The organism is Vibrio tapetis subsp. tapetis (assembly GCF_900233005.1).
GTDB classification, from domain to species: Bacteria; Pseudomonadota; Gammaproteobacteria; order Enterobacterales; family Vibrionaceae; genus Vibrio; species Vibrio tapetis.
Genome location: NZ_LT960611.1, coordinates 1729907 through 1787577 on the forward strand (window position 1 = coordinate 1729907; position 57671 = coordinate 1787577).

Annotated in this window: 50 protein-coding genes and 2 pseudogenes (2 of these 52 running past the window's edge); 22 read left to right on the forward strand and 30 right to left on the reverse strand. The window is 43.8% G+C overall.

Translation table 11 applies throughout. From position 1 onward, the window contains the following. Together VTAP4600_RS07675 and topA are read right to left on the reverse strand one after the other, a co-directional pair. Positions 1-1633, reverse strand: a pseudogene (locus VTAP4600_RS07675) (bifunctional diguanylate cyclase/phosphodiesterase) (it extends 766 nt beyond the left edge of the window). Between the two features lie 551 nt (positions 1634-2184). Beyond that, positions 2185-4827 carry a type I DNA topoisomerase gene (gene topA / locus VTAP4600_RS07680; RefSeq protein ID WP_102522258.1) on the reverse strand — a complete coding sequence of 881 codons (2643 nt, stop codon included), beginning with the start codon at positions 4825-4827 and terminating at the stop codon, positions 2185-2187. Positions 4828-5142: 315 nt separating this feature from the next. Between topA and VTAP4600_RS07685 the strand changes: the two genes are divergently transcribed. Beyond that, a complete protein-coding gene (locus tag VTAP4600_RS07685; RefSeq protein ID WP_102522259.1) occupies positions 5143-5388 on the forward strand; it encodes a YciN family protein in 246 nt (81 codons plus the stop codon). Between the two features lie 51 nt (positions 5389-5439). Here the strand turns inward: VTAP4600_RS07685 and aroA are convergent, their stop codons facing one another. Both aroA and VTAP4600_RS07695 read right to left on the reverse strand, forming a co-directional pair. Further along, positions 5440-6720, reverse strand: coding sequence for a 3-phosphoshikimate 1-carboxyvinyltransferase (gene aroA, locus VTAP4600_RS07690; protein ID WP_102522260.1), 1281 nt, complete (start codon positions 6718-6720; stop codon positions 5440-5442). A gap of 154 nt (positions 6721-6874) precedes the next feature. Continuing rightward, positions 6875-7330 (reverse strand): outer membrane lipoprotein, encoded by a 456-nt coding sequence (locus VTAP4600_RS07695; RefSeq protein WP_102522261.1) that lies wholly within the window; start codon positions 7328-7330, stop codon positions 6875-6877. 34 nt (positions 7331-7364) lie between these two features. On the opposite strand from VTAP4600_RS07695, the gene aat reads away from it, so the two are divergent. The 3 genes from aat (at position 7365) to infA (ending at position 9091) form a co-directional block, all read left to right on the forward strand. Beyond that, on the forward strand, positions 7365-8090 hold the full coding sequence (gene aat, locus VTAP4600_RS07700; protein ID WP_102522262.1) for a leucyl/phenylalanyl-tRNA--protein transferase: 726 nt from the start codon (positions 7365-7367) through the stop codon (positions 8088-8090). Beyond that, positions 8087-8788 (forward strand): arginyltransferase, encoded by a 702-nt coding sequence (locus VTAP4600_RS07705; protein ID WP_102522263.1) that lies wholly within the window; start codon positions 8087-8089, stop codon positions 8786-8788. Before aat ends, VTAP4600_RS07705 begins: the two co-directional genes overlap by 4 nt. Positions 8789-8872: 84 nt before the next feature. Further along, positions 8873-9091, forward strand: a complete 219-nt coding sequence (gene infA, locus VTAP4600_RS07710; RefSeq protein ID WP_001040192.1) for a translation initiation factor IF-1 — start codon at positions 8873-8875, stop codon at positions 9089-9091. Between the two features lie 149 nt (positions 9092-9240). Here the strand turns inward: infA and clpA are convergent, their stop codons facing one another. Beyond that, positions 9241-11514: an ATP-dependent Clp protease ATP-binding subunit ClpA gene (clpA, locus tag VTAP4600_RS07715; RefSeq protein WP_102522264.1), complete on the reverse strand. Its 2274-nt coding sequence runs from the start codon at positions 11512-11514 to the stop codon at positions 9241-9243. Positions 11515-11556: 42 nt separating this feature from the next. Then, complete coding sequence (clpS, locus tag VTAP4600_RS07720) at positions 11557-11877, reverse strand: ATP-dependent Clp protease adapter ClpS (RefSeq protein ID WP_102522265.1); 321 nt, start codon at positions 11875-11877, stop codon at positions 11557-11559. A gap of 427 nt (positions 11878-12304) precedes the next feature. Here clpS and cspD point away from each other — a divergent pair, with 427 nt between their 5' ends. Beyond that, positions 12305-12526 (forward strand): cold shock domain-containing protein CspD, encoded by a 222-nt coding sequence (gene cspD / locus VTAP4600_RS07730; protein ID WP_102522267.1) that lies wholly within the window; start codon positions 12305-12307, stop codon positions 12524-12526. Positions 12527-12712: 186 nt separating this feature from the next. Here cspD and VTAP4600_RS07735 read toward each other — a convergent pair whose 3' ends face one another. Beyond that, complete coding sequence (locus VTAP4600_RS07735) at positions 12713-14941, reverse strand: NADP-dependent isocitrate dehydrogenase (RefSeq protein WP_102522268.1); 2229 nt, start codon at positions 14939-14941, stop codon at positions 12713-12715. Positions 14942-15275: 334 nt separating this feature from the next. Between VTAP4600_RS07735 and VTAP4600_RS07740 the strand changes: the two genes are divergently transcribed. From VTAP4600_RS07740 to VTAP4600_RS07760, 5 genes are all read left to right on the forward strand, one after another. Next, entirely contained in the window at positions 15276-15959 is a 684-nt protein-coding gene (locus VTAP4600_RS07740) for a pseudouridine synthase (protein WP_102522269.1), read from the forward strand. Positions 15960-16107: 148 nt separating this feature from the next. Next, positions 16108-17220 (forward strand): tRNA 2-thiouridine(34) synthase MnmA, encoded by a 1113-nt coding sequence (gene mnmA, locus VTAP4600_RS07745; protein ID WP_102522270.1) that lies wholly within the window; start codon positions 16108-16110, stop codon positions 17218-17220. A gap of 72 nt (positions 17221-17292) precedes the next feature. Further along, positions 17293-17910, forward strand: a complete 618-nt coding sequence (hflD, locus tag VTAP4600_RS07750; protein WP_102522271.1) for a high frequency lysogenization protein HflD — start codon at positions 17293-17295, stop codon at positions 17908-17910. Between the two features lie 29 nt (positions 17911-17939). After that, positions 17940-19310, forward strand: a complete 1371-nt coding sequence (gene purB, locus VTAP4600_RS07755; RefSeq protein WP_102522272.1) for an adenylosuccinate lyase — start codon at positions 17940-17942, stop codon at positions 19308-19310. 134 nt (positions 19311-19444) lie between these two features. After that, complete coding sequence (locus tag VTAP4600_RS07760) at positions 19445-20587, forward strand: ribosomal protein uL16 3-hydroxylase (protein WP_102522273.1); 1143 nt, start codon at positions 19445-19447, stop codon at positions 20585-20587. A gap of 98 nt (positions 20588-20685) precedes the next feature. Here the strand turns inward: VTAP4600_RS07760 and VTAP4600_RS07765 are convergent, their stop codons facing one another. The 6 genes from VTAP4600_RS07765 to VTAP4600_RS07790 all read right to left on the reverse strand — a co-directional run bounded on the left by VTAP4600_RS07765 (position 20686) and on the right by VTAP4600_RS07790 (position 25949). Next, the gene (locus VTAP4600_RS07765; RefSeq protein ID WP_102522274.1) at positions 20686-21423 is read right to left on the reverse strand and encodes an amino acid ABC transporter ATP-binding protein; all 738 of its coding nucleotides are present in this window, start codon (positions 21421-21423) and stop codon (positions 20686-20688) included. Then, positions 21420-22094 carry an amino acid ABC transporter permease gene (locus VTAP4600_RS07770; protein ID WP_102522275.1) on the reverse strand — a complete coding sequence of 225 codons (675 nt, stop codon included), beginning with the start codon at positions 22092-22094 and terminating at the stop codon, positions 21420-21422. Before VTAP4600_RS07770 ends, VTAP4600_RS07765 begins: the two co-directional genes overlap by 4 nt. Then, positions 22094-22852, reverse strand: a complete 759-nt coding sequence (locus tag VTAP4600_RS07775) for an amino acid ABC transporter substrate-binding protein (RefSeq protein ID WP_102522276.1) — start codon at positions 22850-22852, stop codon at positions 22094-22096. The genes VTAP4600_RS07770 and VTAP4600_RS07775 overlap by 1 nt, the downstream gene beginning before the upstream one ends. Before the next feature lie 212 nt (positions 22853-23064). Beyond that, complete coding sequence (locus tag VTAP4600_RS07780; protein ID WP_197708662.1) at positions 23065-23223, reverse strand: FeoB-associated Cys-rich membrane protein; 159 nt, start codon at positions 23221-23223, stop codon at positions 23065-23067. Between the two features lie 15 nt (positions 23224-23238). After that, complete coding sequence (gene feoB / locus VTAP4600_RS07785) at positions 23239-25713, reverse strand: ferrous iron transport protein B (RefSeq protein ID WP_102522277.1); 2475 nt, start codon at positions 25711-25713, stop codon at positions 23239-23241. A gap of 2 nt (positions 25714-25715) precedes the next feature. Beyond that, complete coding sequence (locus tag VTAP4600_RS07790; RefSeq protein WP_102522278.1) at positions 25716-25949, reverse strand: FeoA family protein; 234 nt, start codon at positions 25947-25949, stop codon at positions 25716-25718. Positions 25950-26160: 211 nt separating this feature from the next. Between VTAP4600_RS07790 and VTAP4600_RS07795 the strand changes: the two genes are divergently transcribed. Beyond that, the gene (locus tag VTAP4600_RS07795; protein WP_102522279.1) at positions 26161-26472 is read left to right on the forward strand and encodes a hypothetical protein; all 312 of its coding nucleotides are present in this window, start codon (positions 26161-26163) and stop codon (positions 26470-26472) included. Between the two features lie 55 nt (positions 26473-26527). Beyond that, positions 26528-27313 (forward strand): DUF4198 domain-containing protein, encoded by a 786-nt coding sequence (locus tag VTAP4600_RS07800; protein ID WP_102522280.1) that lies wholly within the window; start codon positions 26528-26530, stop codon positions 27311-27313. Between the two features lie 117 nt (positions 27314-27430). Here VTAP4600_RS07800 and VTAP4600_RS07805 read toward each other — a convergent pair. Together VTAP4600_RS07805 and VTAP4600_RS07810 are read right to left on the reverse strand one after the other, a co-directional pair. Next, positions 27431-28045, reverse strand: a pseudogene (locus VTAP4600_RS07805) (methyl-accepting chemotaxis protein); the annotation flags it as partial. A 32-nt stretch (positions 28046-28077) separates the two neighbouring features. After that, positions 28078-29469, reverse strand: a complete 1392-nt coding sequence (locus VTAP4600_RS07810; protein ID WP_102522282.1) for an RNA-guided endonuclease InsQ/TnpB family protein — start codon at positions 29467-29469, stop codon at positions 28078-28080. A 68-nt stretch (positions 29470-29537) separates the two neighbouring features. On the opposite strand from VTAP4600_RS07810, the gene tnpA (VTAP4600_RS07815) reads away from it, so the two are divergent. Next, on the forward strand, positions 29538-30002 hold the full coding sequence (gene tnpA / locus VTAP4600_RS07815) for an IS200/IS605 family transposase (protein ID WP_102522283.1): 465 nt from the start codon (positions 29538-29540) through the stop codon (positions 30000-30002). A 22-nt stretch (positions 30003-30024) separates the two neighbouring features. On the opposite strand, the gene VTAP4600_RS07820 is transcribed toward tnpA (VTAP4600_RS07815), so the two are convergent. From VTAP4600_RS07820 to VTAP4600_RS07860, 9 genes are all read right to left on the reverse strand, one after another. Next, entirely contained in the window at positions 30025-31572 is a 1548-nt protein-coding gene (locus VTAP4600_RS07820) for a methyl-accepting chemotaxis protein (RefSeq protein ID WP_102522284.1), read from the reverse strand. Positions 31573-31797: 225 nt separating this feature from the next. Further along, a complete protein-coding gene (locus VTAP4600_RS07825; protein ID WP_102522285.1) occupies positions 31798-32925 on the reverse strand; it encodes an ABC transporter ATP-binding protein in 1128 nt (375 codons plus the stop codon). Positions 32926-32929: 4 nt separating this feature from the next. Then, entirely contained in the window at positions 32930-33655 is a 726-nt protein-coding gene (locus VTAP4600_RS07830) for an HAD family hydrolase (protein ID WP_102522286.1), read from the reverse strand. A 4-nt stretch (positions 33656-33659) separates the two neighbouring features. Continuing rightward, entirely contained in the window at positions 33660-35114 is a 1455-nt protein-coding gene (locus tag VTAP4600_RS07835) for a CehA/McbA family metallohydrolase (RefSeq protein ID WP_102522287.1), read from the reverse strand. Positions 35115-35188: 74 nt separating this feature from the next. Continuing rightward, complete coding sequence (locus VTAP4600_RS07840) at positions 35189-36469, reverse strand: extracellular solute-binding protein (RefSeq protein WP_102523934.1); 1281 nt, start codon at positions 36467-36469, stop codon at positions 35189-35191. Between the two features lie 5 nt (positions 36470-36474). After that, a complete protein-coding gene (locus VTAP4600_RS07845) occupies positions 36475-37383 on the reverse strand; it encodes a carbohydrate ABC transporter permease (protein WP_102522288.1) in 909 nt (302 codons plus the stop codon). 9 nt (positions 37384-37392) lie between these two features. Continuing rightward, positions 37393-38277 (reverse strand): carbohydrate ABC transporter permease, encoded by an 885-nt coding sequence (locus VTAP4600_RS07850; RefSeq protein ID WP_102522289.1) that lies wholly within the window; start codon positions 38275-38277, stop codon positions 37393-37395. Positions 38278-38378: 101 nt separating this feature from the next. Further along, a complete protein-coding gene (locus tag VTAP4600_RS07855) occupies positions 38379-39296 on the reverse strand; it encodes a LysR substrate-binding domain-containing protein (RefSeq protein WP_102522290.1) in 918 nt (305 codons plus the stop codon). An 82-nt stretch (positions 39297-39378) separates the two neighbouring features. After that, positions 39379-39711: a DMT family transporter gene (locus tag VTAP4600_RS07860; RefSeq protein WP_415239686.1), complete on the reverse strand. Its 333-nt coding sequence runs from the start codon at positions 39709-39711 to the stop codon at positions 39379-39381. A 235-nt stretch (positions 39712-39946) separates the two neighbouring features. Here VTAP4600_RS07860 and xthA point away from each other — a divergent pair, with 235 nt between their 5' ends. Next, positions 39947-40753 carry an exodeoxyribonuclease III gene (xthA, locus tag VTAP4600_RS07865; RefSeq protein ID WP_102522291.1) on the forward strand — a complete coding sequence of 269 codons (807 nt, stop codon included), beginning with the start codon at positions 39947-39949 and terminating at the stop codon, positions 40751-40753. Between the two features lie 112 nt (positions 40754-40865). On the opposite strand, the gene VTAP4600_RS07870 is transcribed toward xthA, so the two are convergent. The 5 genes from VTAP4600_RS07870 to VTAP4600_RS07890 form a co-directional block, all read right to left on the reverse strand. Further along, positions 40866-41543, reverse strand: coding sequence for an ABC transporter permease (locus tag VTAP4600_RS07870; protein WP_102522292.1), 678 nt, complete (start codon positions 41541-41543; stop codon positions 40866-40868). A gap of 2 nt (positions 41544-41545) precedes the next feature. Further along, entirely contained in the window at positions 41546-42286 is a 741-nt protein-coding gene (locus VTAP4600_RS07875; RefSeq protein WP_102522293.1) for an ABC transporter permease, read from the reverse strand. A gap of 98 nt (positions 42287-42384) precedes the next feature. Then, the gene (locus tag VTAP4600_RS07880; protein WP_102522294.1) at positions 42385-43152 is read right to left on the reverse strand and encodes an ABC transporter substrate-binding protein; all 768 of its coding nucleotides are present in this window, start codon (positions 43150-43152) and stop codon (positions 42385-42387) included. Positions 43153-43374: 222 nt separating this feature from the next. Further along, a complete protein-coding gene (locus tag VTAP4600_RS07885) occupies positions 43375-44145 on the reverse strand; it encodes an ABC transporter ATP-binding protein (RefSeq protein WP_102522295.1) in 771 nt (256 codons plus the stop codon). 286 nt (positions 44146-44431) lie between these two features. Continuing rightward, positions 44432-45760 (reverse strand): hypothetical protein, encoded by a 1329-nt coding sequence (locus tag VTAP4600_RS07890; protein ID WP_145958560.1) that lies wholly within the window; start codon positions 45758-45760, stop codon positions 44432-44434. A gap of 566 nt (positions 45761-46326) precedes the next feature. Here VTAP4600_RS07890 and tnpA (VTAP4600_RS07895) point away from each other — a divergent pair. The 5 genes from tnpA (VTAP4600_RS07895) (at position 46327) to pflB (ending at position 53098) form a co-directional block, all read left to right on the forward strand. Continuing rightward, a complete protein-coding gene (tnpA, locus tag VTAP4600_RS07895; protein WP_102522297.1) occupies positions 46327-46644 on the forward strand; it encodes an IS66 family insertion sequence element accessory protein TnpA in 318 nt (105 codons plus the stop codon). Next, positions 46641-46994: an IS66 family insertion sequence element accessory protein TnpB gene (tnpB, locus tag VTAP4600_RS07900; RefSeq protein ID WP_102522298.1), complete on the forward strand. Its 354-nt coding sequence runs from the start codon at positions 46641-46643 to the stop codon at positions 46992-46994. Before tnpA (VTAP4600_RS07895) ends, tnpB begins: the two co-directional genes overlap by 4 nt. A gap of 59 nt (positions 46995-47053) precedes the next feature. Then, on the forward strand, positions 47054-48583 hold the full coding sequence (gene tnpC / locus VTAP4600_RS07905) for an IS66 family transposase (RefSeq protein ID WP_102522299.1): 1530 nt from the start codon (positions 47054-47056) through the stop codon (positions 48581-48583). A 403-nt stretch (positions 48584-48986) separates the two neighbouring features. Next, positions 48987-50528 (forward strand): DUF3360 family protein, encoded by a 1542-nt coding sequence (locus VTAP4600_RS07910; protein ID WP_102522300.1) that lies wholly within the window; start codon positions 48987-48989, stop codon positions 50526-50528. Between the two features lie 293 nt (positions 50529-50821). Beyond that, positions 50822-53098 (forward strand): formate C-acetyltransferase, encoded by a 2277-nt coding sequence (gene pflB / locus VTAP4600_RS07915; protein ID WP_102522301.1) that lies wholly within the window; start codon positions 50822-50824, stop codon positions 53096-53098. 129 nt (positions 53099-53227) lie between these two features. On the opposite strand, the gene VTAP4600_RS07920 is transcribed toward pflB, so the two are convergent. Next, a complete protein-coding gene (locus tag VTAP4600_RS07920; RefSeq protein ID WP_102522302.1) occupies positions 53228-55108 on the reverse strand; it encodes a methyl-accepting chemotaxis protein in 1881 nt (626 codons plus the stop codon). A gap of 221 nt (positions 55109-55329) precedes the next feature. Here VTAP4600_RS07920 and VTAP4600_RS07925 point away from each other — a divergent pair, with 221 nt between their 5' ends. From VTAP4600_RS07925 to VTAP4600_RS07935, 3 genes are all read left to right on the forward strand, one after another. After that, positions 55330-56289 carry a lipid A deacylase LpxR family protein gene (locus tag VTAP4600_RS07925; RefSeq protein ID WP_172443094.1) on the forward strand — a complete coding sequence of 320 codons (960 nt, stop codon included), beginning with the start codon at positions 55330-55332 and terminating at the stop codon, positions 56287-56289. A gap of 143 nt (positions 56290-56432) precedes the next feature. After that, a complete protein-coding gene (gene pflA, locus VTAP4600_RS07930) occupies positions 56433-57173 on the forward strand; it encodes a pyruvate formate lyase 1-activating protein (protein WP_102522304.1) in 741 nt (246 codons plus the stop codon). Positions 57174-57387: 214 nt separating this feature from the next. After that, on the forward strand, positions 57388-57671 hold the 5' portion of the coding sequence (locus tag VTAP4600_RS07935; RefSeq protein ID WP_102522305.1) for a YfbU family protein. 217 nt of this gene lie beyond the right edge of the window; 284 of the gene's 501 nt are visible here — the first part of the coding sequence; it begins with the start codon at positions 57388-57390; its stop codon lies beyond the right edge, outside the window.

A 57671-nucleotide genomic window follows, 5' to 3' on the forward strand; every position in this document is an offset into this window, starting at 1 on the left:
GGGCACTGCCTATTTCGGACATGGTTGGGTTATAGATATTGACCGGACCACCGGCTTTCTTTTTAGCAAAATAGATCGCGAGGTCAGCACAGCGTATTAGATCCCCAGCGGTCTCGTAGCTATCTTCCGTTGAACTGATCCCACAATGAAGCTGTGTAGAATAAGAACCTGTTCCCAATGTCAGCGGCAGTGCCAGCTTGGAACGAAGCTCTTCCACTCTTCTCAGAACGTCTACTTTAGCGGTGTAGGGAATCACGTATATGAACTCATTGCCTCCCCAACGAGACAACAGCTCACCCCGTTGAAGCGGCAGGTTCATTCGCTCGGCTAACTCGACGAGCAACATATCTCCGTACTCATGACCATAATGATCATTCACCATCTTAAAGTTCTTAATGTCGAGTAACACAATAGAAAAATGGTAGTTTTGGATAATTCGTTCGGAAATATACTGAAGAATTGAATACCGGTTAGGTAGGCCCGTTAAACTGTCGTACTTAGCATAGTATTCAAGTTCTCTTTGATACTCTACCTGCTGTGTTACATTCTCGAACATCCCTAAAATGGCAATAAGGTTTTCGGAATCATCATAGATTGCAGAAAAACGCCATCGCAGTACTTTTTCTGCATTGACACCATCCTTAAAACTTACCTCTGAGGTTTTCATACTTGATTTGCCATTTCGGTATAACTTCAAGAATGATTCAATTGCCCAGAAGTGATGCTTAATATCGGCCTCTAGTTGGTCTATTTTTCTATTTTTGACCCGATCAAACTCTACGCCGAATACACGGATACACTCCGCCGACCAACGCTGAATTCTTAGGTCTGGATCCCATTCAACGACACCGAAAGGAGAATTATCTAATAAGTTGTTAAGCCTTTGATATGCAGTACTCAGTTGGAGTTCATTTTCAATAATCGTGTTTGTTAGCCGTTCTTGCTCGCGGATGACTTGGGTAAACTGCCTGTAGAACCCAGACAATTCATCTAGACTTGGGCTTTTTTTGTTATCGCAGCGTTCGATGTAACGTTTTGATGCCGTCAACAAGGCGTAAACCGGTTTAAGTACATTTGATGCAAAACCCCACCACAAAAGGGTGATAAATACGCCATAACCCGCCACTAAACTCACCATTGCCCTTAATGCGGATCGTCGAGCCATCTTGTATGACTCTTCCGTCGACAATGAAACAACAAAACGAGCGTTAGTATCGCGATTATTAATAAGCAACGGCATACTGACAGCCAGCCGATTCATACCTGCTGAATCGACAAAGCCTTTGACCAGCTCAGCCTCTTCTTCCACCGTATCACCAGAAAACAAGCCTGGTAAATCTGCGTTGTAATTTTCACCGTCAGATGCAATGACCTTTTTGTTAGCGTCGACTATTAACGCAATCGCATCTTTTGGCAGTTCTAATGTGGTCAGCCTATGATTCCACCACTCAAGTGACAGTACAGCAACTGCGGCTGCGATCACCTCTTCGTTTTCATTTAACACTGGATAGGCAAAATTGATCGATGCAATACCGGTTGCTCGATCTTGTTGAAACTGCCCAGCAGAGAAAATACGATCTTGTATCGCTTGCTGGAAATATAGTCGGTCTGAAACGTTTACCGCTTGAGACATGTTTGTTGCGTTACAAAACAGGTTCCCATCGGCAAGGGGAATACCAATATTTACGATGTAAGGGCTCAACCGCTGCCATTCCTTTACCGCTTTTTGACACTCTTTTGAACGTGGATTCTGTACTTGTGGCCGAATACTGATGGCTTTGAGAAGATATTCCGTCGAAGAAATGAGTTCAATTTGATCTGCAAGTAATATTTTAGTGAAGGCGTATGCCTGACGTGCGACCCTCTCCTTCTCTTGAGAAAACTGATACCAAATATTAGTAGTGATGATCAAAACGGCTGGAAGCAATGCCACTAAGGTGATCACGACTAACCGTGTTTTCAGCGAACCTTTTAGCCTCACCGTTTCCTCCTAACCAAATAGACCTCTCCAAGCTCCTCTACCGCGGAGCTAGATTACAAGATGACGTTGTTAGTATTATTATTTTATAACTTTAAGATTAGGAGATATTGACTAGCGGTCAAATTTAAAACAAAAAAAAGCAGCCAATCGGCTGCTTCATTATTATCTATTTCAGTTATTTAGCTTTAAACGAAAGGTTTCGCTTACTTTTCATCCGCTTTTGCTTTTGGCTTTTTACGCTTGTCGGTAATTTCCCACTTACCGTCAATGTAAAGGCCAGTCCAGCCTGATGGCTTACCATCAATCTCCGAACGAACGTAATTCTCTTTCGATTTACGACTAAAACGAACCACCGTAGGACGGCCATCTGGATCGGCAACCGGTGCGGTCGTTAGGTATTTAAATTTATCGGTAATACGTTCTTTGTATTCCACCAATTCTTTAACCAACGGCGCACGCGTTTCACGAGACTTAGGAAAGTTACTTGCGGCCATGAACAAGCCAGAAGCACCATCACGTAAAACAAAATAAGCATCTGAGTTTTCACACGGCAATTCTGGGAAATGCACTGGGTCTTCTTTTGGTGGCGCGACATCGCCATTTCTTAGAATCTTACGTGTGTTTTTACAGTCTTCGCTGGTGCAATCCATGTACTTACCGAAACGGCCGTTTTTCAGCACCATGTCGCTACCACATTTATCACATTCAACTAAAGGACCGTCATAGCCTTTGACTTTAAACTCGCCAAATTCAACCACGTAACCTTCACAGTTCGGGTTATTACCACAAACGTGCATTTTACGCGTTTCGTCGATTAGGTATGCGTCCATTGCCGTTTCGCATATAGGGCAACGTTTCTTAGCACGAAGTGCGGCGGTTTCAACGTCTTCTTCAAGTACGTTGATGATGCCTTCTTCGTCGCCTAAGTTAATCGTCGTCTTACAACGCTCTTTTGGTGGTAAAGCGTACCCTGAACAACCCAGGAAAACACCGGTTGAAGCAGTACGAATCCCCATAGGTCGAGAACAGGTAGGACATGCGATATCAGTCTCGACGATGTTATTAGGCTTCATTCCGCCCACATCTTCGTCAAGTTCCGCTTTTTCCAAATCACCCGTAAAGTCAACAAAGAACTGATCTAATACGCCAGTCCAGCTTGTTTCGCCTTCGGCTATCTGATCAAGTTTTGCTTCCATACGAGCGGTAAAATCGTAGTTCATCAGGTCATTGAAGCTATCGTCTAATCGATCGCTTACAATTTCGCCCATTTTCTCAGCATAGAATCGACGCTGCTCTACCTTCACATAACCACGATCTTGGATCGTAGAAATGATTGAAGCGTAAGTTGAAGGGCGACCAATACCACGCTTCTCTAATTCTTTAACCAATGCGGCTTCTGTAAAGCGCGCTGGTGGCTTAGTAAAGTGTTGTTTAGGGTCGAGTGCCACTAAATCTAATTTATCGCCAATTTGGACTGCAGGAAGGATTTGATCTTCATTTTTGCCCATAGGACGTTGAACACGAGTCCAACCATCAAATTTAAGAATACGGCCTTTCGCTTTCAGTGTGAATTCCGCAGCACGAACACTCAATGTTGTTGAGTCGTATTTTGCTGGCGTCATCTGACACGCGACAAACTGGTTCCAGATTAACTGATACAGTTTATGTGCATCGGCTTCCATACCTTTCAAATCTTCAGTTTTTACATCAACACTTGAAGGACGAATCGCTTCGTGCGCCTCTTGAGCACCTTCTTTGCTGCCGTAAACTTTTGCTTTTTCAGGCAGGTATTGATTGCCATACTCGCTCGCAATGTATTCACGCAGTGTTTCTACTGCTTCAGAGCTCAAGTTGGTTGAATCTGTACGCATGTAAGTGATGTAACCACCTTCATACAAACGCTGCGCAAGCATCATTGTTTTCTTTACGCCGTAACCAAGACGCGTACTCGCCGCCTGTTGCAACGTTGAAGTGATGTAAGGCGCTGATGGCTTGCTGCTCGTTGGGCGATCTTCTCGTTTGCAAACTTCGTAGCTTGCTTTTTCTAACGTAGTCACCGCTGAGCTTGCTTGTGCTTCATTGACTGGCTTAAATGCGACGCCGTCTTTTTGAGCCACTTGCAAACGGAAATCGGTTTGATCGGCCGTTTTTGTGTCAGCGTGAACATCCCAGAACTCTTCTGGAATGAACGCATTGATTTCACGCTCACGCTCAACCAACAGCTTAACAGCAACCGATTGAACACGACCGGCAGATAAACCACGCGCCACTTTTTTCCAAAGCAGTGGGGAGACCATAAAGCCAACAACACGGTCCATAAAGCGACGTGCTTGCTGGGCGTTTACGCCATCAATGTTTAACTCACCCGGAGTTTCAAACGCTTGTTGAATTGCGTTTTTAGTGATCTCATTAAAAACCACACGCTTGTAACGTTGTTCATCGCCACCGATGATCTCACGAAGGTGCCACGCAATAGCTTCTCCTTCGCGGTCCAAATCGGTTGCGAGATATACATGGTCAGCGTCTTTTGCTAATTTCTGTAATTCCGCGACAACTTTTTCTTTGCCCGGTAAAATCTGATAATTCGCTTCCCAATCATTGTATGGATTGATACCCATTTTCTTAATCAGCGATTTACGATCTTTTTCTTTCTTGATACGAGCTTTCTCTTCAGGGCTCATACCTTTGGTAGAGATAGCCGCAGCTTTCGCGCCACTGCTCTGTCCGGCGGTTGGTAAATCACGTACGTGACCTACACTCGACTTAACAATGTAATCTTTACCAAGATACTTGTTAATCGTTTTTGCCTTGGCTGGTGACTCCACTATTACGAGAGATTTACCCATACTGACTCAAACGTCCTCAATTCGGTTGCACTAAACGCATACTATTCTGGTTCATTGCTTCTTTTTTTACTATTGTGCGAGTTTATAAGAAGGTCAACCTGTTTTTTTTAATTCAACGCCAAATGGTCGACATATCGTCAATTATCAACCAATGTCTGTCCTATAATTGGCCGACATACTAATCATGAGCTCACAGTTACACTAACTTTGTTTAATATTTTTCTGCAATGGCTCACAAAATACCGATTACGACTTCACTTGAATTTATTATCATAAGCCCTACACTAGCCGCAAAATAATGTGAGGTATTTATCAATGAGCAAGAAAAAAATTAGTGAATTCGATTTACTTTTAATCGCCAATCAAATGATTCAAGAACATGCTGATTACCTCGAAGGCATGCGCGCAACGTCAGTAGAAGAAAAAGAAGACGTTTTGGTCTTTAAGGGTGAGTACTTTTTAACCGAGCAAGGCCTGCCAACAGAAAAAACCACCTCTGTATTCAACATGTTTAAATATCTAGCGCATCAATTATCTAAAGAGTTCAGCGTTGACAAATAGTCAACAAAAAAGCCTTAGCATTAAACTAAGGCTTTCTGTTTAACCCGATCGTTATTTGCTCAATCCGGCCAATTTTTCGAAGTAGTCTGGGAACGTTTTCGACGTACATTTCGGGTCGTTAATGGTTACTGGTGTATCGCTTAAGGCCACTAACGAGAAACACATAGCAATTCGATGATCATCATAAGTGTCAATCGCTGCATGTGTTAACGATTGAGGTGGCGTAATCGTGATGTAGTCTTCACCTTCCTCAACCTCAGCGCCCACCTTACGAAGCTCTGTAGCCATAGCAAATAAACGATCTGTTTCTTTGACTCGCCAATTGTAAACGTTTCGAATTGCCGTTGTACCTTCAGCAAATAGTGCCGCCGTAGCAATCGTCATCGCGGCATCTGGAATGTGGTTAAAGTCCAAATCAACCGCTTTTAAGTCGCCTTTTCTGGCGGTAACGTAATCGTCGCCCCACTCAATTTCTGCACCCATTTTTTCCAGGGCGTAAGCAAACTGAATATCACCTTGAATGCTGTTTTTACCAATGCCAGTGACTTTAATTTCTCCGCCTTTAATCGCAGCAGCAGCCAAGAAATAAGAGGCAGAAGACGCATCACCTTCGACTAAAAAATCACCTGGGGCTATATAACTTTGCCCTGTCGGAATAACGAACGACTGGTAATTGTTATTGATCACCTCGACACCAAATTGCTTCATGATGTGTAAAGTAATATCAATATATGGTTTGGATACTAAATCGCCTTCGATGTTGATCGTTACTTCGCCATCGGCAAGTGGCGCTGACATTAAAAATGCCGTTAAGAACTGGCTAGAAATCGAACCATCAATTGACACTGTGCCAGCCTTTAAGCCAGTAGACTTAATTTTTAGTGGCGGGTAATTTTCAGTTTCAAGATATTCCACATCGGCGCCGGCCGTTTTCAGGGCATCAACGAGGTGGCCGATCGGGCGCTCCTTCATTCTAGGCTCACCAGTAAGAACGTATTCACCCTCTCCAAGGCACAATGCCGCCGCTAAAGGCCTCATCGCGGTACCCGCATTACCTAAAAACAACTCCGTCGCTTCTGCGGTGTTGAAAGCACGCCCTAACCCTTCAACTTCACAGACGGTTTTGTCTTCAGAGAGTTGATAAGTAACACCAAGTTTGGTGAGAGCATTGAGCATATGACGAATATCATCACTGTCTAGTAAGTTAGTAAGGCGAGTTTTACCCTTAGCCAGAGCCGCCAACAAAAGGGCTCTATTCGATACGCTTTTTGAACCGGGTAGATTGACTTCACCCGATACAACTTCAATAGGTTGTAAAGTAAAGCTTTCCATTTAGTGTATGTTCTTCCTGTGCTTGCACGCGTTAACCGCACGTGTGCATTTAAAATTCTTCGTACTTGCAGACTAGCGAAAAAGAATTGCCTTGGCTAGAGGCTGTCTTGCTTTGCTAGTACATTTTTTACTAAAGCCTATCTAGGGAGCGTAATCAGTAAGCGATATCGACTCTCACCCCATCGGCAAAGTATAAAATCCGTACCGAATCCCCTTTCACGAATAACATGTTGCTATCAACATCTTGAATAACGTCGACCAAATCTCCCTTATTCGTTTTAATCAGCACTTCGACCAATTTGTATTCAATACTATACTGTTGTTCGGCTCGATTGTGAGCGATACCCGCTCCGGCTACCGCGCCAACAACCGTTGCAACTTCCTTTCCTCGCCCGTCACCAAATTGATTCCCTACTAAGCCGCCAATCGTTGCGCCCAATAACGTGTCCCAACCAGAGGATTTTGATTCGATAATTTCAGTTTTAGAAATATACCTTACGGATTCTACTTTACCGTACACAACCTCGTTGACCTGTCTCGCCTGATTCCTGCTATATGTCGCTTGTGCAAAAAAAGGCACGAGTAACATCAATAAAACCCAATTTCTCATTATACTTACCTCTAAAAAGTGTCAAAATATAATCATGACTATATATCTACCAGAACTCAGCGTGAACACTGAGGACTTCCCTCCTTGCCACGAAGCATTAAACGAGCCAGATGGTTTACTGGCTATGGGTGGAGATCTTCATCCTAATCGAATACTGGCGGCCTATAATCAAGGTATATTTCCATGGTTTAGCGAAGGCGATCCTATTTTATGGTGGAGCCCACAGATACGCGCACTATTTGATCCTAAGACATTCAAACCGTCTAAAAGTCTCAAAAAGTTTTTCCGTAAATCCAATTATCGGGTCAGCATTAATCTTGTTACACACCAAATAATCGGTTTATGCGCCAGTACGAGACCAGCAGAAGAGACGTGGATCCTTCCGGAAATGCAGCAAGCTTACCAAGCACTTGCCGATTTGGGTCACTGCCATTCCATCGAGGTATGGCAAGACGATGAGATCATTGGCGGGCTATATGGCCTTCAAATTGGTCAAGTTTTCTGTGGCGAGTCAATGTTTAGCCTAAAGTCCAATGCCTCCAAAATTGCGCTTTGGCACCTATGTGAGCATTTGAATCGCAACGCCGGAATGTTGATCGACTGCCAAATGATGAACGAACACCTAGAATCGCTTGGCGCAATAGAGTCTATGAGAAGCGATTTCTTACAAGAACTTAGTGTCCTTCGCAGTAAAAATGTATTTGAGGAATGTTATCAGCCTCAATGGCTACCTAGCCCACTGTCAGAGGAGTTGACGTGAACGAGAAAGACAAAACGCTAATTCGAATAGGGTTAACTGAAAATCATCCGTGCAGCTACTTAAAGGATCAACAAGAGCGCGTGGCTGTCATTATGGATGAAAAGCTGCATACTAACGCAGGCTATGAACTGTTAATGGCGAATGGGTTTCGCCGCAGTGGTGCCACGATCTACAAACCGCAATGCGATGAATGCCAAGCCTGCCAATCTCTCCGTGTCAATATTGCTGGCTATAGTCCCTCTAAAAGTCACAAACGCTTGATCTCCAAAGCAGGAGATATTGAGTGGGAAATGAAAGATGAGATGGATGAAAATTGGTTTGAGCTGTATGAACGTTATATCAACCAGCGTCATAGTTCGGGATCTATGTTCCCTGCAAAACGAAAAGAGTTCTCTGAGTTTTCAAAAAACCAGTGGCTAAACACAAAATATCTACACGTTTACCAAGACCAAAAGTTGCTCGCTATTGCCGTCACAGACGTCATGTCAGACTGTTCCTCCGCTTTTTACACCTTTTTTGACCCTGATAGCGAGATTTCTTTAGGCACGCTATGTGTACTGCTGCAAATCGCACATTGTAAGCAGAGCGGGAAGCAATGGCTGTATTTAGGCTATCAAATCGACGATTGCGCGGCTATGAATTACAAAGTCCGCTTCCAACCTCATCAAAAGCTAGTAAATAAGCAGTGGCGGGGGTAGAATACGCCGCAACTTTACTTTTTATATTTTTAAGGGCACTATTCGTCCGTTAAAAAATAATGCCTAATTTCTAAAGAGGATTAAATGGCTAAAGAAGACGTAATCGAGATGCAAGGCACTGTCCTTGACACTCTACCGAACACTATGTTCCGTGTTGAGCTTGAAAATGGTCACGTAGTGACAGCTCACATTTCTGGAAAAATGCGTAAGAACTACATCCGAATTCTTACTGGTGACAAAGTTACTGTAGAGATGACTCCCTACGACCTGTCGAAAGGCCGTATCGTCTTCCGTGCTCGTTAATCTTTAATAGAGCACTTCGCTTTATATTGATATGAATTCCAAACGGAGCCTAGTGCTCCGTTTTTTATTATCTGCAGGTTTGTTGATGGATAAAAAAAACGCACTGTTTCCAGTACGTTTTTTGAGTCAGTCTATTCTAAATGACCCGACTAATGGATGGCTTCTTCTTCGTTTTCGTAATGAAAAACAAGCTCATTGTCTTTCAACGACACTCGAACCGAGCCACCTTTTACTAACGAACCAAATAAAAGTTCATTTGCTAGCGGTTTCTTCAAGCTCTCTTGGATAGCACGAGACATTGGACGTGCTCCCATGGCCTTGTCATAGCCTCTGTCTGCCAACCAATGGCGAGCATCTTGAGATACTTCCATCGACACACCACGAGCATCCAGCTGCGCTTGTAGCTCAACAATGAATTTATCAACAACTTGATGAATGACTGTTTCATCTAGGCTATTAAACCAAATCACGTTATCTAAGCGATTACGGAACTCTGGAGTGAATACTTTTTTAATTTCACCCATCGCATCGAAGCTGTGATCCTGCTGGATAAGACCAATGGATTTTTTCTCTGTTTCAGCAACACCAGCATTGGTCGTCATGACCAAGATAACATTGCGGAAATCCGCTTTACGCCCATTGTTATCCGTTAGCGTTCCGTTATCCATAACCTGAAGAAGCAGGTTAAAGATGTCTGGGTGTGCTTTTTCAATTTCATCAAGCAACACCACCGCGTGAGGATGTTTGATTACGGCATCTGTCAGCAAACCACCTTGGTCGTATCCCACATAACCAGGGGGAGCACCAATCAAACGGCTCACTGAATGTCTTTCACCATATTCAGACATATCAAAACGTAGCAGTTCAACCCCTAACAACTTAGAAAGCTGGACAGTCACTTCCGTTTTACCTACCCCTGTTGGGCCTGCAAACAAAAACGAACCAACCGGTTTATTGTCAGCGCCTAGTCCTGCTCGGCTCAGTTTGATCGCTTCAGATAGCACTTCAATGGCTGGATCTTGTCCGAATACTAGCATTTTCATTTTGCCTTCTAGTTTCTGCAAAATGTCTTTGTCGGTAGAAGAAACTGATTTCTCAGGAATACGCGCCATTTTCGCAACCATGTTTTCGATGTCTGAAACACCCACGGTTTTCTTTCGACGACTGGCTGGTGTTAACCGGCTACGAGCACCCGCTTCATCAATAACATCGATCGCCTTATCAGGAAGGTGACGCTCGTTAATATACTTAGCAGAAAGCTCAACAGCAGCACGTACTGCTTGCTTGGTATAACGAACATCGTGATGCTCTTCATACTTAGGCTTCAGCCCCATCAGGATCTTAGTTGTGTCGTCTAACGATGGCTCTACCACATCGATTTTTTGGAATCGACGAGACAGGGCGCGCTCTTTATCAAAAATGTTGCTGTATTCTTGATACGGCGTTGAACCGATACAACGTAATTTACCACTGCTGAGTAGCGGCTTGATCAGGTTTGCGGCATCGACTTGCCCACCAGAAGCTGCACCTGCACCGATGATGGTGTGGATTTCGTCAATAAACAGAATCGCATCATCTTCTTTTTCTAGTTGCTTCAAAATCGCTTTAAAACGTTTTTCAAAGTCACCACGGTACTTAGTACCGGCAAGCAACGAACCGATATCCAATGAATAGATAACGCTGTCTTTGATGACGTCCGGTACTAACCCTTCAACAATGCGCCACGCCAGACCTTCCGCAATGGCTGTTTTACCTACGCCAGCCTCACCGACTAACAATGGGTTGTTTTTTCGACGACGACATAAGACTTGAACAGTACGTTCTAATTCTTTATCGCGGCCGATCAGAGGATCAATGTTACCTTGACGCGCTAGGTTATTGAGGTTCACTGCAAAATTTTCTAAGCGATCTTCTGAGTTTGCCTCTTCTGCCGGGCTTTCTTCACCAAACATATTCGATGAAGAAGAAGCGTCTTCCCCACCTTGTGGTGATTTAGTAATACCGTGAGAAATAAAATTCACAATATCTAAACGACTGATATCGTTCTTTTTCAAAAGGTATGCAGCGTGAGATTCTTGTTCACTGAAAATTGCGACAAGGACATTGGCTCCGGTAACTTCACTGCGCCCTGAAGACTGGACATGAAAAACTGCGCGTTGAAGTACTCGTTGAAAGCTCAATGTGGGTTGAGTTTCTCGGGTCTCATCATTTTCGGGAATGAGAGGCGTGGTTTGATCGATGAACGCGTCGAGCTCTTGACGTAATACATCAAGGTCGGCCTGACAGGCTTTTAGTGCTTCCTGGGCTGCTTCGTTATCGAGTAAGGCGAGAAGAAGATGTTCAACCGTCATGAATTCGTGACGTTTGTCTCTCGCACGAGCAAAAGCACTGTTTAGGCTCGATTCTAGTTCTTTATTTAGCATAAGTACCTCCCAAAAGAACAACTTTCGTTGCTCACGCAGGCTCTATGCCTGCTCCATTGTACATAACAGCGGATGTTCGTTTTCATTAGAATACATAGTGACTTGCGCCACTTTGGTCTCAGCAACTTCGGCGGTAAATGTGCCGCATATTGCTTTCCCATCGTAATGTACTTTGAGCATCACTTGTGTTGCTTTTTCCAAATCCATAGAAAAGAAACGTTCAAGTATTTCGATTACAAAATCCATCGGTGTGTAGTCATCGTTATTCAAAATTACGTTATACATTGCCGGCGGACGGATTTCGGTTTTTTCTTTCTCCAATAAATCTGAGTCTGGAGTGACCCATTCATAATGTTTGCTCATGGTATCGTCGGTTGTTACGAAGATGCGAAAGTAAAATGCACTTCCAAAAAACACCTTCTATTTAAGACTAATGCAGCAATTGTATCCCTGCAAATAAAACATTGCTATTGGGTTAGCACAAAGAATTGCAAACCCATTGTAATGATAGAATTATCACTCCTTAGATTATGTGAACTCCTACAAGTCAACTATGCCGCTAGTTACAAAATTGTTAATCTCAAAAATGAAATCTTTGTCAAATTGTTAGATTTTATTCACAAAAACTATTGACTAGTGAAACTCATTGACTAAATTGTGTGCTGGTACGTTAAAAATTAGATCGTCTCAAATAGACGTTCATCACAATTATTGAGCGTACTATCAGTACAAATAGTAAGCGTCGACATAACAACATCAGTTAGTAACGAATGCATGAAGGATGTAAAGCATGGCTACAGGTACAGTAAAATGGTTCAATAATGCCAAAGGATTTGGGTTTATTTGTCCAGAAGGAGAAGACGGCGACATTTTTGCTCACTACTCCACAATCAAGATGGATGGGTATCGCACGCTAAAAGCAGGCCAACCCGTCGCCTATGAAGTAGAAAAGGGGCCAAAAGGTTCTCATGCAAGTTCCGTCGTCCCAATCGAAGGCGAACCTGCAAAATAATAGGCTTTGTTAAGTCCAAAATTTGTATGAGCACTTGAAACCCGCATTTAGCGGGTTTCGTCGTTTTAGTCTTGATGAAAACCATTCACGACCTCTTTGACCTTACGTGCTCTCAACCATTGGCAACTTACATAAAAAAACCGCCTAACAAAGTAGGCGGTTTCGAGTATTGGTATTTTTAAGCAATTACGCTTGGTCAATCACATCGTTCAGCAAAGAGCTAGGACGCATCAACGCTGCGACTTTCGCATCATCTAGTGCGTAGTAACCGCCTAAGTCTCCAACAACGCCTTGTGCATCGTTAAGCTCGGCGACGATAGCTTGCTCATTGTCAGCCATTTGTTTCGCAATTGGCGCAAACTGTGCTGATAGTTCACCATCTTGTGCTTGATCGGCTAACGCTTGAGCCCAGTAAGTCGCCAAGTAGAAATGGCTACCACGGTTATCAAGTTCATTAACACGGCGTGATGGCGATTTATTCAAATCTAGGAACTGGCCAGTGGCTTTATCTAATGCATCAGCAAGAATTTGAGCGCGCTTATTACCAGATACCTGGCTCAGGTGCTCTAGGGAAGCCGCTAAGGCCAAGAACTCACCTAATGAATCCCAACGTAGGTGATTTTCTTTTTCAACCTGCTGAACGTGCTTAGGAGCTGAACCACCCGCTCCCGTTTCAAATAATCCACCACCATTCATCAGCGGGACAACTGAAAGCATTTTTGCAGACGTGCCGAGCTCTAGGATTGGGAATAAATCGGTTAGGTAGTCACGCAGAACGTTACCGGTTACTGAGATGGTGTCTAGACCGTCTTTGATACGGACAAGTGAGAACTCAGTCGCGGCTAGCGGTGCCAAGATTTGTATATCTAGGCCATCAGTATCATGGTTTGGCAAGTAAGCATTTACTTTCTTAATAAGCTCTGCATCGTGTGCGCGATTTGCGTCTAGCCAGAAAATAGCAGGAACGCCTGTCGCACGTGCACGTGTTACCGCTAGCTTAACCCAATCTTGAATTGGCGCGTCTTTTACCTGACACATACGGAAGATGTCGCCTTCTTCAACATCTTGCGTGAGCAATACGTTTTCAGAAGCATCGACTACTCGAATCACACCCGCCTCTTCCAAAATGAAAGTCTTATCGTGTGAACCATACTCTTCTGCTTTTTGAGCCATCAGGCCAACATTTGGCACGCTGCCCATTGTTGTTGGATCAAATGCACCATTCTTTTTACAGAAGTCGATAACGGCTTGATACACACTTGCGTAGCAACGATCTGGGATCAGAGCTTTAGTATCTTTCAGCTTGCCATCTGGCCCCCACATCTGACCAGACGAGCGCAGCATTGCAGGCATTGATGCATCAACAATAACGTCACTTGGTACGTGTAAGTTCGTAATACCGCGATCAGAGTCGACCATCGCCAACGGTGGCTGAGTTTGGTAAACCGCTTCAAGTGCTGCCTTAATTTCATCTTGTTGTGCTTCAGGTAGTGTGGTGATTTTTGCGTACACATCACCAATACCGTTATTAACATCAACACCGATCTTATCAAAAACATCACCGTATTTTGCGAATACGTCTTTGTAGTACACCTTAACCGCATGACCAAAGATCACAGGATCAGAGACTTTCATCATGGTGGCTTTTAAGTGTAGCGACAGCAATACATCTTGTTGTTTTGCTTCTTCGATTTGTGCTTCAAAGAAAGAAACCAATGCCGATTTGTTAAGAACCGAAGCATCGATGATTTCTTTATCTTGTAGTGCCAGATCCGCTTTTAGTACACTCACGTCACCGTTGCTAGCGACGAACTCAATACGAGCGTTCGTTGCGCCATCAATCGTGACAGACTTTTCGCTACCAAAGAAGTCTTTGTCGTCCATGCTTGCTACATGAGACAGAGACTCTGAACGCCATGCACCCATTGAATGTGGGTTTTTCTTCGCATAGTTTTTAACAGAAGGTGGCGCTCGGCGATCTGAGTTACCTTCTCGTAACACCGGGTTTACTGCACTGCCTTTGATTTTATCGTACGTTGACTTAACAGAGCGTTCTTCGTCTGTCGTTGCTTCTTCTGGGTAATTAGGAAGTGCGTAGCCTTTTGCTTGAAGCTCTTTAATTGCTGCTTGCAACTGTGGAATAGAAGCTGAGATATTTGGTAACTTAATGATGTTGGCTTCTGGGGTTTTCGCAAGTTCACCCAATTCAGCCAAAGCATCATTAATACGCTGCTCGGCCGTTAAATAATCAGGGAAGTTCGCAATAATACGCCCTGCTAATGAAATGTCGCGAGTTTCTACATTGATTTCTGAAGAAGCAGTGAAAGCACGAATAATAGGAAGCAACGAATACGTTGCGAGTGCTGGAGCTTCATCAGTAATGGTGTAGATAATTGTCGGCTTGTTTGTTGACATGAAATTTCCCTATAAATTCTAACAGCAGCTACTGGATGAGGAATAGACTGCATAATTATATCGCTAGCCAGTACGAAACCGCTCTAACAAAAGAGTGATCGTGGTTTACCCATCCTCTATTACTGACTACGATTTTTGCAAACACCTAACTGTTTATCATACTATTTAAAAGGTGTCGCGCTTTTGTAACTCACTTATAATTAAACAATTGCGTCTAATTCGCTTATTTACAGTGATCAAGATTCCATATTTTCGGCGGCCAAATGATAGCGTAGCCTGAAAGGAAATTAAACTTTGACGCACAGATTATTTACATTTTTGCAAGGTAGTTAACATGTCATTCCGTTCTCGCGGCGCAAACCCGAAATCTGCACACCGCTCTGGCAAGCCAGGTTTTAAACAAGGTCCTGGTCATTCATCGACCCACAGAAAGAAACCAAGAACAGAGTCAAAACCCAGAATCAACGCAGCGGATCGAAAAGTGCTCATCTTTAACAAACCTTATGATACCTTGAGCCAGTTCACCGACGGTGACGGTCGCAAAACGTTAGCAGATTATATTGATGTCAAAGATGTGTACGCCGCAGGTCGCCTTGATCGTGACAGCGAAGGTCTGTTGATATTAACAAATGACGGGATATTACAAGCCAAGCTCACCCAACCTAGCTCAAAATCCCCCAAAACTTATTGGGTACAAGTTGAAGGCGCACCTACCGACGAAGATCTAGAAAAACTGCGTAAAGGTGTTGAACTAAAAGATGGCATGACACTGCCAGCAAAAGTGGAAGTATTAGATGAACCGACACTTTGGGACCGCTCCCCTCCTGTTCGCTTTCGCGCCGCAATCCCCACTACCTGGCTTGCAATTACCATCATTGAAGGTCGCAATCGTCAAGTAAGGCGAATGACCGCTAATATCGGCTTCCCTACTCTGAGATTAATTAGGCATTCAATGGGCCAATGGCAATTAGACGATTTACAACCAGGTGAATACAAGGAAGTAGACGTTAAACTCTAACCAGACACTAAGCCCAGAAAAATGGTTAGACTTTGTTCAAATGAGAGCTAAAACCCAGAGAATAAACTGTGATTTAGCTCTCGGAACTGTCACCAACAAAATCTTTCTGATAGAATCTGCAGCCAAGTAATTTTTGTGGTAGAGAACCATGTCAGATAACAGCCAAAAGAAAGTAATTGTCGGAATGTCCGGCGGTGTTGACTCCTCTGTTTCCGCTTACCTGCTTTTGCAACAAGGCTATCAAGTTGAAGGCCTGTTCATGAAGAACTGGGAAGAAGATGATAACGAAGAGTACTGCACAGCAGCAGAAGATTTAGCTGATGCTCAGGCTGTTTGTGACAAGCTCGGTATTCATCTCCACACGATCAACTTTGCCTCTGAATACTGGGACAACGTGTTCGAGTACTTTTTAGCGGAATACAAAGCCGGGCGTACACCTAACCCCGACATTCTTTGTAACAAAGAAATTAAGTTCAAGGCGTTCTTAGAGTTCGCTGACGAAGTGCTTGATGCTGACTACATCGCAATGGGTCACTACGTCCGTCGTACGTTCCCAACCGTTGAAGGCGAAAAGCCTCAAATGTTGCGTGGATTAGACAACAATAAAGACCAAAGCTACTTCTTATACACCCTAAGTTCAGACCAGGTCGCACGTAGCTTATTCCCTGTGGGCGACCTAGAAAAACCAGAAGTTCGTCGTATCGCTGAAGAACAAGACTTAATCACGGCGAAGAAAAAGGACTCAACCGGTATTTGCTTTATTGGTGAGCGTAAATTCACCGACTTCCTTTCTCGTTACTTGCCTGCTCAACCGGGCAAAATTGAAACTCCCGAAGGTAAAGTTATCGGCGAACACCAAGGTTTGATGTACCATACGCTCGGTCAACGCAAAGGTTTGCACATTGGCGGCCAAAAAGGCGGCGGTGGCAACGAAGACCCATGGTACGTTGCTGAAAAAGATCTTAAGCGTAACGTATTAATTGCTGTTCAGGGTGGCGAACACCCATTGCTTAAATCTCAAGGGCTTTTTGCATCTCAACTGCATTGGGTCGACCGCACGGCAATAAAAGCACCACTTAGCTGCACGGTAAAAACCAGATATCGCCAAGATGACATTCCTTGCACCATCATTCCTGTAGATGATGAGAACATCAAAGTCATCTTTGATGAACCGCAAGTTGCTGTTACTCCAGGGCAATCTGCTGTATTTTATAGCGGCGAAGTTTGCCTTGGTGGCGGGATCATCGAAGCACGCATTTAACGTTTGAACATCAGTATCAATGCACTGCAAACGCAGTGCATTGAATAAAAAGTAAATTTAAGGAGTAGTTACGTGGCTAATACACTTTATGACCGCACCATCGCATTTGCCGGTATGTGCCAAGCTGTTGCACTTGTACAAGAAGTTGCAAAGAACGGTCATTGTGATTCAGACGCGTTTAAAGCCTCTGTTAACGCTATTCTAAGTACCAATCCTTCTAACACTCTTGATGTATTTGGCACTGAAGCTGACCTAAAAATAGGGCTAGAATGCCTTATTGAAGGCATCGACAGTACCCCTGCAGGAAGTGAAGTCACACGTTACCTTATTAGCCTAATGGCACTCGAGCGCAAGCTTGATACGCGCCGTGACGCTATGTCTCAATTGGGTGACCGCATTCAAATGGCACAACGCCAAACTGAACATTTTGATTTGTTCGACGAAAACATGATCAGTAATCTTGCGAGCATCTACCTTGATGTTATCAGCCCTGTTGGCCCACGAATCCAAGTTACTGGCACCCCTACCGTATTACAGCAAACCTCCAATCAACACAAAGTTCGTGCTCTGCTGCTTTCTGGCATTCGTAGCGCAGTACTTTGGCGCCAAACTGGTGGTAAGCGACGTCACTTAATATTTGGCCGCAAGAAAATGATCGAGCAAGCCCAAATATTATTAGCAAGAATTTAACCCCCATTTAATCAATTCAGGAGAACACCATGGAACTGTCAGCACTGACGGCTGTTTCACCAGTAGATGGCCGCTACGGAAGTAAAACGATTGCGTTACGCAGTATCTTTAGTGAGTATGGCCTCCTTAAGTACCGTACTATCGTTGAAGTCCGTTGGCTACAGAAGCTTGCAGCGACAAATGCCATTGCAGAAGTGCCTGCTTTTAGCGCCGAAGCAAATAAATTCCTAGACGAACTGGCTGCTAACTTTAGCGAAGAAGATGCTGCACGTATCAAAGAGATCGAGCGCACAACTAACCATGACGTTAAAGCGGTTGAATACTTCCTAAAAGAAAAAGTAGCGGGTGTTCCTGAGCTGCACGCTGTGAATGAGTTCATTCACTTTGCATGTACTTCAGAAGACATCAACAACACATCACACGCTCTTATGCTTAAAGAAGCGCGTGAGACGATTATTCTTCCTGAGATCCGCAACATCATTAACGCTCTACGCGCGCTAGCAGAAGAATACCGTGATATTCCTCTTCTTTCTCGTACCCACGGTCAACCAGCTTCTCCCTCTACGATGGGTAAAGAAATGGCGAACGTTGCGTACCGTATGGAACGTCAATACAAGCAAATCGAAAACGTTGAGATCCTAGCGAAAGTAAACGGCGCAGTGGGTAACTACAACGCTCACCTTTCTGCTTACCCAGAACTTGACTGGCACAACTTTGCTGAAGAGTTCATCACACAATCTCTTGGTGTGACTTGGAACCCTTACACAACGCAAATCGAACCTCACGATTACATCGCTGAGCTTTTTGATGCTGTTGCTCGTTTCAACACTATTCTAATCGACTTTGATCGTGACGTTTGGGGTTACATTGCATTGGGCCACTTTAAGCAAAAAACCATTGCTGGCGAAATCGGTTCTTCAACCATGCCGCATAAAGTGAACCCAATCGACTTTGAAAACTCAGAAGGTAACCTTGGTCTTGCCAATGCTGTGTTCTCACACCTTGCGCAAAAACTGCCTGTTTCTCGCTGGCAGCGCGACCTGACTGACTCAACGGTTCTTCGTAACCTAGGTGTTGGTGTTGGCTACGCAGTGATTGCTTACACTTCTACCCTGAAAGGTATTAGCAAACTAGAAGTAAACCGTGAAGCGCTACTAGCAGAACTAGACAAAAACTGGGAAGTCTTGGCAGAGCCAGTACAAACAGTCATGCGTCGTTACGGTATCGAGAAACCATACGAGAAGCTAAAAGAGCTGACTCGTGGTAAGCGAATTGATGGCGAAGCTATGCGTAACTTCATCGACGGTCTTGAGCTTCCAGAAGCTGAAAAAGTACGTTTGAAAGAAATGACGCCAGCGAATTACATCGGCCAAGCAATTGAGCTAACTGATAAGCTGTAAGCGCAAGCTTAAAGAATAAGGGAAAACCCTTTTCTTAATCGAGTAATGAGAGCCACCGAAAGGTGGCTCTTTTTTTTATTGGTCGCCGAAATAAGCTGGTACAATGCGCGCATAATTCGCTATGAAGACTATTTATGTATCAGCTTTCCTTTTCTTTAGAACAATTCCTCTCTGAATTTTGGCAGAAAAAACCCACTATCATCAAAGCTGGTTTCGCCAACTTCGAAGACCCTATGAGTCCAGACGAACTCGCCGGCTTAACCATGGAAGAAGAAATTGACTCTCGTTTCGTTTCGAACTTAGAGGGTGAATGGCAAGCCGAACATGGTCCTTTTAAAGAAGAAAAATTCACAGAGCTTGGCGAGACTAACTGGTCTTTTATCGTTCAAGCCGCCAATCACTGGCACACTGAAGCCGCTCAGCTTGTAAAACCGTTTAGCGCACTGCCAAATTGGCTATTTGATGATCTGATGATCAGTTACTCTGTTGCTGGCGGCGGCGTTGGTCCTCATATCGACCAATACGATGTGTTTATCATTCAAGGACAAGGTAAAAGGCACTGGCGCGTTGGTGCGAAAGATGAAGGTCAATACGTAGAAACTTGCCGCCACTCTGTACTTCGTCAAATTGAAGGTTTTGACGCCATCATAGATGATGTTTTAGAACCAGGTGACATCTTATACATTCCACCAGGTTTCCCTCATGATGGTTATGCACTAGAAGCATCAATGAGTTATTCCGTAGGCTACCGTTCACCAAAGGAACAAGAGCTTATCAGTAACTTTGCCGATTTTGTTTTAGCTCATGATATTGGCGATGTGCACCTGCATAACCCAGAGCAACAGCCTCAACAAAACACCGGTTTGATCCAAACCAATGATTTAGACCACCTCAAAGGCATGTTGAACAAAGCCCTTGAAGACCAATCTTTTGTCGATAAATTTATGGGTTGCCTGCTCAGTCAATCTCGCCACCAGCTTGATGTGGTCGCGCCAGAAGATGAATGGACGAGTGAAGAAATTCAAAACCACCTTGAACACGGTGGCGTATTTGAACGTGTATCTGGACTAAGAGCCTACTACCACCAGCACGATTTAAACACCGCGTACATTAACGGTGAAGTCATACAAGTCACTAAGCCACAACAGCCATTGATTCATGCGCTGTGTGATAGCCAACAGCTTGCCAATGAAAGCATCCTGTCTTGTGAAGACATAACGAGTGTTATCACTATATTGACCGAGCTTGTGAACAAAGGCTACTGGTTCAGCGAATAATAAAAAGGCCTCGTCTAAATGACGGGGCCTGTTTATTCTGTTTTTGGGGGCTCAGCGATAGCTATTGGCTATTCGTCGCTATTGGCTATTCGTTACTATTAACTGTTCGTCGCTCGGGCAACAAACGCACGTGTCCTTTCATGTTGAGGCTGACCAAAAATTTGCTCTGGTGGCCCCTGCTCCACGATAACACCACCTTCCATAAATATGACTTTATCTGCCACTTCTCGGGCAAACTGCATTTCATGAGTCACAACTATCATGGTTTGTTTTTGCTTAGCGAGTTGCTTCATTACCGTCAGCACTTCATCAACCCATTCCGGGTCGAGCGCGGAAGTTGGCTCATCGAATAGAATAACATCGCCTTTACAAGCCATTGCGCGAGCAATACCGACTCGTTGTTGTTGACCACCAGAAAGCTGTGCAGGATATTTATGTTGATGCTCCTTCATCCCTACGCTTTCTAGCAGTTTATCTGCGGTACTTAACGCAGTAGCCTTAGGCTCTTTCCAAACGGTAATCAGCGACTCAGCAACATTTTCCAATGCCGTTTTATTGGCAAACAACGCGTAGTTTTGAAATACAAAGCTGCTTTGAGACCTGAGTTGGTGAATGAGTTTAGAATTAACCGACTGCGCATCAACCGTGACATTACCAATAGAAATATGACCGGTAGTCGGCGCTTCAAGGTAATTTAAACAACGTAATAATGTGGATTTCCCGGTACCTGACGGCCCAATAATCACCACGATTTCGCCCTTTTCTACTTCAAGGTCAATCTGCTTGAGCACCTCGTGATCACCAAATTTTTTACTCAACTGGCTTACTCGTATCATCGGACAAACGCCTTATTCAAATGTTTCTCCAGGGCAGTCTGGATGCGAGTAAAGAACACGACAACAATCCAGTAAATCAGAGCAACGGCCATAAACGCTTCAAAAAACTTAAAGCTTGAGGATGCTTCCATTTGCGCTTTTGCCATGATTTCAGCCACGCCTAAAGTAAATGCCAAAGAAGTACTTTTAATCATGTCGATAAAGTAATTCATAAGAGATGGCGTTGCGACGCGAGCAGATTGTGGCAATATGACCCTTTTCATCGCTTGCAACTGAGTCATGCCAACACTTAGGCTCGCTTCCATTTGGCTTTTATCAATACCTAAAATAGCGGCACGAATACTCTCTGCCATATAAGCGGAAAAGTGCAGAGATAACCCAATCACCGCAGCAGAGAAAGCATCCATTCCTATAAATATCGGAAAGACTTGTGGTAGACCGTAATAAAGTAAAAACAGCTGAACCAGTAATGGCGTCCCTCGAAAAAACGAGATGTACACTACAACCAGTGCATTAAGTCCCTTTATCTTAAATACTCGCACCAGCGCCAAAACCATCGATATAGCCAGTGCAATAGCAAAGCCTATCAATGACATTTGCAGCGTTACTCCCAAATATTTTATCAATATAGGGAACAACGCCAGCATGTAATCAAAGTCAAAACCGTTCATTATTGAGTAATATCTGCATCAAACCATTTCTGAGAGATCTGAGATAAAGTACCGTCGGCTTTCATTTCAGTCAGTGCTTTATCCACTTTCGCTTTAATGGCCAGTTTCTCTGGTTTATTCAAGAAAGGCATCGCATTTTCAATCGTTTCAAACGGTTTACCAGCTAAAGCCAACGGCAAGCCTGATTTTTTGATCAGTTGAGTCGATGATACACGGTCCATAACAAACGCGTCAGTACGGCCTAATGCAACATCCTGCTCAAAACCACTGTCGTAAGTAATGATGTTAATTTCATTGTTTGTGTCGTGTTGACGCAATAATTGCTCAAAGTTACTGCCTAAGTTTACGGCAACTTTTTTACCTTTAAGGTCGTCAATGCCTTGAATGTCTTCACGGCCTTTACGTACCACAACTTGTGCGCCGTCTACCACGTAAGGTACCGAAAAAGCGTATTTAGCTTTACGTGCATCCGTAATAGTAATTTGGTTGCTGATTGTATCAATGTGGCCTGCTTCTAACATACCAAACAAACCTGAAAAGCTTGATGTTACAAACTCAACTTTGTAATCAGCGCGCTGACCAATTTCGTTCCAAACGTCAATTTCGTAACCTTGTAATTCATCCAGTTTTACAAAGGTGAAAGGGAAATAGCGACCAGACATACCTACTTTTACTTCTTCCTGAGCAAGTGAAACACTAGAAGTAAAGGTAGTGGCAATAGCAAGAGAGGTAAGCAAAAGTTTTTTAAAGACAGACATTATTTGTACTCTTTTAATTAGTTGCCGCTCAATGTACCTGAATCATTGAACGGTAATAAATAACCAAAAGTACTATGTAATTCACCAAAATAATAAGAAGGCTCACTATATAAAACTAGTCACTTAGTTATTTTTAGGCTGATTATCCTAAAAAATAACAATGACTAGCCTATACCTCTTAACTATTGTTCAAAAATCACGCACACGTCTTCTCATTTTTCACACTGTTCTTTCTTGCTCGACGGACACCCCGAGCAACCACCACACTGACCGCGCTTTCTAAACCACTTACGGTACAAGTAGTACCCTGCTGCGCATACGACCATTATAACCAGTAACGCATCCATGAACGATGTCGATGCCTCATACATAGTGATGTCCTCCCATTACGTCGTCTGTGCGTGTATATTCGGATTTCGTTTTTGTTGGAACCAACCGTAAAACCCAACGGCTAATAACAAGAATAAACCTGCAAAATATATGGATGTCATGGCGGCAACCCCGGAGATCGCAAGAGCATTACCAACCGTATGTACTATCGTTGCTACCCCAAACCCTAAACAGGTCGGTAATACCATAGATAACACCATCCAACGATACTGACCCGTTTGTACTTTAATCATCATCACCGTTGCCAAACAAGGTGGATAAAGAGCAAAGAACAATATCAGGGCGACGGCCGCTAATTCACCTTGCTTAGCAAAATCTTCCGACTGACCGATTCGCGTTTCAAGCTTATCGTTACTGTCTTCGTCTGGTTGAAATAGCACACCCAAGGTTGCGACGCTGCTTTCTCTCGCTGCAAACGATGAAAACAGAGCAACGTTGATCTTCCAATCAAAACCGGCGTGTTTTGTGACGGGTTCAATAGACCGGCCAAAACTACCAAGTAGTGAATTTTCCAATTGGCGCTCTTTCATTTGCCGACGAATCTTTTTACGCTCAGAAGCCAGTTTACGTAAGGAGCGATTCGCCTTTCTTGCCGCTTTGTCTCCTTTGACCGGCACAACGATTGAGAAAAAGTCCGGGTTACGCTCGGCAAAGTCTTTATTCACCGCTTTCGATGCGCTAGCACCAGACGCATTCAATTTGGCTCTCTTAAAGTCGGTAAAATAGTTAACCAGTAAAGGCAAAGAGTCGTCATTGATTTGCTGATGATATGGCGTCGACTCGATTGCTTTGTAAAATTTTGTGACGGCTTGCTCGGCTCGTTGTTGATATTGATGCTGTTCAGCGCCTTCCATACCTGGAAATTGCAGCAAGACAAAAATGATGGTCGAGACCGCAACAACAATGGTGCCAACTTTCTTTACATACGTCCAAGTACGCTCAATAGCCCGTGTTAATACGCTTCTTAGTGTCGGTAAGTTATACCTTGGCAGTTCCATCACAAACGGAGCAGTTTCGCTGCCCTTAAGCACCGTTTTCGTCAGTAGCTTAGCCACCAACAGCGCAGCGATAATGGTGAACGTTGATATATAAAACATCATGAGCGCTTTGTCTTCTTCAAAGAAAGTGCTCAGTAATAAGGTGTATAGCGGAACTTTCGCTAAGCAATTCATGAACGGCACGGTCAAAATAGTCGCCATTCTTGCACGATTATCGGGGATGCCCTTGGTCGCCATGATCCCGGGGACTGCGCAGCCACCAGCAAACACGCCACTTAAAATCATAGGCAGAGTACTTTGGCCATGTAAGCCGAAACGGTGCAATACCTTGTCACAAATAAAGGCTATCCGAGCCATATAGCCTGAATCTTCCAATATCGCGATAAGGGCAAACAGGATCAAAAAGATGGGCACATAGTTTAATAATGTGTTCGCAGAATCAACAACCCATAGCCCTAAGGAGCGCGTATACGGGTCGTGTAAGAAACCGGCTGCTGGCAAAAAGCTGGCAATCCACTCTCGCGCCATGGCCAAGAATGGCCATGTATAGTTCGTCAACTCATAGCCCCACACAATTGAACACTGATAAATAGCAAAGACGGTGAGCAATAAGCAGATCGGGGCAAGCAGAGGATGAAGGACAACGTAATCAATTTTTTTACTCACGGACATGGTCGCTTGAACAGCATCATTCGTCGCAACACATTGGTCATATAATGCCAAAATGTACGCATGCCTCTTAGTAACGAAGTAGTCGTTGAGTTGTCCTTCGACCTTCTGCTGAGCTTTTAAAACGCTGCGACGGCAGACCTCACCCGCACCGAGACTCTCCAACCAGTTTGTAACTTCTTGATCTCCCTCGAGTACACGTAATGCTAACCATCTATGGTTGAACTGCTCTTCAATGTTGCACAAAGAAAGAGCCTGATGCAGCTCTTTGATTTCTTCTTTAATTTCAGGATACGTATCTTCTATGTCTGCAAGTTTGGCTGCGCCAAGTGCTTGAATGATTTCTTGTTTACCCAAGCCTTTTCGGCCAATACTCTCGACCACCGGTACCCCAAGGAGAGCGGATAACTTGGTGGAGTCTACTGTCACCCCTTCTTTCTGGGCAACATCCATCATATTCAAAACAACGACGCACGGCTTATTTAACTCAAATATCTGCAAAGATAGGTTAAGTGAACGAGTAAGGTTCGCCGCATCAACAACGTTCACTATCACATCAACATCATCTTCTCTCAAAGCTTGTCGCGCCACACGCTCTTCAAGTGAAAAACTGGACAAACTGTAGGTACCGGGCAAATCGGTTACCACGAAGCGATTTCCGACATCATTAAACGTCCCTGAAACCTTATCGACAGTAACACCTGGGTAATTAGCGACGTGTTGCCTGGCTCCTGTGAGCATATTAAACAACGTCGATTTACCGGCATTCTGCTGGCCAGCCAATAAGATATTCTTGCTTTGCATGTTTATTTTCCTACTTCAATTTTGACTGTTCTTGCTTCTGAACGACGCAATACGACACTGTTTGAACCCACTCGGATTTCTATAGGATCACCTAACGGAGCGTATCGAACTAATTCAAATTCAGAAGGTGGAATAAGACCAAGATCAAGTAAGCGTTGACGAACACTTCCTTTTGCTTCGTGAGCAACAATTTTTCCTTTTGTACCACGAGGCACACAAGAAAGTGACAATTCCATAACAATACTTCCACATAAAACAGTTTCTCTATATTACTGATATCGCTTACTGACCTCAATCCGTAATGAGAACCGTTATCAATTTAATGATCAAGATCAATTAAAGTGTAAATGCGAGTGATTCTCTATTCCAAAATTATCTTTTCGTAGGTAGGATTCCGACAAATATCGAATATAACCAATACAACCCATTGTTTTAAAGGATTTAAAAATGAGATCTCTATCACTAGGTTTACTACTCGCAGCTAGCCTACCCATGGTAGCAAACGCACATACTCCCCTATGTTCATGCTATGACTTCGGTGATGGCACGGTACTTTGTGAAGGTGGATTTTCTGATGGATCCTCAGCATCTGGGGTTGAAATGCTCGTGAAAGATGGCAATGGAAATTCATTGGTTAAAGGTGAAATGAATGAGGACGGTGAATTCGAATTCAATAAGCCAAACGGTGATTACCTCGTTGAATTCAACGCAGGCCCGGGACATTTGATCACTATTAACGGCGAAGATATCGTCGAGTAATGCCTTGCTCCTCATTATTAACTGGATATATCAAAATTAAATAGGAATTAAGACAATGAAAAAAATGGCTATTGCCGTAGGTATTGCTGCTCTCTCTCTTTCTGCAGCATCCCAAGCTCACTTCCAAATGATTTACACGCCTGAATCCATGCTTGCAAGCCCAGCCACTGTTGATATGAAGCTGGTATTTGGTCACCCTATGGAAAATGGCCATGTGATGGACATGGACAAACCTGAAGCATTTTCCGTTACGTTTAAGGGAAAGCAAACTGATTTGCTATCAACACTGAATCCTATTACGTGGACAGGCCCAGATAACACAGCAAAAGCTTACCAGACTGATTACAAAATTCGTCGTAATGGCGATTACATCTTTGCACTGACGCCTACTCCGTATTATGAAAAAGGCGAAGACGTTTACATTCAGCAAATCACTAAGCGCTTTATTAACAAATCAGGCATGCCTACTGGTTGGGAAGCACCGCTGGGATTAAAAACCGAGATCGTGCCACTGAATAAACCATACCAAGTATTGGCAGGTAGTACATTCTCAGGGCAACTACTTTCAGAAGGTAAGCCAGTAGCAGGTGCTGAGTGTGAAGTTGAATTCTTAAACACAGATATCGACTCAAAAGCTAACGCATTTAGCAAAACAAATCACCGTGAGGCTCCAGCTGCCGCTATCGTAGCGATTACGGATCCTAACGGCGTATTTACGTTCGGTATTCCAAAAGCCGGCAAATGGGGCTTTGCGTGTTTGGGTAGCGGCCCTGACACTGAGTACAAAGGCAAAGAACTATCGCAAGATGCAGTAATTTGGATTGAAGCGAAAGACATTTAGTCGTTAGCATAACGGCAATTGCAGACCATAAGATCTAAACAGGGAGCATTACGCTCCCTGTTCTTTTATAAGTTAACCAACTTGCTCTAAGTTAACCCAGTCACTTTCAACTGGCGACTAAACTTTAAACTGCCCGACTAAGTCTTGTTGTCGAGCAGAAATTGCGCCCATCTCTTGGCTCACTCGTTCTGACGACTCCGCTTGATTCAATATTCTTTCGCTCAAGTCACGAATATTTGCCACATTTCGGTTCAACTCACTTGATACCGATTGCTGCTCCTGGGCTGCTTTCGCAATTTGGCTATTCATATCGTTAATCGAACCAATCGCTCCAAATATTGCCCCAATTTCATCGACAGCTTGGCCAACTTGAACGGAGGTGTTTTCCGCAAGATCATTACCTTGCTTGATAACATTCACCACATCTTGAGTGCCTTTTTGAACCTGAGCAATCACACTATGGATCTCTTTCACCGATTCTTGTGTACGGCTAGCTAGTGTACGAACTTCATCTGCAACGACCGCAAAACCGCGCCCTTGCTCCCCAGCTCTTGCAGCTTCAATCGCAGCATTAAGTGCTAACAAGTTTGTTTGCTCTGAAATGCCTTCAATGACGGTTAAGATTTCAGTGATGTTTTTGTTGTTCGCGGCCAGCTCTTCCACAACAGGTACTGCACTGCTCATACGCGACACTAAGCCCGCCATTTCTTGCGCAGACTGGTGAACTACTCGCAGCTAAAGCAGCGAGCTTCTAAGATAACAACCTAAGCCGCTAACTTTTCTTTTTTGACGCTTCGTTGGACACCGCTAGTCGAGCTTTTGGCTCGGCTAGTCTTACGATTGCCTCCACGTCCACTATCTGACTTGGTTCTTAGAACCCCATCGCCAGACAACACCGTTCCAGTGTCTAATATTAGATTAATTGCCCGTTTCTTAATGACCAGTGATGCGTTGTTATCTGCATTGTCAGAATTTCCACAGTTACCGCACACAAATAGTTCTTGTGAGTCTCGGTTGTCGGGGTGAGTGTGACCGCACTTGGCGCACTCCTGACTGGTGTAGGCTGGATTTACTTTGAATACGGCTTTTCCTGCTTGGTAAGCCTTGTATTTGGTGTACGTTTCTATGATGTGCCAACCAACGTTTAAGATGGACTTGTTTAGCCCTGCCTTTTGCTTGGCTCTGTTTGACACATATCGGCCTTGTTCGTCCTGCTTTGCCTTTGGCTTGCGCGTCATACTTGAGGTTCGTAAAGCCTCGAACACAATAACCTTTGCTTTGCTATCGACAAGCTCGCGGCTTGTCTTGTGGGCGAAATCGTTACGGATATTCGCCTTTTTAGCGTGGTGCGTAGCAATGCGGTACTTGGTTTTATTTCTGCGATTTGAGCCTTTAGTTTGACGCGCCAATTTGCGTTGTAATCGCTTAATGTAGCGATCAGCTTTGGTCATGTTCTTTTTCTGGTTATCGCCTTCTTCGTCAGAAAAGTCGAACGTCATAGAGCCAGCGTGTACAGGGATAGCCACACCACGGTCTACGCCAATGGTGTGTTCTTCCAGATATTCTTTTGTTGAGCCTTGCAGGAATGCTAAGTGTTCAGCATTGCTAGGTAGCTCTGACTCATCCTTGCCGTTCCCATAGCAGAAAGACACATAATATTGACCACGCTCTTTGCGCACATAAAGCGAGTTTGGGATCTCGAACTTACTATGAGCCTTAAAAGATAAGTAACCAATATTATTGGTCTTCGTACCGATAAATAGGCGTAAATTGCCATCTTCGCAACGGTCGAAGCGGAACACTTCACGAGTAAGGTAGATACTTCCGCGATCAGTCTTAGGTTTGCGCTTAGGTCTCCCACACGCGCCTTTCATGAACTTTTGGTAAGTCTGATACCAGTTAACAGCACTGTTGCGGATTATCTGGCTAGGACACTGATAGAGCCAAGGTGATAGCTCTTTAGATTTGAACTGCGATGCTTTCTGATCAATAGGGGCATAAGTGCCAATTGGATAATACTTACGCGCAAAAGTACGGTAATACCTTTCTTCATCGACTTTGGCATTCCAAATACTACGCGCACAGCCCATCCACTGGCTTAGTACCAGTTTTTGATTTGGTGTAGGGTTAGCGCGTAGCTTGATGCCAGTTAGCATGATAGTTCCATTGGTTGTCATTCGCAGCGAATATTATTACACTTAATGGTAAATTGTCAATCAAGTCTATGGTTAATATGTACGAATGGAGAACAGGCAGAAGCTGCCTTTTTAAGAACAATGCGCACCTAGTCTTTGTTACTAAATATCGTAGAGGTGTTTTCACCAAAGAGATGTTGGATAGAACCAAAGAAATAATGAAGGAAACGTGTAAGCAAATGGATTGTGAACTATTAGAGTTCGGTGGTGAACATGATCACGTTCACTTGATGGTGTCTATTCACCCGAAGGTAGCTGTATCGAACTTGGTTGGTAAGCTGAAAGGGAAATCGTCATACATGCTAAGGCGCGAGTATTGGGAGCGCATAAAGACAATGCTTTGGGGTAATCACTTTTGGTCGCCTAGCTATTGTGTTGTGTCATGTGGTGGTGCGAGTTTGGACGTTGTTAAACAGTACATCGAAAACCAAAGTACACCACCAAGTGAAAGCGCCGTAAAAACGTCACGCGCTTTAAGTCAGAGAAAAGACTAGTTACCTCTTGCTTGACTCGCCCTTAAAAGGGCGAGATTGCGCAAGCATAATGTTCAATAACGGCTTGACCTTGTTTTGCAGAAGCCTCGGCTTCATTCGCAGCACTTACCGCGATGTCTGCATTTTGAACAACAAGCCCGGCCGTTTGAGTCAACTCTTCACTGGCTGTTGCGACGAGATCCACTTCTTTAAATTGATCTTCACTGCTTTGATGAGTCGCACCTGCCGCATCTCCAGCTTGGACGCTGGTATTGGCAATATCGTGTGAAGTTGCCACCACCTCTCTGATAGTAAGCTGAAGTTTTTCCAGAAACTGGTTAAACCCGAGAGCAAGCTGACCGATCTCGTCGGTAGAATTTACTGTGAGCCGTTGAGTCAAGTCCCCCTCTCCTGAAGCAATGTCTTGCAGGCGAGCGACGACTTCCTTGATAGGTTTCACCAAGCTAAATGACATAATAGCGATTAAGACCAAACCGATAATGACCAAAACAGTGCCAACCATCAATTCTTGCCATACACCGCCATCGACCAAATCAGAAATGACGGCATCAAGATTAATTGCATCGGCCAGGACACTGTCACGAGGTGCTTCTAAGATCACCCCCCACGTTTGGTTTGCAACCATAATCGGTGCGAAAACAGAAAGCACGCTACCGTCTTGACTCCACTGAGTCATCACATCGTGCCCATAAAGGTACTCTGTGAGGGTGTCACTAGAGATATTGTTATTCTGATAAGGTTGCCCAATTGCAGCGGAAGGATTGTCTGAAGCGACCAAGCTTCCATCAAGGCTCATAATCGCAATACTGCCCGCCCCGTTAAACAGATTTTGGTCTGAGGCAATCACCGTATCAACAAGTTGATCCAGTGCGAGCTCTATCCCTAAAAACCCTATCGCTTCTCCTTCCAACATTAGAGGAACCGACAAAGAAACAAGCAAGGAGTTTCCCGTATTCGTTTGCACCACTCTCGGGGAGGTCACACAAGCACTTCCGGACAAAATCGGGCATGAAAATCGTTCGGCTTGCGAACCGTCAGCCAACGTTTCTTCCGTTAATACGGCACTTTGCTGTTCGCTTTCGTTGTCACTAGAGACCTGCCAATAACTGGCAAACCTTCCGGAATCATTCGACCCAACGTAATCTGCGCCATGGTAGTTATCATCTTCGCCGTCTAATTGATCGGGATTAAACACCAGATAAGCACCTCGAACGGTAGGAAACTCTTTCACCACTCTGCGCATCATTTCATTAAGTGACGTACGAACTTCTTCACTGCCGGTAAAGTTCTCTTCGGCGTTTGCTTTCGTAAATAGCGCAGTTTCTGCCAGCATTTCTGCACGGTGGCGAGCTTCGTCTAAATACGTTTTAACTTCTGCTGCATTAATTTTTGCGATACCAATCAATATCTGCTGAGACTTATCGATAACCGAAGACGAACTATGTTCAATAATCACACGCTGATTAGATGTCGCGTTGTAGATCGAAAACCCGATAAGAAAACAAGATGTTAATACTAAGCATAGCCCAGCCAACAGGGTGATCTTCCAATAGACAGAAAGGGATCGCATAACCTACTTCTCCTTGTGTTTGCGATAAATGAAGCCATTCCAATGGCTTTTTTTAACAAGATTTTTACACTGCCAATTTATCAATAACAAACAATAAATACTAGCCGTATAGGCATATTAATAATCATCTACTCTCTCGAGAATAGTGGATATTTTCTATACGGCTAGGAGAAATAGCGTCAAATGACCCACTTGAAATGAAGGCGCTGAGTGACATCCCATTTTTTAGAATAGCGATTGTTCACTATTCAGCTCAAATAAATGACACTTAGTCATATCAAATGTCAGTGCTTTCAGGTCATTTTGCCCAACATATTGATCGCTCTCAAATGGGATTCGAGCCGTTAGTTTCTCGCCACCTATCTTAAAGTAAAGGTAAAGCTCGTTACCCATAGACTCAACAGCATCGATATTTCGAATTTCTGTATTCTTTACTTCAGCCCCCTCTTTTAACTCAGTCATACTGATATGCTCTGGACGAATACCAAACCATACTTGGCTACCAATGCAGTGTTTAACCTTTTGCGCTTTCTCAATCGGAAGGATAACAATTGCCTCACCATCTAATTGAACGGCGATCTCACCATGATGCTCAATCAACTCTCCTTGAATAATATTCATAGCAGGTGATCCGATAAAACCCGCAACAAACTTATTCGCCGGCTTTAAATACAAATTCATTGGCGTGTCTACTTGCATAATTTGCCCATGATTCAGCACACAAATACGATCGCCTAAGGTCATGGCTTCTACCTGATCGTGTGTCACGTAAATCATGGTTGCATTTTGGCCTTCGGCTTTGAGGTTCTGATGCAGTTGGGCAATGCTGACCCGAGTGGAGACTCGAAGCTTGGCATCTAAGTTTGATAGGGGTTCGTCGAATAAAAATACATCAGGTTTGCGCACCATCGCGCGACCTAGAGCAACACGCTGCCTCTGACCTCCAGACATTTCTCCGGGTTTACTGCGTAATAAATGCGAGATTTCTAGCGTGTCAGCCGCTTCTTGGATACGTTGCTCTATGATATTTTTGTCTAATTTTAACTGTTTTAATCCAAAAGCCATGTTCTCATATACACTCATATGAGGATAAAGTGCATAATTTTGGAACACCATTGAAATGCCACGATCTTTTGGCGGCAGGTCGTTCACGCGTTTGTCACCAATGTAGACATCCCCAGCCGAAATATCTTCAAGACCAGCAATCATCCGTAATGTTGTCGATTTCGCACACCCGGATGGGCCAACGAACACCATGAACTCACCTTCTTTAATGTTGAGGTCAACTCCGTGTACTGCTTTATAGCCATTTGGGTACACTTTCTCGATTTTCTGTAAGGTTACTTCTGCCACGGGATTATCCTATTGAGTTGAAGACTAAATGGTCTAGGGTTAGGCTCGACACAGAGCTAAGCACGACGTCCGCGTGCGGTTTCAATTCATCGGCCGTTGCCGTTCCCGTTAAAACGCCAATTTTGTACGCTCCCGCATTATGACCAAATTCCATATCTGAAACGGTGTCACCAAACATCACTATTTGTTTAGCGCATAGGTCGGTAGAGAGACAAAACGCTTCTAGTAGCGCCGGGTGTGGTTTCGGTTGGATATCACCATCTGAATAACCAACGTAATCAAATAAGTCGAGTAACCCAGCTTGTTGAAGCGAATACAGCGTTGAATCTTTGGTATCAGCCGTTGCGACTCCTAAGTAATACCCCTTTTGCTTCAGCTCTATCAGCGTTTCTTTTACGCCGACAATTGCTTGAATAAGGTCTGGATTTTTCTCAACCTGTGTGTTGAATGCCGACTTGACTTGCTGAGAAAATAGAAGCGGAGAGACCTGAGGCTTTACTAACTCAAACCAAGCGTTAGCGGTATCTTCTACCGGATTTGCGGCCAACAAGCCGTGATTATCTACATAATTGCCATGTACGCCAATCGCGACTAAAAGGTCTTCCACGCTGATTTTCGTGTTGTGCATGTCGCCTATATCTTGTGCTGCGCCTTTTGCCACCTCAAGCCACATGGTATGGAACTCGAGCAAAGTGCCATCTTTATCAAACAGTAAGCCTTTAATATTCATTGTTCTAAATTGTCTCTACTAGTTCGCCCCATGTATCACACACGGGATGTGCAAAAATTGGGTTTTGAAGATTGAAAACTGGATTTATCATGCCTTCCAGTTCGCCTTTCATTTCTTGATGACCGATTAATTGGCCGCGACGAATGTCAATGCGTACCCACTTCGCATCAGCTAAGTTAGTCGTAAACGTAATGTGTTCTTCCGATAATTGAATACGTTCGAGCACAACGCCATCAACCACTCGTTCTGCATAAAATGGCTGGCTAACATTGCCCACATTGATCTGATGAACAACGTCACCCCCATCCACTCCTTGAGAAGGTAACAGCGCCCCTTTATTGATGTTAAAGCCGAGTTGGCAGTGTCTTTCAAAATAGACATGCCCAGCCTTTAACCCTTCAACAATGCCCACACCTGACAAGTTATTTGCAAATACCCAAGTTAGCGGATCACCATACAATGACGGCTCTGTCGCATTTGGGTTTCTTTGATCGGGTTTCAAGTGCGAGTCACTGCCACCCACGCCTGCAATTTTATGGCCGTTATTCCACATTGCGCTTAATAGCACTAGCGCCTCTTCTGCCGCGCGTGAAGACGTAGACCAGGTTGGGTCACAAATGATTTCTAAGGTATTAATGCTGGCTAATTTCATGTCAGCATAATGCCAGTGCCACGGTTTCATCATGGCGTGATTAACGCAAAGATTAGCGCCAATTTGTTGCGCTATCTGACGCCCCTGCTCAATCAACTCTTTGCTTTTATAGTGATTTTTATTTACATCTAGTGCTCGGTCTGGGCCATGCAGATTAAAATGTCCTAGATCGGTCGTGACTTCATATGCAGGTAAAAACAGACAAGTATCCGATTTGGGTAAACGAGGGTGAGCCAGGTTATGTTCTGTTAGAAACAAAAAATCGAGATTCTGACTTTCAGCAATGTCCGTCGCTTCTTCCAAGGTATTTGAGCCATCAGACAATAAAGTGTGAGCGTGTAAATCTCCACGATACCATTGAGCTTGATCCATCAAGTTTCGCTGCATGTCAAAGTCAATCGAGCGATCACTATTCATACAGTTAACGGTTTCAATACTGAGGTCATAAGAATCCGTAGCGCTCTGAGTATCTGTTGCAAGCTGCACGTCTACCTGTATCTGGTAATCCATCGCCTTTTCGCGCCGAAACTCCCCTTCAAGATTAAAGATCTCAATTCGCCATTCCCCGAGGCTAAATTTCCCAGCAATTCCACCTAGTGATGCGCTCTCAACACCAATAGACGTAACCGAAAGAGGTTTTTCAATGACAAAGCTCGTTCTCAGTTCTCCTTCTGGGTCGTAAAGATACAAATACAAAAAAGCTTTCTTGAGAGTCTTAGCACGCACGCTAATACGACTGACCTCGTCGCTTAATGTGAACACATGCTGCTGATGACCAAAACAAACACTATCTTCAAATACAAACATAGAAATTCCTAAAGCCCACCTTTAATGTGACGCAGACATCCAGACACAAAAAAGGTGGCTTTGTTAAATACAAATTAGCTACGATTTACTCTATCTAACGCTCGTTGCGCTTTTTTAGCCGCTTGTCGAAGGGCTTTCTCAGCCGGAACATTCTGAATTTGAATTTGATCCGCTGCGACTTTAAGTGCGTCGTTTATTTTGCCGTTGGTTGGGTCAACAAAGTCTTTCGACATCGTTAAGCTTGCTTGTTTCATCGGCACCGTTGCTTGCGGATTTTTAGAGGTGAAATCTTGGTACGCTTCCACGTTTACAACACTTTGTCTTACCGGGATGTAACCTGTGAACATTGACCAAGCAGCGGTGTTTTTCGCATTGGTGTAGAACTCCATGAATTCAAACGCACCTTTGGAGGCTGCTTCATTGGTGCCAGTAGGCATGACAAAGATCTGCGCGCCGGCTTGTGCAGCCATTGGGTGGTTCCCCCAACCTGGTTGAGTCGTCGCAGCCAGCTGAGTAAAGTCGAGATCGCCTTGATCACCAGACGAACCGGTGTAACCCAAAGCGCGCCCTTTCACTACGTCATCAATCGTTTTGTACCAATATTCCCAACCTTGACCTCCATAATGAATACGCATGACTTGGTCATCGTGAATCCACTTTCTAAAGCTGTCCCATACTTCTACCCATTCTTTAGAATCGATGAGCACTGTTTTGCCGTCTTCGCTGATAACCTTAGCGCCATTAGAAAACGCTGCGTCCATCAAGTTATCTTTGCCCCACATTGGCTCCCAGCCATAAAACTCTGTGTTGCCTTTTTTGTCTTTTTTCACAACAGCCGCTGATACTTTAGCCACACCTTGCCATGTACTCAGGTCATTTTCTGTAAACCCATGCTCGGCAAGTACCTGCTTATTATAATAAAATACTTGTGTCGTACCGTAAGCGGGAAGTCCGTACACCATGCCGTCTTTTTCCGTCACTTGAGCACGAAATGCAGGTAGGAAGTCTTCGAAATTAAACTCCGCATCCATATACGAGCGGAGATCTCTAACAAGACCACGGCCTGCCATTGCTTCGGCTTGTGAAGATCTCAGCAATACAAATTCTGGTGCGGTTTTAGATGCCATTCCGGCTTGGAGCTTTTGGAACGTTTCGGCATAATTACCTTGCAAGGCACCTTTGATAACATAGTCATCTTGAGTCGCATTAAACTCTTCAATCAACTGAGTCATCATTTGTTGAGGCTTAGTACCGCCTGAATACCAAAAATTCACTTCAACTTTCGCCATAGCGTGTGTCGACATCGTAACGCCAGCTAATCCAGAACAAATTACTGCTAATGTTTTTAGGTTCATATCCATTACTCTTTAACACCGTTGTCAGCAATTCCTGACAAGATCGTTTTTTGACAAATGACAAATAAAATAAGAAGGGGTAATACTGCAATTGTGCTCGCCGCCATAATTTGCGACCAGTTCAACCCATAATTTCCTTCCGCGATAAAATACTGTCGTATCCCTGTTGCTATTAAGTTCAAATCCGACGAGGTAATCACCAAGCTCGGCCACATGTAACTGTTGTAATTGGTAATAAAGGTGATTAAAAACAACGTTGCTAACGCCGCTTTACATTGTGGAAGAATAATTGCCCACAAAATTTTCACTTCTCCTGCACCATCTATCCTCGCCGCTTCCACCAAAGAAGGATGAACTTTTAAAAACACCTGACGCAGGTAAAACACACCGAACACACTCGCCGCATTGGAGACCACCAAACCAGCATGCGAATCCAGTAAGCCCAGCTTTGCCAAAGTGATGTATGAGGGAATATAAGTCACCGCTCCCGGCAACATGTAACACCCCATTACCACGAAATAAAGTAACGCCTTAGAGCGGAATTTAAGTTGCGTCAACGCATAGGCAAACATAGCTGAATTCACCATTACGACTATCGTCGTCGCCAATGCCACGGTAAAACTGTTGGCGATGTATAAACCAAATGGGGCACTTTGGAATGTGTCAATAAACGTTTCCCAACGAAACTGTTCTGGGATCAGGTTTAATGGGTTACTAAAGATTTCATCGTTAGTCTTTAGTGAGCCTGAAAACATCCAAATAAACGGAAATATCATCACCAAGCCAATGGATGAGAGAAAACCGTGTTTTAAGATCCATTCTGGTTTTGGCAGCTTGAATTGGCTTAACGATACCGACACTGGTTTTACGCTCGTCGCACTAAACCTTTTGTTTCTGATTGTTTGTATGGTCATGATCTTTCCTTAGTAATAAACCCAACGTTTTCCCATGTAGGTGTTGAGTAATGTCAATACCCCGGTTATCACGAGAATGACCAATGACGTTGCGGCTGCCGGCCCCATGTCGTATTGCTCGAAGGCTTGCTGATAAAAGAGGTAAAGCAAAGTACGGGTATCACCACCCGGACCACCTTGCGTCAAGATTTGAAATTGGTCGAACGCTTGAATTGCGTTAATCATGTTCACCACCACCAAAAAAAAGGTGGTTGGGGAAACTAACGGCAAAGTAATTTTGAAAAACCTTGTTAATGGGCTGCAGCCATCAATTTGAGAGGCTTCATACAATGAAAGGGGGATTTTGTTCAGTGCACTGATGTAAAACAGCATGGTCCAGCCAACGGCTTGCCATACCGTAACAATGATGACTGCCACCAAAGCACTGGTGCCATTTTCTAACCACGCAATTGGCGTCATTCCAAACGATTGCAGTAACGTATTGGATAGGCCACTTTTCGTTTCAAAAACCCAAGACCACACAATAGACACCGCAACAGTAGGCGTAATCCACGGAGAGAAGACCACCGCTCGATACACTTGACTACCACGAAAATTTTTATGTAAAAGAATGGCAAACAATAGGCCCAATAAAACCGTAGGGATCACCACACCAAGTGCGAACCAAAACGTATTACCAAGTGCTTGGGTAAATTCTGAATCTTCAAGTAAATACTGGTAATTTTCAAAACCGACTAAAGCATAATCTGGAGAAATATAATCCCAATCGGTGAAGCTGATATACACGCTGTAACCAAAAGGAACCAACCAAAACACCATCAGTGGCACGAGCAAAGGAGCCGTAAAGAAGACAACTTTTAGTCTATTTTCGAATTTCGATAATTTGAACTTCATCTGGTAACTGTCCTAAATTTGATGAAGTCATGGTAAAGAGCACGTATGACAACTTTGCAGCAATCAACACGATATTTTTTATTCAAAGTCATAAGAAAAACTTACTCTTGTGTAATAAAGGCGTTAGGAAAACTGTCTTTCTCGAGGTCACGTTGAATTTGGCTAGATAACCAATCACAAAAAAAGTTCACCTTGGCATTTCGCTTATGGTGAGTGATCAAATAATGCGCTGAGTCGGTCGGCATCAAAGCCGTACTAGCCAATACTAACTCGCCTGCGTCTAACGATTTTTGAGCAACAAGCGAGCGCACCAACATGATGCCCATTCCGTGTTTTACCGCTTGCAACCCATGAAGAGAATTGGACACTTCAAGCTGAACGTTAGGCAAACTTGGCCTCACGCCATTATGGCTTAGCCACTGCATCCAGCTTTCCTCATACCCTTTAACTTGAACAGCCGGCATGCCTTCAAATTTTTGTTGAGTTAATGCCACTTCATTGGCTAAATAAAACTCAGGACTGCACACCAATAACCACGTTTCTTGAAACAAGCGTTCATTCCTCGTGAACTCGGATTCAACATAGCCATTAGTCAGCTCGACATCAGCATCGGTACATGGCGTCGTTGAAGGCCAATCCACCAGCGAAAGATCTAAACGAATAAAAGGAAAGCGATAGGTAAAGTCGGTTAATTTAGGCAGTAGCCAATTATGACAAATAGAATGGTTAACCTTGATGGACAGCACATCGTCTTGTTGCGCGCCAAATAAGATCTGAGTTTGAAGCCTAAGGTGTTGAAGGGAGCCTGCCACAACGGGGAGATATTGCTGAGCACTTTGGGTTAAGGTAACGCCCCGCTTATTACGCTCGAATAGCTGAGTGTCTAAGAAGGATTCTAAGCCTTTAAGCTGCTGACTAACGGCCGCTTGAGTCACATGGAGTTCGCGAGCAGCGGCTCCTATCGAACCTAGCCGGGCAACCGCTTCGAATGCGACTAATGCTTTTAGAGGTGGAAGCATAATGAGACCTCATTAAAAAAGCGCAAGTTACGCTAATGAGGTTTCATTTAAGCTTCAGAAATATAATGGTTTTATTACAACCTTAATGTTGAACAGATTGTGACCAGACATTGATTATAATCGTCCCAGCCAGAATGAACCCGATGCCGATGATGGCGTACAGATCTAATTTTTGGCCATACACTAACCAACCAAAGCCGGCGACGAGAACGATCCCAGCACCACACCAGATGGCATAAGCTACGCCCAACGACATCGACTGTACTGCAACAGAAAGCAGATAAAACGCCAAACCATACCCACTCACAACCATCAAAGTAGGAACCGGATTAGAAAACTGCTCCGTTTTCGGTAACCAAGATGTCGCAAACACTTCACAAACGATCGCAATCGACAATGCAATGGCGGGTGAAATCGTACCAAAAATAGAAAACATGTTTAACCTCCGACTATGAGCCGCTTAATGTGGCAGCGGAGTATGGCAGAACCATGACAAAAGTCAGTAGGAAAAGTGATGACTGACCTAATTTTTACTTCTTTACAGGATGGTATTTCATGTTATTGCAGTAGTATTCTGACTTCAAATGTCGCTATAATTGAATATCAATCGCACCTGAGTGTGTACTGAATTAAATAGGGAACGTACAGCAATGAAAGTCATCAGCTTTAATATCAATGGCCTACGCGCACGCCTGCATCAACTTCAAGCAGTCATCGATAAACACGATCCAGACGTAATCGGTCTGCAGGAAATCAAAGTACACGATGAAGCTTTTCCAATCGAAGATGTTGAAGCGATGGGATACAAAGTCTACTTCCATGGTCAAAAAGCCCATTACGGTGTCGCTATGCTGTGTAAACAAGCGCCAATTTCAGTGCAAAAAGGCTTCCCCACTGACAACGATGAACATCAAAAACGCATGATCATGGCCACCTTCGAGCAAGAAAATGGCGAGAAGGTCACCGTACTAAATGGTTATTTCCCTCAAGGTGATAACATCAGTCACGAGACTAAGTTCCCTTATAAAGAGCAATTTTATAAAGACTTAATGACCTATTTAAATGACCATCACACCAATGAAGAACAATTGATCATCATGGGGGATATTAATATCAGCCCGATCGATTTAGACATTGGTATTGGGGCTCCAAATGCCAAGCGCTGGCTGAAGACGGGTAAATGTTCTTTCCAACCAATCGAACGTGAGTGGTTACAGACTCTAAAAGACTGGGGCTTTGAAGATACATTCCGTAACTTGCACCCGGAAGTAGACGATCAGTTCTCGTGGTTTGATTATCGCTCTAAAGGCTTTCCAGATAACCGTGGACTGCGTATTGATGTGGTTATGGCGACACCTGGTCTAGCTAAGAAATGCACTGAAGCTGGCATTGACTATGAATTACGCGGTATTGAAAAACCGTCAGATCACGCGCCTATTTGGTCTACGTTTAAATAACGCGAAATATTGGGGCGTACGTCAACGCCCTCTCACTAAATATCATGATCTTTGTTTTACAAAAAATACAGCATATAAATGCTGTATTTTTGGTTACATACTCCAGTATTCACTAGCTCAAAGGCCGCATATACGCTAAATAGCGCTTCTCTGCTTTCTTAAAAGCAAATAACACGATAAAGGTAAGGCACATATAAAATAAGCCGGCTGTTAAGAATGATTCAAACGGAGCGTAGTAGCGTGAGTTAACTAACCTTGCAGCACCCGTTAAATCAAGAATAGTAACAATACCTGCGACAGCAGATCCGTGGATCATGAAGATCACTTCATTACTGTATGCAGGTAACGCTCGTCTTAAGGCACTGGGTAATATAATTCGCTTATACGTTTTCCATGTGCTCATACCATAAGCCTTTGCAGCCTCAACCTCGCCACTCGGTAAGCCATTAATCGCGCCTCGGATAATTTCCGAGGTGTATGCCGATGTGTTCAATACAAAAGCGATTAACGCGCAAAACCAAGCATGCTCCCATAACGTATCTTTTACAGGAAAAAATTGGTCCATTCCGTAATAAATCAGATATAACTGAACCAGTAGCGGGGTGCCACGGAAAAAATAGATATACGCCCAGCATGGGTACTTAAGAATTGGGTTCTGGCTATTTCGAGCAACCGCAAGAGGTATCGCAACACATAAGCCTAAAACAAGTGCAATGCTCACTAGCCAAGCTGTGGTCCACAAACCATCGAGATAAATTGGCAGACTGTCAATGATGAGAGAAAAATCCATATCTACCTCGTGTGAATAGTAAATTTGCGTTCAACCAGCTTTAATAAACCGGTTGAAACTGCAGTTAAAAATAGGAAGATCATTGCCACCGTCATATAAAATGTGAATGGCATTTTGGTTGAACCTGCAGCAAGCGAACTTACTCTCACCATGTCTTCAAGGCCGATAATAGAGACCAAAGCGGTGGTTTTTAGTAGCACTAACCAGTTGTTTCCAAACCCGGGCAATGCATGGCGGATCATCTGAGGCAACAAAATTCGTCGAAATGCCATCACACCACTCATGCCATAAGCTTTCGCCGCTTCCATCTCGCCTTTATCAACGGCCATGATCGCACCACGGAAAGTTTCGGCCATATAGGCACCAAAGATGAAGCCAATAGTGAGGACGCCAGCAACAAATGGGCTAACGTCTATGTAATCAGGGAGGTATGCCGTCCATTCGTGTGCAGGATTACGTCCTGTCATCCATTCGTTAAGCCATTCGTTAACGGAATAGAGGCTATTGTTAAGTAAGATCTGTCCACCGAAAAAGATAAGCATCATTAATACAAGATCTGGGATGCCACGAATGATGGTGGTATACAGTGTTGCAACCGCTCGCGCCCAGCGATACGGTGCCATTTTAGCCAACGCACCTAGCATGCCTAGTATCACTGCAAGTAACAGAGATAACACAGCAACTTCGACGGTTAACCACGCTCCTTTTAGGATGGAGGCTTCATATCCTTGAAGATCCAGCATAGTTTTTTCCTACTGCAGGCCTAGGGCCTAGGCAAGGTTAATAGAAGTACCGAGTCTATTCATTACTCGGTACTTCTCTTTTATCAGCACTTAGCAGATTACTGACCGTATACGTCGTAGTTAAAGTATTTGGCTGCGATCTTTTGGTACTCGCCTTTTGCTCGTAATGACTTAATAGCTGCATTCAGTTTATTCGTTAAGTCTTTGTCTTGCTTACGTGTTGCAATACCAAAGCCTTCACCGAACCATTTAGGATCCGTCAGAGAAGGACCAACGAATTCATAGGCGTCGCCACCCGCTTTATTAATTACACCTTCTTCAAGAGCCGATGCATCACCCAATACCGCAGCAATACGACCATTTGCGAGATCGAGGTAAGCTTCATCAAAAGTACCGTAACGTACGATTTCTACATCTTTGTAGTTGTCTGAAATGTATTTGTCGTGAGTCGTTGCACGCTGAACGCCAATTTTAACGCCATCCAGCTGTTCAAAGTTTAGTCCTGCACCTTTTTTGGCAATAAATTTATTAGGAATAAGTGCGTATTTGCCAGTAAAGTCGATTTTCTTTTTACGTTCTTCCGTGATAGACATTGCCGCAATGATTGCGTCATATTTACGAGCCAGCAACGAAGGAATGATGCCATCCCAGTCTTGCGCTACTAATTTACATTTCACTTTCATTTCGTCACAAAGTGCGTTGGCCATATCAACATCAAAGCCTTTAAGAGAGCCGTCTGCCTCTGTCCAGCTAAATGGAGGGTAAGCACCTTCGATACCAAAACGTACTGTTTTCCAATCCTTGGCTTGTGCAACACCTGTTGCCGCTGTAGCAGCAATCGCTGCAACTAATAACCACTTTTTCATTTCCATACTCCTGTGATTGTACTTATGTTGTGTTTTACTTTTTTGAATAATATTTTAAATTTGGGCTCTGGGCTCTGGGCTCTGGGCTCTGGGCTCTGGGCTCTGGGCTCTGGGCTCTGCATGTTAATGCAATCTTGTAACTAAACTATTAATCATGTCTAGTGAACCTCAAACCACCCTTTTGCCTTTTGCCTAAAAGCGAAGCGTGCCTAGCCCCTACCATTAATATATAGACGATATAAACTGTTGCAGCCTTTCAGACTCTGGATTACTAAACAGTTTTTCAGGATGACCCTGCTCTTCAACTTTACCTTGGTGCAAAAACATGACGTGGTTCGAAACATCACGGGCAAACGCCATTTCATGAGTCACGACCAACATGGTTCGACCTTCATCAGCCAAGTCTCGCATTACACCTAGTACTTCCCCTACTAACTCAGGGTCAAGTGCAGAGGTCGGTTCGTCAAATAGCATCACTTCAGGGTCGACCGCTAACGCTCTTGCAATAGCAGCTCGTTGCTGTTGCCCACCAGACAAGTGACCTGGGTAGTAATCTTTACGCTCGTACAGCCCTACTTTTTTAAGCAGCACTTCCGCATTCTCTATTGCTTGAGCTTTAGGAACACCAAGTACGTGTATAGGGGCTTCAATGACATTCTCAAGAACGGTTAAATGCGACCATAAGTTGAACCCTTGAAAAACCATCGCTAAACGCGAACGAATGCGTTGAACTTGCTTTTCATTAGCTGGGACAGACTCGCCTTGTCGATTATTTTTCATTTGGATAAGTTCGCCGTTCACCCAAATTTCACCCGCAGTTGGGGTTTCAAGAAGGTTAATACAACGAAGAAAGGTACTCTTACCGGAACCGGAAGAGCCAATAATGGAGATAACATCCCCTTTGTGCGCCTCTAATGAGATGCCTTTCAATACTTCATTTTGACCGAACGTTTTGTGCAGTTCTTTGATATCCAGCGCTGCTGAATCCTTCATGCGCGACTACTCCCTGTGCAATACCTAATTAAGGCAAAATATGACTGCAGGCACTCCGGCCTTTATTTTATTTTATTTTATTTTATTTTATTTTATTTTATTTTTGTTACAAACTAGCACCAAGAATGGATTCTTGCAACATATTATTAACTTTTTATTCTTTGTTATTTAGCCAATATAACTGCATTTATATTCACAATACAAGAATATTCTGTCTATAGCGTGAATAGGAGGTAAAAATAAAGCCTCCGTGTGGAGGCTTTAGATCTATAATCACTAGGCCGAATTACGGCCAATTAACACTATTTGTCACATAATCTCTATTAAGTTGCATCTGCTCAAGAACCAACGCATTGCTCTCCGAATTAAGAAGTAAAACGCCGTTCAGATCATATTTATGGGCGTCCGGAGCCAAGTCATCAACAATCACACCAACATCTAAACTCCTGCTAGCTAAATCCTTCATCAATGCTTTTTTATCTACACCATTACTCTTAGCCAAACCCACCGCAACTTTATCACTTGCGCCAGTGGATACTTTTTCGGTTTCGCTTTGAATTAGCACCTGAGTTTGACTTGGTTTCGCGTAAATAGTCTGGAACATGGCTTTGCTATTGTCAGTTGTTGCTCTAACATGAGTTCTCTGAACCTGCCAGCTGCCTGCGTTAAAACTATTCGCATCTAAACAATGCACGCTATACCCATTAGAGTCTGCTACACAGCGCGCTGTAGAAATATCCGTTGACGAAAAGTTTGAAAGATCTGTAGGACGTTGCAAGTCCATAGCATTACCATCAACGACTTTTCCGATGGAGAAATTCCAGCTCCCATTTGCGGCTAACAGCTTAGTTTCTAAACTCATACTCCAATGACTCAAACTAGAATCTGACGGAGCATACGAAAGCGATAGCTGAGGAGCTTTATTAAATACTGGCTGCCAAGCGTAAACCTTATTATCCAAAACAGTTGAAACAACACCCGTTGATGAAACGGTCAGATCCGTTATTGTCAAATTGTAGTTCGCAAATTCAGTCGCCCCTCCAAGAGCCACTATATTAGGTGCTGTACTTCCGGTATACACATCACTACTATTTGCCACCCCATATGAAACAAGGTCATCTAGCTTGTCCGACTCACTGTTGTAAGTCGTTGCAAATGATGTCACTAACTTTCTCTCAGACGCTGGAGAGTTTGCATACACTGGCAACCCAAGCAGTTGACTCTCATTTCCCGTTGATATTTTTCCGTCTGATGCGCTAGTTTGAACCCACTTCGGTCCACCATTAGATGACACCGAAATTTTTGTTTGAGTGTTTTTTAACGCATCGGGTACATCATCTCCCGTATAGCAAGCATTACCGTCTTGAGGCTCTCGGATCGTAATAGTCATATCCTGAAGAAGATCTTTCTGTACGGCAAAGATGTAACTTTCTCTACTTCCAGCGTTCTTCCCTTCCCATTCCTCTATCGCAACATAGCCATCGTCGGGTAAATTATCGGCATTAATAGTAATAGAGCCATTTAAAGCCGACAAAGCAGTTCCAGATAGAGTGTACTCGGCAATAATAGAGCCATTAGCCCTATGGTAAGTGACTTTATAACCACTAGTTGCCATGCGTGCCGCTACAACATAACTATTTGCAGGTGTCACTTCATCGATGTGCTTTTTGAAAACTGCTCAACTTGAAGCGACATTCGACGCTTGATCTTTGTAAAGATTGACAATTTTCCAAGTATACTTAGTCGTGGGCGGCGGTGTAGGACCAGGCCCGCCACCACTCTTACTATCAGACCCACACCCAGTTAATGCAAACGACACAGCTGCAACGGCTGGTAACCACTTAAATGCTTTCATTTCATCCCCTGACACGCCATAGCGTCAAAATTCGGTATATAAATTAACTCTAGATTTATTAGCAAGGACTATGCCACCAGAACAATAAAATGTCATATTCATCTCAATGATGTCGCATGTATTCAGAATGTTACGTTCAAGTTAATAGCAACCAGTTGCACTTAAATCTGCACTTGCTATAGAAAGGCTCGGAATTATAGGTGCCGCAAAGTGCACACTTTCGCATGTTTTTTATACGGCTTATTGTAAGCGCGTCATAACCCCCACATTCTAATCGTCAAGCACGGATAATAAGATCAAATCTCCAACCAAGAGGAGATTTTAAAATGGCAAAACGACGTTCTAACCAGGAATGGCAAGCTCTCTTTGAGCAATATGAAAGTAGCAATATTACTCAACGCGTTTTTTGCGAACAGCACGGACTGAGTTTATCGACGTTCTTCGCAAAAAGGCGTCAACTTCAAACCGCAGCCCTACCAATGCCAGTTGGATTTGTCAGAGCTGAAGTCGTCGAAAAGACGACGAAGTATCAAGCTCAAATCGCAACGGCTAACATGACACTGCTCGTCAATGATGTTGAGCTGAATATTCCTCAAGGCACGCCTGCGGCCTATCTGGCAGAGCTTATCGGTGCGCTATCATGAAACGTATGCTGAGCGCTCCTGAGATTTACCTCTATCGTGAAAGCGTCGATTTTAGAAAGTCCATCAACGGCCTCGCGGCGATTATCGAAAGTGACACCGATTTGCCTTTGGGGAGTGGCGCACTGTTCTTGTTTACCAACAAACAGCGCGACAAAAGCAAAGTATTGTATTGGGATAAAACAGGCTTCGCCCTTTGGTATAAACGACTCGAAAAAGCCAAGTACAAGTGGCCTACAAAAGAGAAAAATGAAGTGTTTACCCTGACTCAATCCGAACTTGATAGACTGCTTTCTGGCTTCACGATTATCGGCCATAAACCCGTGCGAATAAACGATTTTACAATGACTTAAACGATAATAAAGCCTTATCCACCAAGCGTTAACAGCACGATTTTAGTATAATAAATGCCATGAAAAAGACGCCAAATATCAACCCAGAAAGTCAAGATATTGCCGAGCTACAAGCGATGGTGAAAGCGCTGATGGCGTCAGAAACCCAATTGAAACAAGAGCGCCAGTCGCTACTCGAACAGCTCAAGCTTGCCTTCGACCGCCAGTTCGCTAAGCGCTCGGAGGCGTTAAATCCTTACGATGAATCACAAGGTGACCTCTTCAACGAAGCGGAATGTGAAGCCGTTGAGGAAGGAGAGGTTGAGCTTACAACGACGACCACAACGAAAAAGCGCGGTAAACGTAAGCCCCTTCCAAAGACCTTACCTCGTGAGATTATCGAACTCGATTTAGACGACCATGAAAAGCAATGCGCTTGCTGCAAGCAGAGCCTGCATAAAATCGGTGAAGACCGGAGTCAAAAGCTGGAGTTCTCACCAGCGGTACTCAAAGTGCTGGAATATGTTCGTCCTAAGTATGCTTGCCGTCAGTGCGAGCAAACAGAGGACAATAACCGCATCGTTCAAAAGCCAGCGCCGCAAAGCATTATTCCTAAGAGCTTCGCGACAGAAAGCTTGCTTGCCAATATCATCCTTGGCAAATACCAATACGCAATGCCGCTGTATCGACAAGAGTCGCTGTTTATCCAATCGGGTATCGAACTATCACGAACCACCATGGCAAGGTGGATTATCCAAGTCAGTGAGAAGTTCGTACCGCTGTATGCTGCCTTGAAAAGGCACCTACTAGAACAAGTGGTGGTTCAGGCGGATGAAACGCCGCTCAATGTACTTAAGGAAGATAAACAGTGTTACATGTGGCTCTACTGCTCGGGCGCTGACTCGCCAGGTGCCGCCCTCCCCAATGTGAAAAACATCGCCTTGTACGACTATCAAAACAGTCGCGCGAGGGCGTGCCCTGCTGCCTTTTTAGGGGATTATAGTGGTTATCTGCAAACCGATGGCTATGGTGCCTATGACGGTCTTCACCACGTGACCAATGTCGGCTGCTTGGCGCATGCACGGCGTAAGTTCATGGATGCTAAGAAGCTTCAAGGAAAAGGCAAGTCAGGCAAAGCGGATAAAGCACTGGCTAAAATCCAAAAGCTCTATGGAATAGAATCACGCTTGAAAGGCATCTCTGCCGAAAAACGAAAAGCAGAGCGGCAGATACATGCCAAACCAATACTGGATGAGTTTTACGAATGGATGACAATTCAGAAAGTGATAGGCTCTAGCGTACTGGGTAAAGCGATAAAGTACACGCTTGGGCAATGGCCGAAGCTCATTCGCTATATCGACGATGGCCACTTATCTATCGACAATAATCGCGCTGAACGCGCAATTAAGCCACTGGTCATTGGCAGGAAAAATTGGTTATTCTCGGCTACTCAAAATGGTGCTGACGCGAGCGCGATGCTTTACAGCATCGTCGAAACCGCGAAAGCCAACGGCCTTATCCTCTACGACTACATGGTCAAGTGCATGAAAGAGTTGGCGAAAGCAGAGCCAGATATCGATGCGCTCCTACCTTGGAACTTCAAACATTAGTAATATCGCCCCGTGGGTTCATGGGGCGTTTACGGCTTATTGCTGTTAATGATAGAGATCATATTATTGCCGCAAATTCTGTTTAATCCTTACAGCCCTGTCATAGCTTGTTTAAATATGTGAAAACTAATTACACTTAATGATTCATATCGCAAAACTGGCCTGCTTTTACTGTAGTTTTCTTTCAACTCACGCAATAAAGTGATCAAGATCATTCTCTAAAAAAAGACCTATTGTTAAACTCGCCGTCAGTACAAATAAGAATAATATTTTCAACATAATAGTTTCAATGTTTGTAACAGTGGCGCACAATCGACGTGTTACTTACCACGAATTGCAATGAGTATCATAAGGGTAACCAATGATACTTTTTAAAAACCTACTTATATAATATGAGGAATCTATGTCAGACGTATCGAAAGACAACTCAGCCTCTCAAGAAGAGAAGAGCTACAGCGAGTTGCATCGTCCTGCATCAGAGTTTAAAAACCGTTCGGATTATCTAGATCACGAACTTCAAATCATGAAACCACGCCGTTTTGCACTAAACCTTCCAGGTCGTGATTTCCGTTTTGAACTTGAAGATCTTGTACCTGCTCTGGCCGGTACTATTGGTATTATTGCAATGTATTCTGCGGTAATGATGTCTTGGGCTGACGGTCTAACTGCAGCTTGGGATCATGTTAACCTTGGTAAAGATTTTGCAATCGAAGTGGCGCGTGTAGAAATGCTAATTCCTGCATTACTATTTTGTGTTTTAGCTTCAGGTTTTATCAATCCACGTGCGAACCTTGCTGGTAACCACGGGCCAATGATCCCTCTTATTGGTACTATCGCTTTAGCGGGTGCCCACCCTTTAGCACTGGCAATTTTGCTTGGTGTATTTGGTCTTTTATTGAGTTACTTTAAAGGTGGATCCAAACTGGTGAATTTAACCGGTGAAGGTGTCGCCGGTGGCTTACTCGTGTTCCTAGGTTTTACCGGTGCCATGAGTCAAATTGGTCAAATTCAAGCTTGGGCTACAGGGCTAGAAACTGCCGAAGTGGCAAAAGGTAGCCTTGGTTACATCGGCCTAGTAGTTTTGGCCGTAAACATCGTGCTTTACGCTTTCCTTGCTCGCATCAATAAACGTTGGTTGGCGATTCCTGCTTGTGCAGTAACGGGCCTACTGGTTGCATTGGCATTCGGCGCAGGTTTTGATCTAACATTCGAAACTGAAATGGGCTTGCCAAACCTAAACCCTGTTTACTGGTGGGGTTCAACAAGCGAAGGTTGGATGCTTGGTCTTCCAAACCTTGAGCACTTCATTGCTTCATTGCCATTTGCAATTTTAGCGGTAGCGATGTGGTCTCCAGATTTCCTTGGCCATCGCATTTTCCAAGAATTGAACTACCCTAAACGTACTGAAAAAGTACTAATGGATGTTGATGATACAATGACGATGTGTTCTATCCGTCAAATGGTAGGTACAGCAGTTGGTGGTGGTAACATCACATCGTCTTGGGGTACGTACATGATCCCAGCAGCGATTGCTAAACGTCCTATTCCGGGTGGTGCCATTCTGCTAGGTTCACTATGTATCATTATTGCAATCCTAGGTTTCCCTATGGATGTTGCAGTTTGGCCACCAGTAATGCGTATTGCTCTTCTTGTAGGTGTATTCTTACCTCTACTTGAAGCAGGTATGCAAATGGTTAAAGACACGAAAGATTCACAATCTGCTGGTATTTGTATCTTTGCGTCTGCGGTTGTTAACCCGGTACTTGCATGGGCACTAACGATGCTTCTAGACAATAACGGTTTAATCGGTGACAAAGAGCGCTCTAAGAAGCTGTCTTTCGTTGACCGTATAGTGATCCCTGGCGGCGTGCTTATCGTATGTTTGATTGCGATGCTTGCGGTTGGTATGTTGGAAGGCCAATATGGTATTCAATCATTCCTATAAATGACCAATTGACGTAAAACATTAAAAAATGTTGGGTAGAACACGCTGTTCTACCCAATTTTTATTTAATAAGTTTAGTTTTTATTGATTTAGTTTAAGGTTTACTTAAAAATTTTAGAGTAAGCTTGATCTTAACTTAGAAAGTGACAATATGTATGACCATGAGCTACGTAGCATATCGTAGTCAACCATATTGTTATTTATATAAAGAGTGTACTGCTCACCTATGTTGGTGATAGCTGGCTCAACAGCGAATCAGTACGTGTTTTTTCTACTAAAAAGGTAGGTATGTCATGGCAGAGCAATTTGCTAAAGCTTGGGAAGGTTTTGCTAAAGGTGATTGGCAAAACGAAGTAAACGTTCGCGACTTCATTCAGAAAAACTACGCACCATATGAAGGCGATGAAGCTTTCCTAGTGTCTGAAGGTACTGAAGCAACTGACAAGCTTTGGGCTAAAGTAATGGAAGGCATCAAGCAGGAAAATGCAACTAAAGCACCTGTAGATTTTGATACTTCAGTTATTTCTACCATCACTGCTCACGATGCAGGTTACATTGAAAAAGATCTAGAGACTATCGTTGGTCTACAAACTGAGAAGCCACTAAAACGTGCAATCATCCCTAACGGTGGTGTGCGTATGGTTGAAGGTTCTTGTAAAGCATACGGTGAAACTCTTGACCCAATGGTTTCAAAAATCTACTCAGAATACCGCAAAACACACAATGCTGGCGTTTTCGATATCTATACTCCTGATATCCTAAAATGTCGTAAGTCTGGTGTTCTGACTGGTCTTCCTGATGCTTACGGCCGTGGTCGTATCATTGGTGACTACCGTCGTGTTGCACTTTACGGTATCAACTTCCTAATGAAAGACAAGCAAGCTCAGTTTGCTTCTCTTCAAGAGCGTTTCGAAAACGGCGAAGACCTTGCTGCAACAATGCAACTTCGTGAAGAAATCTCTGAGCAACACCGTGCTCTAGGCCAAATCAAAGTGATGGCTGAGAAATACGGCTACGATATCTCTGAGCCAGCTCAAACTGCTCAAGAAGCTATCCAGTGGACTTACTTCGGCTACCTAGCTGCTGTTAAATCTCAAAACGGTGCTGCAATGTCTCTAGGTCGTACTTCGACTTTCCTAGACATCTTCATCGAGCGTGATATCGCTGCTGGTACTATCACAGAAATTCAAGCTCAAGAAATGATCGACCACTTCGTAATGAAGCTGCGTATGGTTCGCTTCCTACGTACTCCTGAGTACGATGAGCTGTTCTCTGGTGACCCAATCTGGGCAACAGAATCTATGGGTGGTATGGGTGTTGATGGTCGTACTCTAGTTACACGTACGAACTTCCGTTTCCTAAACAGCCTATACACTATGGGTCCATCTCCTGAGCCAAACATCACGGTTCTTTGGTCTGAGCAACTGCCTGACGGCTTCAAACGTTTCTGTGCGAAGGTATCTATCGATACTTCTTCTATCCAGTACGAAAATGATGACCTAATGCGTCCTGACCTTGGTTCTGATGACTACGCAATCGCTTGTTGTGTATCTCCAATGATCGTTGGTAAGCAAATGCAGTTCTTCGGCGCTCGTGCTAACCTTGCAAAAACGATGCTTTACGCAATCAACGGCGGCGTTGATGAGAAGCTTAAGATGCAAGTTGGCCCAGTTGGCGACAAGATCACTGATGCTGTTCTTAACTACGATGACGTAATGGGTCGCCTAGACACATTCATGGATTGGTTAGCTAAGCAATATGTGACTGCACTAAACAGCATTCACTTCATGCACGACAAATACAGCTACGAAGCGTCTCTAATGGCTCTTCATGACCGTGACGTTCGTCGTACTATGGCATGTGGTATCGCTGGTCTTTCTGTTGCAGCTGACTCACTGTCTGCAATCAAATTCGCTACTGTTAAACCAGTGCGTGACGAAGACGGCATTGCTATCGATTTCGAAATCGAAGGCGACTACCCTAAATTTGGTAACAATGATTCACGCGTTGATGACATCGCATGTGAACTTGTTTCTACATTTATGGGCAAAATCCGTAAACTGACTATGTACCGCAACGCGATTCCTACTCAGTCTATCCTTACTATCACTTCTAACGTTGTGTACGGTAAGAAAACGGGTAACACTCCAGACGGTCGTCGTGCTGGTGCTCCTTTCGCTCCTGGTGCTAACCCAATGCACGGTCGTGATGAGAAAGGTGCTGTAGCGTCATTGACTTCTGTAGGTAAACTGCCGTTTGCTGATGCACAAGATGGTATCTCTTACACTTTCTCTATCGTTCCAAACGCGCTAGGTAAAGAAGAAGATAACCAACGTGCTAACCTTGCAGGCCTAATGGATGGTTACTTCCACCACGAAGCCGGCATTGAAGGTGGTCAACACCTTAACGTGAACGTTCTTAACCGCGGTACTCTAGAAGACGCAGTTAAGCACCCTGAGAACTACCCTCAGTTAACGATTCGCGTATCTGGTTATGCTGTACGCTTTAACTCTCTGACTCCAGAGCAGCAAGCTGACGTAATCGCACGTACTTTCACTGAGTCTCTATAATTCTCAGTTAATTGAATAAACGAAGCCCGCTCATTGAGCGGGCTTTTTTTTTCAAGTACTAAAAGCTAAGTTCGAAGTGCTAAGCCCCCCATACTTATCTTTTAGTACTTAGCTTTTCGCACTTCAATCTCACAACTTAAACTGTTCACAATCCTGACTGAGTCGATTTGAACGCTCTTCTACCCGACCACTGGTCTCTCTAAGTTGCCCATTACTAGTTTCAATTGATGCCATCGACCCCGATATCTGCGACATACTATCGGCCATTGATTGACTGGTTGTTGCGAGCTCTCTAATTGAATTAAAAATAACTTCGGTTTGATGGTTAACTTCCGACACTTTACCCGTTATAGAGTCTAATGCGTCGATCGCTTCTTGCCCTTTCGCTTGGCCTTTTTCTATCGAGCCCTCACATTGTGCAATAGAACCAATAACCTCAGAGCTTTCTTTTTTCATTGTTTCTATCGTGCCAGAGATTTCACCTACCGCATCTACCGTTCTAACTGCCAGATTTCTCACTTCATCGGCAACAACCGCAAAGCCTCTTCCCTGCTCGCCTGCCCTTGCCGCTTCTATTGCTGCGTTCAACGCCAATAAATTCGTTTGCTCTGCTATGCCATTGATAATATCCATAACTGAATCTACCTTCGCAGAAGCTTCTTCCAAACGCTTAATGTTACCCGCAGCATTAGTCAAAACAGTTGCTACATCCGCTAACGATTTGATCGCCTCGGTGATGACAATGCCTCCTTCTTGAGCCGAACTACTTGATGTTTCTGTTACCTGTACCACCAACTCCAAACTGTTTGATACCTCTTGGGTTGTGACACTGACCTCTTCAGTTGCAGACGCTAAAACTTGCGTTTGATGCACAACGTCGCTTTGATTTTTTGCCAAACCATCCACGCCAACATTTAGCTGCGTTGCATTTTCTGATAGTGCGTGGCTGCTATCTTGTACGCCTTTAACTAGCAGGCCTAAATTCTCACAAGTTTGATTAATGGCGATGGCCAAGCGATTAAACTCGTCCTTACTGTTTGTTGTTGTCTTCATTCGCTGTGAAAGATCACCATTCGACATGCCTTCCAACACATGAGAAACGGCCGCGACGGAGCGCGAAATAGACCGATTAAGCGTGACAAAAATGAGCAAGGTAACCATTGCCAACACAACACAGGCGATCAGCACCGACAATTCTGTTTGGGTAGACTTCTCAGACGCGGATATTTGATAAGATTCACTGATTTCCCCCAACTTTCCAGAGATATCATGGATAAGGTTCTTCACACTATCTTGTTGGGAGAAAAGGGTCTCTTCGACCTGAATAAGCTGTTCGGATAATTCACTCACCCGCATGAAGTCTTGCTTAAATTGTTCTAACTCTTTTTCGTATAAGTCCAACATCGCATAACTGTTAGACATGTTTTCAAACATCGCAAGCGAGCGATTAAACAATTTAAGGTTTTTCTCATTAGGTTGAAGTAAATAAGTTTGTTGCATCTTCACCATATTTTGGAAATCTGAATTAATACTCACCATCCCGGTTTCAAGTATTTTTTCTTCAATTTTTTTAGTCAGTAGGTTCATACCACCCAGTTTGCCGTCATCGATATTAAAACCAACTTCCGCTCTAATATCTAACCAAGGCACCAGTGCCGCTCGATAATCTGCAACAGCAACTTCAAGCTTCTGCCCGTCAGTCGTTACCCCAACAGATTCAAGAAAAATTCTATTCACTTTAATAAGCTCATAGATTTTGTCACTGGTTTGCTTAGCACTAGACACTTGATCTGCTGTCATATCATCAAGATGGCTGATCAATTGTAACAATTGAACCTGAGTTTGCCTGACCTCATAGGCTCCGGACGAAATTTCGTTACTATGCTGGTACTCCTCACCTACTTTTTCAATTGCAGATACGGTATACCAGGCCAAAGAGAGGAATCCAATGATGAGGAGACCCAAATAAACAAACGATTTTTGCTTCTGCGACAAATTCATATTTTTCATGTAAAACCCTTCTGCTTATTAAGCAACAACTTAACTACGTTACTTACAGATTACACATTAACATAATAAGGCGTTATATTTAACAATATAGCTACATTTGGAGGGGTTTTTACATGTTTTTTTGATTTTCATCAGGAGCTCGATAAGATCTCAGTTAGCATTTTTAGGTTGCGGTATACTCGAACGCGCCCTTAATAAATAAAATGTGAATGGTGGACAACGTGTTACACAAATTATCGATGACGCTTCGATGGTCAGCCAGCGTAGGGGTTTTATTGTGTTCTGCAGCTCAAGCAGATACCACCATCAGCGTACATTTAGATAACGACGGAATGCTAGGAACGGATAAAGACTATTCCAATGGATTGTTTTTAGATGTGCAAAGCAAGCTAGATGGCGCACCGCTGCGTTGGCTTGAAAAAGCCGATGCTGAATATTATATGGGCGTCTCTTTAAGCCAAAAAATCTGGACTCCGAGTGATGTGAGTCAAGTTGAGCCTACCCCTAACGATCGACCATATGCTGGGTTATCTTACTTATCAACCAGACTCTCAATTAGAGCACCGCAAGAGTATCAAAATATTGAACTCATGCTGGGTACCATGGGCGAACAATCTTTAGCGTCAATATCTCAACGATGGGTTCATGACCTGATCGGCTCACCACGCCCCGAAGGTTGGCAATATCAAGTTGAAGAACCATTGGTATGGGGTGCCAGTTACCAACAACATAATACCGTATTCAACCGCGACACCGATTCAAATAGCAATGAATTAACATGGATAAATCGAGCACAGATTGGCAATTTTCAACCTGAAATAGCATCCGGTGTTTTATGGCGATATGGTGATAATTTGGCAGCGACGTTTGGGTCAACGGCCATCAGTTACGCTCAACCCAATCAAACCTTGTATGCCCCAAAAGATCAAATTGGCTACTACTACTTTGCGGGTATAGAGGCTCGCTATCGATTTAAGGATTTGACCCTAAGCGGCGCAACGCCACCAGAAGTGTACCCGGTTTCAATCCAACACTGGCAAAGCACAGCTCAAATCGGCGCCGTCGGTTACTACCAAGGGCTGGGCATCGCGTTTACAATCGTCGCCAAGTCTCCTGACTATAAAGAAGATCAACAGAACCTTCATGCCGCGACTTCGTTATCCCTTTTTTGGATGTTGTAACACCAACAATACAAATACTTCAGCGCCGTTACATAGGTGCTGAGAATTCAGTTATTTGATTACGATTATCAGCTAAGAATGACTATTTAAAGTGGCCAATTTGTAATAAAATAACGGTAAAAATAATCCTAAGAGAAATGCTCATGTCTACAACTGGTCGTATTCATTCTTTCGAATCATGTGGCACCGTCGATGGCCCGGGAATTCGTTTTATTGTGTTTTTGCAAGGTTGCCTAATGCGCTGCAAATACTGTCATAATCGTGATACTTGGGATACTCATGATGGCAAAGAAATCACAGTAGAAGAAATCATTAATGAGTCTAAGTCATACAAACACTTCATGCGTGCATCAGGTGGCGGTATTACATGCTCAGGTGGTGAAGCATTACTACAACCAGAGTTTGTGCGTGACTTTTTTAAAGCCGCCCAAGCTGAAGGCATGCATACTTGTTTGGATACTAACGGGCACGTTCGTAAGCATACTGAGGTCATTGATGAAATCTTAGAAGCATCAGACTTGGTCATGCTGGATATCAAACATATGCAAGACGAAATTCACCAAGACTTGGTTGGTGTATCAAACAAGCGTACTCTGGATTTCGCTCGCTACTTACATAAAATCGGCCAAAAAACTTGGATTCGTTACGTCGTCGTTCCTGGCTATACTGACGATGAAGAGTCTGCACACCTACTCGGTGAATTTATTAAAGATATGGATAACATCGAAAAGATAGAGCTCCTGCCTTACCATAAATTGGGCGCACATAAATGGGAAGCTTTGGGCTACGATTATCCTCTCGATGGAGTCAATCCACCGGAAAAAGAAACCATGGATAAGATCAAATCCATTCTTGAACAATACAACGATAACGTAAAGTACTAACGCCGTCAGTCATCGTCATATTAGCCAGCTTCTTTGCTGGCTTTTTTGTATGTTGCGTCTAAGCACGCCTTTGCCTTCAGCTTACCTTCTCCTCTGGGGGAAAATTAGCCAATCAGACCTAATCCATATTAAAACCGTGTTGAGATCATGTTTCATGGTGTCTAATTACTGTTACTCTATTGCCAGACAAATAAACTATAAATGAGGCCTCCCTATGGAAATGACTGACGCTCAACGTCTGATCCTTTCGAATCAATATTACTTGATGTCACGATTAACCCCGGACAATTCAGAAAAGTATCAACGTCTACAAATCATTGTAGAGCGTGGTTATGGGCTGCAAATGCAAGAACTCAACAAAGAGTTCGGTTGCATCACTGAAGATGAATGTCGTGAGATCATCAACATCATGGAGATGTATCACGCGATGCAAGAGTCTAACAAGATGTTAGATGAAGCAGAACGCAGCAACGTAGATCAACGTCGACTAATCTTCTT

Excerpts from the sequence above, each read along its gene's own strand:
- topA (WP_102522258.1), bottom strand. The coding sequence starts at position 4,827 with ATGGGTAAATCTCTCGTAATAGTGGAGTCACCAGCCAAGGCAAAAACG.
- VTAP4600_RS07685 (WP_102522259.1), top strand. The coding sequence starts at position 5,143 with ATGAGCAAGAAAAAAATTAGTGAATTCGATTTACTTTTAATCGCCAAT.
- aroA (WP_102522260.1), bottom strand. The coding sequence starts at position 6,720 with ATGGAAAGCTTTACTTTACAACCTATTGAAGTTGTATCGGGTGAAGTC.
- VTAP4600_RS07695 (WP_102522261.1), bottom strand. The coding sequence starts at position 7,330 with ATGAGAAATTGGGTTTTATTGATGTTACTCGTGCCTTTTTTTGCACAA.
- aat (WP_102522262.1), top strand. The coding sequence starts at position 7,365 with ATGACTATATATCTACCAGAACTCAGCGTGAACACTGAGGACTTCCCT.
- infA (WP_001040192.1), top strand. The coding sequence starts at position 8,873 with ATGGCTAAAGAAGACGTAATCGAGATGCAAGGCACTGTCCTTGACACT.
- clpA (WP_102522264.1), bottom strand. The coding sequence starts at position 11,514 with ATGCTAAATAAAGAACTAGAATCGAGCCTAAACAGTGCTTTTGCTCGT.
- clpS (WP_102522265.1), bottom strand. The coding sequence starts at position 11,877 with ATGAGCAAACATTATGAATGGGTCACTCCAGACTCAGATTTATTGGAG.
- cspD (WP_102522267.1), top strand. The coding sequence starts at position 12,305 with ATGGCTACAGGTACAGTAAAATGGTTCAATAATGCCAAAGGATTTGGG.
- VTAP4600_RS07735 (WP_102522268.1), bottom strand. The coding sequence starts at position 14,941 with ATGTCAACAAACAAGCCGACAATTATCTACACCATTACTGATGAAGCT.
- VTAP4600_RS07740 (WP_102522269.1), top strand. The coding sequence starts at position 15,276 with ATGTCATTCCGTTCTCGCGGCGCAAACCCGAAATCTGCACACCGCTCT.
- mnmA (WP_102522270.1), top strand. The coding sequence starts at position 16,108 with ATGTCAGATAACAGCCAAAAGAAAGTAATTGTCGGAATGTCCGGCGGT.
- purB (WP_102522272.1), top strand. The coding sequence starts at position 17,940 with ATGGAACTGTCAGCACTGACGGCTGTTTCACCAGTAGATGGCCGCTAC.
- VTAP4600_RS07760 (WP_102522273.1), top strand. The coding sequence starts at position 19,445 with ATGTATCAGCTTTCCTTTTCTTTAGAACAATTCCTCTCTGAATTTTGG.
- VTAP4600_RS07765 (WP_102522274.1), bottom strand. The coding sequence starts at position 21,423 with ATGATACGAGTAAGCCAGTTGAGTAAAAAATTTGGTGATCACGAGGTG.
- VTAP4600_RS07770 (WP_102522275.1), bottom strand. The coding sequence starts at position 22,094 with ATGAACGGTTTTGACTTTGATTACATGCTGGCGTTGTTCCCTATATTG.
- VTAP4600_RS07775 (WP_102522276.1), bottom strand. The coding sequence starts at position 22,852 with ATGTCTGTCTTTAAAAAACTTTTGCTTACCTCTCTTGCTATTGCCACT.
- VTAP4600_RS07780 (WP_197708662.1), bottom strand. The coding sequence starts at position 23,223 with ATGTATGAGGCATCGACATCGTTCATGGATGCGTTACTGGTTATAATG.
- feoB (WP_102522277.1), bottom strand. The coding sequence starts at position 25,713 with ATGCAAAGCAAGAATATCTTATTGGCTGGCCAGCAGAATGCCGGTAAA.
- VTAP4600_RS07790 (WP_102522278.1), bottom strand. The coding sequence starts at position 25,949 with ATGGAATTGTCACTTTCTTGTGTGCCTCGTGGTACAAAAGGAAAAATT.
- VTAP4600_RS07795 (WP_102522279.1), top strand. The coding sequence starts at position 26,161 with ATGAGATCTCTATCACTAGGTTTACTACTCGCAGCTAGCCTACCCATG.
- VTAP4600_RS07800 (WP_102522280.1), top strand. The coding sequence starts at position 26,528 with ATGAAAAAAATGGCTATTGCCGTAGGTATTGCTGCTCTCTCTCTTTCT.
- VTAP4600_RS07810 (WP_102522282.1), bottom strand. The coding sequence starts at position 29,469 with ATGCTAACTGGCATCAAGCTACGCGCTAACCCTACACCAAATCAAAAA.
- tnpA (WP_102522283.1), top strand. The coding sequence starts at position 29,538 with ATGGTTAATATGTACGAATGGAGAACAGGCAGAAGCTGCCTTTTTAAG.
- VTAP4600_RS07820 (WP_102522284.1), bottom strand. The coding sequence starts at position 31,572 with ATGCGATCCCTTTCTGTCTATTGGAAGATCACCCTGTTGGCTGGGCTA.
- VTAP4600_RS07830 (WP_102522286.1), bottom strand. The coding sequence starts at position 33,655 with ATGAATATTAAAGGCTTACTGTTTGATAAAGATGGCACTTTGCTCGAG.
- VTAP4600_RS07835 (WP_102522287.1), bottom strand. The coding sequence starts at position 35,114 with ATGTTTGTATTTGAAGATAGTGTTTGTTTTGGTCATCAGCAGCATGTG.
- VTAP4600_RS07840 (WP_102523934.1), bottom strand. The coding sequence starts at position 36,469 with ATGAACCTAAAAACATTAGCAGTAATTTGTTCTGGATTAGCTGGCGTT.
- VTAP4600_RS07845 (WP_102522288.1), bottom strand. The coding sequence starts at position 37,383 with ATGACCATACAAACAATCAGAAACAAAAGGTTTAGTGCGACGAGCGTA.
- VTAP4600_RS07850 (WP_102522289.1), bottom strand. The coding sequence starts at position 38,277 with ATGAAGTTCAAATTATCGAAATTCGAAAATAGACTAAAAGTTGTCTTC.
- VTAP4600_RS07855 (WP_102522290.1), bottom strand. The coding sequence starts at position 39,296 with ATGCTTCCACCTCTAAAAGCATTAGTCGCATTCGAAGCGGTTGCCCGG.
- xthA (WP_102522291.1), top strand. The coding sequence starts at position 39,947 with ATGAAAGTCATCAGCTTTAATATCAATGGCCTACGCGCACGCCTGCAT.
- VTAP4600_RS07870 (WP_102522292.1), bottom strand. The coding sequence starts at position 41,543 with ATGGATTTTTCTCTCATCATTGACAGTCTGCCAATTTATCTCGATGGT.
- VTAP4600_RS07875 (WP_102522293.1), bottom strand. The coding sequence starts at position 42,286 with ATGCTGGATCTTCAAGGATATGAAGCCTCCATCCTAAAAGGAGCGTGG.
- VTAP4600_RS07880 (WP_102522294.1), bottom strand. The coding sequence starts at position 43,152 with ATGAAAAAGTGGTTATTAGTTGCAGCGATTGCTGCTACAGCGGCAACA.
- VTAP4600_RS07885 (WP_102522295.1), bottom strand. The coding sequence starts at position 44,145 with ATGAAGGATTCAGCAGCGCTGGATATCAAAGAACTGCACAAAACGTTC.
- VTAP4600_RS07890 (WP_145958560.1), bottom strand. The coding sequence starts at position 45,760 with ATGGCAACTAGTGGTTATAAAGTCACTTACCATAGGGCTAATGGCTCT.
- tnpA (WP_102522297.1), top strand. The coding sequence starts at position 46,327 with ATGGCAAAACGACGTTCTAACCAGGAATGGCAAGCTCTCTTTGAGCAA.
- tnpB (WP_102522298.1), top strand. The coding sequence starts at position 46,641 with ATGAAACGTATGCTGAGCGCTCCTGAGATTTACCTCTATCGTGAAAGC.
- tnpC (WP_102522299.1), top strand. The coding sequence starts at position 47,054 with ATGAAAAAGACGCCAAATATCAACCCAGAAAGTCAAGATATTGCCGAG.
- VTAP4600_RS07910 (WP_102522300.1), top strand. The coding sequence starts at position 48,987 with ATGTCAGACGTATCGAAAGACAACTCAGCCTCTCAAGAAGAGAAGAGC.
- pflB (WP_102522301.1), top strand. The coding sequence starts at position 50,822 with ATGGCAGAGCAATTTGCTAAAGCTTGGGAAGGTTTTGCTAAAGGTGAT.
- VTAP4600_RS07920 (WP_102522302.1), bottom strand. The coding sequence starts at position 55,108 with ATGAAAAATATGAATTTGTCGCAGAAGCAAAAATCGTTTGTTTATTTG.
- pflA (WP_102522304.1), top strand. The coding sequence starts at position 56,433 with ATGTCTACAACTGGTCGTATTCATTCTTTCGAATCATGTGGCACCGTC.